The sequence below is a fragment of the Marinomonas balearica genome, from assembly GCF_004362145.1.
GTDB classification, from domain to species: Bacteria; Pseudomonadota; Gammaproteobacteria; order Pseudomonadales; family Marinomonadaceae; genus Marinomonas; species Marinomonas balearica.
This window is the reverse complement of the sequence record NZ_SNXC01000013.1, coordinates 198,670-256,340: the sequence shown is the minus strand read 5'-3', so window position 1 is coordinate 256,340 and position 57,671 is coordinate 198,670. Positions and strand designations below refer to the sequence as shown.

General features: G+C 42.3%; 53 protein-coding genes (2 of these 53 only partly in view). 32 read left to right on the top strand and 21 right to left on the bottom strand.

Annotation, left to right across the window (positions count from 1 at the left end; translation table 11 throughout):
- A protein-coding gene (gene rne / locus DFP79_RS13065) for a ribonuclease E (protein ID WP_133504380.1) crosses the window boundary here: on the bottom strand, window positions 1-86 show its start. The gene continues 3,106 nt to the left of window position 1, outside the view; only the first 86 of its 3,192 coding nucleotides appear in the window; it begins with the start codon at window positions 84-86; the stop codon falls past the left edge of the window.
- A gap of 466 nt (window positions 87-552) precedes the next feature.
- Between rne and rluC the strand changes: the two genes are divergently transcribed.
- The gene (rluC, locus tag DFP79_RS13060; RefSeq protein WP_133504379.1) at window positions 553-1,527 is read left to right on the top strand and encodes a 23S rRNA pseudouridine(955/2504/2580) synthase RluC; all 975 of its coding nucleotides are present in this window, start codon (window positions 553-555) and stop codon (window positions 1,525-1,527) included.
- 58 nt (window positions 1,528-1,585) lie between these two features.
- On the opposite strand, the gene DFP79_RS13055 is transcribed toward rluC, so the two are convergent.
- A complete protein-coding gene (locus DFP79_RS13055) occupies window positions 1,586-1,993 on the bottom strand; it encodes a MaoC family dehydratase (RefSeq protein WP_133504378.1) in 408 nt (135 codons plus the stop codon).
- A gap of 126 nt (window positions 1,994-2,119) precedes the next feature.
- Here DFP79_RS13055 and DFP79_RS13050 point away from each other — a divergent pair, with 126 nt between their 5' ends.
- Complete coding sequence (locus DFP79_RS13050; protein ID WP_133504377.1) at window positions 2,120-3,169, top strand: S49 family peptidase; 1,050 nt, start codon at window positions 2,120-2,122, stop codon at window positions 3,167-3,169.
- Between the two features lie 5 nt (window positions 3,170-3,174).
- On the opposite strand, the gene DFP79_RS13045 is transcribed toward DFP79_RS13050, so the two are convergent.
- Window positions 3,175-3,816 carry a Maf family protein gene (locus DFP79_RS13045; protein WP_133504376.1) on the bottom strand — a complete coding sequence of 214 codons (642 nt, stop codon included), beginning with the start codon at window positions 3,814-3,816 and terminating at the stop codon, window positions 3,175-3,177.
- Between the two features lie 187 nt (window positions 3,817-4,003).
- Here DFP79_RS13045 and DFP79_RS13040 point away from each other — a divergent pair, with 187 nt between their 5' ends.
- The 7 genes from DFP79_RS13040 (at window position 4,004) to fabF (ending at window position 9,143) form a co-directional block, all read left to right on the top strand.
- Window positions 4,004-4,555: a YceD family protein gene (locus tag DFP79_RS13040; protein ID WP_243730273.1), complete on the top strand. Its 552-nt coding sequence runs from the start codon at window positions 4,004-4,006 to the stop codon at window positions 4,553-4,555.
- Between the two features lie 11 nt (window positions 4,556-4,566).
- Complete coding sequence (gene rpmF / locus DFP79_RS13035) at window positions 4,567-4,746, top strand: 50S ribosomal protein L32 (RefSeq protein ID WP_013661159.1); 180 nt, start codon at window positions 4,567-4,569, stop codon at window positions 4,744-4,746.
- 12 nt (window positions 4,747-4,758) lie between these two features.
- Window positions 4,759-5,727: a fatty acid synthesis protein gene (locus tag DFP79_RS13030; RefSeq protein WP_133504375.1), complete on the top strand. Its 969-nt coding sequence runs from the start codon at window positions 4,759-4,761 to the stop codon at window positions 5,725-5,727.
- Window positions 5,724-6,644: an ACP S-malonyltransferase gene (fabD, locus tag DFP79_RS13025; RefSeq protein ID WP_133504374.1), complete on the top strand. Its 921-nt coding sequence runs from the start codon at window positions 5,724-5,726 to the stop codon at window positions 6,642-6,644. Before DFP79_RS13030 ends, fabD begins: the two co-directional genes overlap by 4 nt.
- A gap of 35 nt (window positions 6,645-6,679) precedes the next feature.
- Entirely contained in the window at window positions 6,680-7,414 is a 735-nt protein-coding gene (gene fabG / locus DFP79_RS13020; RefSeq protein WP_133504373.1) for a 3-oxoacyl-ACP reductase FabG, read from the top strand.
- Window positions 7,415-7,543: 129 nt separating this feature from the next.
- On the top strand, window positions 7,544-7,777 hold the full coding sequence (gene acpP / locus DFP79_RS13015; protein ID WP_013661163.1) for an acyl carrier protein: 234 nt from the start codon (window positions 7,544-7,546) through the stop codon (window positions 7,775-7,777).
- Between the two features lie 124 nt (window positions 7,778-7,901).
- Window positions 7,902-9,143: a beta-ketoacyl-ACP synthase II gene (gene fabF, locus DFP79_RS13010; RefSeq protein ID WP_133504372.1), complete on the top strand. Its 1,242-nt coding sequence runs from the start codon at window positions 7,902-7,904 to the stop codon at window positions 9,141-9,143.
- Between the two features lie 125 nt (window positions 9,144-9,268).
- Here the strand turns inward: fabF and DFP79_RS13005 are convergent, their stop codons facing one another.
- Window positions 9,269-9,676: a PA2817 family protein gene (locus tag DFP79_RS13005; protein ID WP_133504371.1), complete on the bottom strand. Its 408-nt coding sequence runs from the start codon at window positions 9,674-9,676 to the stop codon at window positions 9,269-9,271.
- A 93-nt stretch (window positions 9,677-9,769) separates the two neighbouring features.
- Between DFP79_RS13005 and DFP79_RS13000 the strand changes: the two genes are divergently transcribed.
- The 3 genes from DFP79_RS13000 to queF are packed head-to-tail and all read left to right on the top strand — an operon-like array spanning window position 9,770 to window position 12,286.
- The gene (locus tag DFP79_RS13000) at window positions 9,770-10,684 is read left to right on the top strand and encodes an ABC transporter ATP-binding protein (RefSeq protein WP_133504370.1); all 915 of its coding nucleotides are present in this window, start codon (window positions 9,770-9,772) and stop codon (window positions 10,682-10,684) included.
- A gap of 5 nt (window positions 10,685-10,689) precedes the next feature.
- Window positions 10,690-11,463 carry an ABC transporter permease gene (locus tag DFP79_RS12995; RefSeq protein WP_133504369.1) on the top strand — a complete coding sequence of 258 codons (774 nt, stop codon included), beginning with the start codon at window positions 10,690-10,692 and terminating at the stop codon, window positions 11,461-11,463.
- A gap of 10 nt (window positions 11,464-11,473) precedes the next feature.
- A complete protein-coding gene (gene queF, locus DFP79_RS12990; protein WP_133504368.1) occupies window positions 11,474-12,286 on the top strand; it encodes an NADPH-dependent 7-cyano-7-deazaguanine reductase QueF in 813 nt (270 codons plus the stop codon).
- 47 nt (window positions 12,287-12,333) lie between these two features.
- On the opposite strand, the gene DFP79_RS12985 is transcribed toward queF, so the two are convergent.
- A complete protein-coding gene (locus DFP79_RS12985) occupies window positions 12,334-14,328 on the bottom strand; it encodes a putative bifunctional diguanylate cyclase/phosphodiesterase (RefSeq protein WP_133504367.1) in 1,995 nt (664 codons plus the stop codon).
- Between the two features lie 267 nt (window positions 14,329-14,595).
- On the opposite strand from DFP79_RS12985, the gene amt reads away from it, so the two are divergent.
- Window positions 14,596-17,673 carry an ammonium transporter gene (amt, locus tag DFP79_RS12980; RefSeq protein WP_133504366.1) on the top strand — a complete coding sequence of 1,026 codons (3,078 nt, stop codon included), beginning with the start codon at window positions 14,596-14,598 and terminating at the stop codon, window positions 17,671-17,673.
- 55 nt (window positions 17,674-17,728) lie between these two features.
- Window positions 17,729-18,316 (top strand): DUF6151 family protein, encoded by a 588-nt coding sequence (locus tag DFP79_RS12975; RefSeq protein WP_133504365.1) that lies wholly within the window; start codon window positions 17,729-17,731, stop codon window positions 18,314-18,316.
- Window positions 18,317-18,386: 70 nt separating this feature from the next.
- Here the strand turns inward: DFP79_RS12975 and DFP79_RS12970 are convergent, their stop codons facing one another.
- On the bottom strand, window positions 18,387-19,451 hold the full coding sequence (locus DFP79_RS12970; protein WP_133504364.1) for a substrate-binding domain-containing protein: 1,065 nt from the start codon (window positions 19,449-19,451) through the stop codon (window positions 18,387-18,389).
- A 79-nt stretch (window positions 19,452-19,530) separates the two neighbouring features.
- On the opposite strand from DFP79_RS12970, the gene DFP79_RS12965 reads away from it, so the two are divergent.
- Together DFP79_RS12965 and DFP79_RS12960 are read left to right on the top strand one after the other, a co-directional pair.
- Window positions 19,531-20,643, top strand: coding sequence for a substrate-binding domain-containing protein (locus tag DFP79_RS12965; protein WP_133504363.1), 1,113 nt, complete (start codon window positions 19,531-19,533; stop codon window positions 20,641-20,643).
- Window positions 20,640-23,108 (top strand): EAL domain-containing protein, encoded by a 2,469-nt coding sequence (locus DFP79_RS12960; protein ID WP_133504362.1) that lies wholly within the window; start codon window positions 20,640-20,642, stop codon window positions 23,106-23,108. The genes DFP79_RS12965 and DFP79_RS12960 overlap by 4 nt, the downstream gene beginning before the upstream one ends.
- A gap of 13 nt (window positions 23,109-23,121) precedes the next feature.
- Here the strand turns inward: DFP79_RS12960 and DFP79_RS12955 are convergent, their stop codons facing one another.
- Entirely contained in the window at window positions 23,122-24,078 is a 957-nt protein-coding gene (locus DFP79_RS12955) for a hypothetical protein (RefSeq protein WP_133504361.1), read from the bottom strand.
- A 311-nt stretch (window positions 24,079-24,389) separates the two neighbouring features.
- Between DFP79_RS12955 and DFP79_RS12950 the strand changes: the two genes are divergently transcribed.
- From DFP79_RS12950 to DFP79_RS12925, 6 genes are all read left to right on the top strand, one after another.
- Entirely contained in the window at window positions 24,390-25,049 is a 660-nt protein-coding gene (locus DFP79_RS12950) for a response regulator (protein ID WP_133504360.1), read from the top strand.
- The gene (locus DFP79_RS12945; RefSeq protein WP_133504359.1) at window positions 25,033-26,463 is read left to right on the top strand and encodes an ATP-binding protein; all 1,431 of its coding nucleotides are present in this window, start codon (window positions 25,033-25,035) and stop codon (window positions 26,461-26,463) included. The genes DFP79_RS12950 and DFP79_RS12945 overlap by 17 nt, the downstream gene beginning before the upstream one ends.
- Window positions 26,464-26,571: 108 nt before the next feature.
- The gene (locus DFP79_RS12940) at window positions 26,572-27,741 is read left to right on the top strand and encodes a benzoate/H(+) symporter BenE family transporter (protein WP_133504358.1); all 1,170 of its coding nucleotides are present in this window, start codon (window positions 26,572-26,574) and stop codon (window positions 27,739-27,741) included.
- 10 nt (window positions 27,742-27,751) lie between these two features.
- Window positions 27,752-28,375, top strand: a complete 624-nt coding sequence (locus DFP79_RS12935; protein WP_133504357.1) for a GntR family transcriptional regulator — start codon at window positions 27,752-27,754, stop codon at window positions 28,373-28,375.
- Between the two features lie 53 nt (window positions 28,376-28,428).
- Window positions 28,429-30,075: a tetratricopeptide repeat-containing response regulator gene (locus DFP79_RS12930; RefSeq protein ID WP_133504356.1), complete on the top strand. Its 1,647-nt coding sequence runs from the start codon at window positions 28,429-28,431 to the stop codon at window positions 30,073-30,075.
- On the top strand, window positions 30,075-30,779 hold the full coding sequence (locus DFP79_RS12925) for a sensor histidine kinase (RefSeq protein WP_133504355.1): 705 nt from the start codon (window positions 30,075-30,077) through the stop codon (window positions 30,777-30,779). Before DFP79_RS12930 ends, DFP79_RS12925 begins: the two co-directional genes overlap by 1 nt.
- A 71-nt stretch (window positions 30,780-30,850) precedes the next feature.
- Here DFP79_RS12925 and DFP79_RS12920 read toward each other — a convergent pair whose 3' ends face one another.
- The 12 genes from DFP79_RS12920 to nadC all read right to left on the bottom strand — a co-directional run bounded on the left by DFP79_RS12920 (window position 30,851) and on the right by nadC (window position 42,132).
- Window positions 30,851-31,510, bottom strand: a complete 660-nt coding sequence (locus DFP79_RS12920) for a sensor histidine kinase (RefSeq protein ID WP_133504354.1) — start codon at window positions 31,508-31,510, stop codon at window positions 30,851-30,853.
- Between the two features lie 11 nt (window positions 31,511-31,521).
- A complete protein-coding gene (locus DFP79_RS12915; RefSeq protein ID WP_133504353.1) occupies window positions 31,522-32,727 on the bottom strand; it encodes a response regulator in 1,206 nt (401 codons plus the stop codon).
- Window positions 32,728-32,749: 22 nt separating this feature from the next.
- Window positions 32,750-32,974, bottom strand: coding sequence for a DNA gyrase inhibitor YacG (gene yacG / locus DFP79_RS12910; RefSeq protein ID WP_133504352.1), 225 nt, complete (start codon window positions 32,972-32,974; stop codon window positions 32,750-32,752).
- Window positions 32,961-33,572, bottom strand: a complete 612-nt coding sequence (gene coaE / locus DFP79_RS12905) for a dephospho-CoA kinase (RefSeq protein WP_133504351.1) — start codon at window positions 33,570-33,572, stop codon at window positions 32,961-32,963. The genes yacG and coaE overlap by 14 nt, the downstream gene beginning before the upstream one ends.
- Window positions 33,569-34,399: a prepilin peptidase gene (locus tag DFP79_RS12900; protein ID WP_166637704.1), complete on the bottom strand. Its 831-nt coding sequence runs from the start codon at window positions 34,397-34,399 to the stop codon at window positions 33,569-33,571. Before DFP79_RS12900 ends, coaE begins: the two co-directional genes overlap by 4 nt.
- Window positions 34,389-35,375, bottom strand: a complete 987-nt coding sequence (locus DFP79_RS12895) for a type II secretion system F family protein (RefSeq protein ID WP_243730276.1) — start codon at window positions 35,373-35,375, stop codon at window positions 34,389-34,391. Before DFP79_RS12895 ends, DFP79_RS12900 begins: the two co-directional genes overlap by 11 nt.
- 88 nt (window positions 35,376-35,463) lie before the next feature.
- Window positions 35,464-36,423 (bottom strand): GspE/PulE family protein, encoded by a 960-nt coding sequence (locus DFP79_RS12890; protein WP_133504348.1) that lies wholly within the window; start codon window positions 36,421-36,423, stop codon window positions 35,464-35,466.
- Between the two features lie 3 nt (window positions 36,424-36,426).
- Complete coding sequence (locus DFP79_RS12885; protein ID WP_166637703.1) at window positions 36,427-36,879, bottom strand: pilin; 453 nt, start codon at window positions 36,877-36,879, stop codon at window positions 36,427-36,429.
- Between the two features lie 106 nt (window positions 36,880-36,985).
- Window positions 36,986-37,828 (bottom strand): putative metalloprotease CJM1_0395 family protein, encoded by an 843-nt coding sequence (locus DFP79_RS12880; RefSeq protein ID WP_133504347.1) that lies wholly within the window; start codon window positions 37,826-37,828, stop codon window positions 36,986-36,988.
- A 126-nt stretch (window positions 37,829-37,954) separates the two neighbouring features.
- Window positions 37,955-40,063, bottom strand: coding sequence for a phosphate acetyltransferase (pta, locus tag DFP79_RS12875; protein ID WP_133504346.1), 2,109 nt, complete (start codon window positions 40,061-40,063; stop codon window positions 37,955-37,957).
- A 21-nt stretch (window positions 40,064-40,084) separates the two neighbouring features.
- Complete coding sequence (locus DFP79_RS12870) at window positions 40,085-41,281, bottom strand: acetate/propionate family kinase (protein ID WP_133504345.1); 1,197 nt, start codon at window positions 41,279-41,281, stop codon at window positions 40,085-40,087.
- Between the two features lie 2 nt (window positions 41,282-41,283).
- Entirely contained in the window at window positions 41,284-42,132 is an 849-nt protein-coding gene (nadC, locus tag DFP79_RS12865; protein ID WP_133504344.1) for a carboxylating nicotinate-nucleotide diphosphorylase, read from the bottom strand.
- Window positions 42,133-42,281: 149 nt separating this feature from the next.
- Here nadC and DFP79_RS12860 point away from each other — a divergent pair, with 149 nt between their 5' ends.
- From DFP79_RS12860 to aceF, 3 genes are all read left to right on the top strand, one after another.
- Window positions 42,282-43,073, top strand: coding sequence for a hypothetical protein (locus tag DFP79_RS12860; RefSeq protein WP_133504343.1), 792 nt, complete (start codon window positions 42,282-42,284; stop codon window positions 43,071-43,073).
- Between the two features lie 641 nt (window positions 43,074-43,714).
- Window positions 43,715-46,381 carry a pyruvate dehydrogenase (acetyl-transferring), homodimeric type gene (aceE, locus tag DFP79_RS12855; protein WP_133504342.1) on the top strand — a complete coding sequence of 889 codons (2,667 nt, stop codon included), beginning with the start codon at window positions 43,715-43,717 and terminating at the stop codon, window positions 46,379-46,381.
- A 98-nt stretch (window positions 46,382-46,479) separates the two neighbouring features.
- On the top strand, window positions 46,480-48,435 hold the full coding sequence (aceF, locus tag DFP79_RS12850; protein ID WP_133504341.1) for a pyruvate dehydrogenase complex dihydrolipoyllysine-residue acetyltransferase: 1,956 nt from the start codon (window positions 46,480-46,482) through the stop codon (window positions 48,433-48,435).
- 76 nt (window positions 48,436-48,511) lie between these two features.
- Here the strand turns inward: aceF and DFP79_RS12845 are convergent, their stop codons facing one another.
- Window positions 48,512-49,648 carry a patatin-like phospholipase family protein gene (locus tag DFP79_RS12845; protein WP_133504340.1) on the bottom strand — a complete coding sequence of 379 codons (1,137 nt, stop codon included), beginning with the start codon at window positions 49,646-49,648 and terminating at the stop codon, window positions 48,512-48,514.
- A gap of 287 nt (window positions 49,649-49,935) precedes the next feature.
- Between DFP79_RS12845 and pgm the strand changes: the two genes are divergently transcribed.
- Window positions 49,936-51,573, top strand: coding sequence for a phosphoglucomutase (alpha-D-glucose-1,6-bisphosphate-dependent) (pgm, locus tag DFP79_RS12840; RefSeq protein WP_133504339.1), 1,638 nt, complete (start codon window positions 49,936-49,938; stop codon window positions 51,571-51,573).
- A 63-nt stretch (window positions 51,574-51,636) separates the two neighbouring features.
- On the opposite strand, the gene DFP79_RS12835 is transcribed toward pgm, so the two are convergent.
- The gene (locus tag DFP79_RS12835) at window positions 51,637-52,374 is read right to left on the bottom strand and encodes a fused MFS/spermidine synthase (RefSeq protein WP_133504338.1); all 738 of its coding nucleotides are present in this window, start codon (window positions 52,372-52,374) and stop codon (window positions 51,637-51,639) included.
- A gap of 318 nt (window positions 52,375-52,692) precedes the next feature.
- Here DFP79_RS12835 and DFP79_RS12830 point away from each other — a divergent pair, with 318 nt between their 5' ends.
- The 6 genes from DFP79_RS12830 to pepN form a co-directional block, all read left to right on the top strand.
- Window positions 52,693-53,649, top strand: a complete 957-nt coding sequence (locus tag DFP79_RS12830; RefSeq protein ID WP_133504337.1) for a cysteine desulfhydrase — start codon at window positions 52,693-52,695, stop codon at window positions 53,647-53,649.
- A 140-nt stretch (window positions 53,650-53,789) separates the two neighbouring features.
- A complete protein-coding gene (locus DFP79_RS12825; protein WP_133504336.1) occupies window positions 53,790-54,671 on the top strand; it encodes an NAD(+) kinase in 882 nt (293 codons plus the stop codon).
- A 32-nt stretch (window positions 54,672-54,703) separates the two neighbouring features.
- Window positions 54,704-55,570, top strand: coding sequence for a rhomboid family intramembrane serine protease (locus DFP79_RS12820; RefSeq protein WP_133504335.1), 867 nt, complete (start codon window positions 54,704-54,706; stop codon window positions 55,568-55,570).
- Window positions 55,571-55,648: 78 nt separating this feature from the next.
- The gene (locus DFP79_RS12815; RefSeq protein WP_133504334.1) at window positions 55,649-55,948 is read left to right on the top strand and encodes a YeaC family protein; all 300 of its coding nucleotides are present in this window, start codon (window positions 55,649-55,651) and stop codon (window positions 55,946-55,948) included.
- Window positions 55,941-56,774, top strand: coding sequence for a DUF2797 domain-containing protein (locus DFP79_RS12810; RefSeq protein ID WP_133504333.1), 834 nt, complete (start codon window positions 55,941-55,943; stop codon window positions 56,772-56,774). The genes DFP79_RS12815 and DFP79_RS12810 overlap by 8 nt, the downstream gene beginning before the upstream one ends.
- 4 nt (window positions 56,775-56,778) lie before the next feature.
- Window positions 56,779-57,671: the 5' end (the start) of an aminopeptidase N gene (gene pepN, locus DFP79_RS12805; RefSeq protein WP_133504332.1), read on the top strand. Its footprint extends 1,744 nt past the window's final position; only the first 893 of its 2,637 coding nucleotides appear in the window; its start codon is at window positions 56,779-56,781; the stop codon falls past the right edge of the window.

Sequence of the window (57,671 nt, the reverse complement as noted above, 5' to 3'; positions counted from 1 at the left end):
ATATCTAGATCATAAAGACGTTGGCCATCCACAAGTGCAACACGCAATTCTTCTTGCTGTGTCGCGTTTATTAGCATTCTAATCATTAATTTTGAACTCTGTTTAGTTATGAACAGAGAGTCCATCTAGAGCAACGCTGATAACCAGTTGTTATTAGAGTACGGCGGACACAACATGCTTGTTGAGGGTAACGCGCGAAGAGGATCTACTGCGAAATAATATCAGTTGATTGGTTATATCTAAGCAAGTTACATCATTTTACGGTTGTTTTTGTCATTATTGGCTTTCAGTGATTTCGATTTTGAAAGCGTCTCGTACCCAGTCAAACGAACTAGAAAAACATGCTACCCATGATCGGCTTCTCTCGATTCATGCGGTTTATTATTTAAGCTTAACTGTTACAGAGGTAAGATATAAGCCAGAGTATCGCTCTAGCGGTAATAAATTCGGTATCATACGTTTTTCTTCGAGGCGTTTTGTTGCCTCTTACCCTCTGCGGAACTGAATATAGCAGTAAAAACTAAGTGCTTCAATTATAAAGGAAACCATTCTTTGGATAACAAAGGCAAAGTTATCTCTGAACCCACTAAAAGTAAGGTGAGGTTCGTTGATATAGATGAAAATAATCACGGTCAACGTGTTGATAATTTTCTAATTACAGAACTACGCGGACTACCAAAAGGCAAAATTTATAATTTGCTGAGAAAAGGTGAGATACGAGTTAATAAAAAACGTACAAAACCGGATTACCGTCTCCAGTCGGGCGATATTGTTCGTATTGCCCCTTTGATGTTACCTGAAAAGGCAGAAAAGCCACCGGTGGCAGAAGGTCTCAAGGCAGAAATTGAGTCTCGTATTGTTTACGAAGATAAAGGTTTGCTGGTTGTTAATAAGCCGTCAGGGTTAGCTGTGCACGGCGGCAGCGGTTTGAGTTTTGGTTTGGTTGAAGTTATTCGTCAGATGCGACCGTTGGAAAAGTTTGTTGAGCTAGTTCACCGATTGGATCGCGATACTTCTGGTTTGATTATGATTGCTAAACGCAGAACTGTACTAAAAGTGCTTCATGAGGCTTTGAGAGAAAAAAGTGGTGTGCAGAAGACGTATCTCGCATTGGTTCATGGCTCTTGGTCTAAAAGGAAGCAAAAAGTCGATGCACCGCTTATGAAGAATGAGCTTAAATCAGGGGAGCGAGTTGTTCGAGTTCATCCAGACGGTAAAGAGTCGTTGACTCGGTTTAATCTCGTTAGGCAATTCGAAGGGTACAGTCTTGTTCAGTGTGAGCCTGTAACGGGAAGGACGCATCAAATTCGCGTACATACTCAATTTGCCGGGCACTCGATTGTTGGGGATGAGAAATACACGTCAAGTGAGTTAAATAAAAAAACAAAGGAGCTTGGTTTTAAGCGGCTCTGTTTGCATGCAACTCGCTTAGAAATAGATTACGAGGGAAAAAAGCTTGTTTTAGAAGCGCCGCTTGATCGAGAGTGGAAAACGCTTATGTCTGAGGTGTTGGACTCAACGTATTAAAATGAGTGTGACGATATATGTGGGGCCGAAAGAATTGCTTTCGACTCCACATATAAAATTAAGGGAGCATTACCGTTGCTTCTCCTGTCACTACTTTTTTACCGTCACAGTTGCAAACTGTTTCTAGTGTTACTCTTCTTCGGCGTTCATTTAACTCTTTTACGGTGACCGTAGTCTGAACTTCCTTCCCTATTAAAACGGGAGATCGAAATTTAAGAGTTTGTTCTAAGTAAATGCAGCCAGGTCCAGGGAGCTTCATGCCGATCGCTGCGGAGATAAAACCTGCTGTTAACATGCCGTGTGCAATGGGTTCGCCAAAGCTTGTTTGAGCGGCATATTCTTCATCTAAATGCACAGGGTTGTTGTCACCCGTTATTGCTGCGAAAGTATGTACGTCCTCTTTCGTAACGGTCTTTGAATAGGTTTCGCTTAGACCAACAGAAAGGTCTTCGAAAGAATAACTCATATTGTAGACTATCCTTATTTTTCGTTAATGCGCGTATGGTACACTTACTGAACTTAGTCTTAAAGGTATGAGGTGAGTTAGGGTGCCTTCAAGTCTATGAAAAAGAATTTGTTTTGAGGATTTTGAATGAGTTGGACCGAAGAGGATGATCGTAAAACATCCGAAAAAGCAGAGCTTTCTTCTGAGAGAAAAGCCGATGAGAACCAAAAAGGAATTGCGCAAGGAACCGATTCGAAAAAAACTGAAGAGGTTGCGTCTCATGTTGAAATGTATGGGCTGCTAAAAGATGTGTTGCTTGAGAGTGTGGTAGAGAAGCGCAGGGGTCGTCGCTGGAAGATATTTTTCCGTTTTGTTGGGTTGTTTTTAATTGTTGGGATTTTTGTGGGTTGGAATGCGGCTGACGTAGTGGAAGATACCTCGCTTTCAAATGAGTCTGTTGCGATTATTCCAATGCAAGGGACAATTGGAGCAGGGCTTGATATTGATGCGGATGAGTATTCGCAGTTAATTGATGAAGCTTATTCCGATCACAGTACCAAGGCTGTTGTGATCAAAATGAACAGTCCTGGGGGAAGCCCTGTGCATTCTGGTATCTTACATAACCTTTTGATGCAAAAACGTCAGGAGAACAGTGAAATACCGTTGATTGTTGTTGTAAGTGATATGGCGGCTAGTGGTGGTTATTATATTGCATCTGCCGCAAATGAAATTTACGCAGACAAGGCGAGCTTGGTAGGTTCGATTGGTGTTGTGTCGCTTGGCTTTGATGCAAGCGGTTTGTTGAAAAATATTGGAGTGGAGCGACGTTTATTCACAGCGGGTGAAGATAAGGCGTTTCTTGATCCGTTTTCGTCTATGTCGTCAAGTTCTGCACAAAAATGGCAAGCAGTGTTGAACAGTACTCACAAGCAGTTTATTGATGCAGTTAAGGAAGGGCGTGCGGGGAAATTAGACCAAAATACAGATCTGTTTACGGGTATGGTGTTTACTGGCGAGCAAGCGGTTAATTTTGGGTTGATCGATGGGTTGGATTATTTGGGGCACATGCTATCAACGCGATTTTCTAACCTGACACCTGTTTATTATGAGCCGCATGAAGAACCGTGGAAAGAAGTGGCAAAGGAACTTGGGGTTTCCTTTGCGTCACAAGTCTTTACTATGTTTTCATTGCGGTAAATATTTTAAAGGCTGTTTACTGTTTTATAAGTTAGTGGGTCGGCTCCAAAGTGACACAGTAGATCGCAAATCGCAATAAGAGGAAGGCCTTCTAATGAAGTTGGGTCTTCCCCTTCCATTTTGTCGAATAATCTAACCCCTAGCCCTTCACATTTAAAGCTGCCTGCACAGTCTAGCGGCTTTTCTATTGAGATGTATCTTGAAATCTCTTCACTGCTTAGCTTTTTAAAATGAACGGAATACTGAGTGACTTTTGATTTTGTCTCGTGTGTTCGGGTGCAAGTGATAGAAACGCTAGTGTAGAAAACAACTTTGTTGCTGGAAAAAGATTCTAGTTGTTTTTGTGCATTCTCAATTGTGTGGGGCTTACCAATTATTTGGTCATGCGTTGCTTCTTTATTAGACTTTGTGCTTGAGAGAGTCGCCGATTGGTCGGATGTGATGATCAAGGCGTTGGGTATCTTGCAGTTGTTAAAGATGGTCTTTGCTTTTTCTTGGCTCATTCGCAACACATAGTCGCTTATAGATTCGTGACTTTGTGGTGTTTCGTCAATGTCGGGTGATTGGGTTGTAAACGGGATGCCTAATCGTTCAAGCAATGCTTTGCGATATGGCGATGATGATCCTAATATAATGGCTGGTTTCATTGGAATTTGTTAGAACTAAGTAGTGTATGTGGGTACTCTGGCGTGACGATTAAAATTGAACAAATCTCAGCCTACTCGACAGTTACGGAATTAATATACGCTGTGAATGACCAGAAATTCCATTCATATCTAATATTTTGTTAAAAAAAGTGATTTAAGTGCCTGAACTCTTTGACAATGCCTCTGCTTGGCAATATTATTCCTCGCCATGTTGAATGACTCATTACCCAAATATTTTGACCCCCGAAAGTATGCTACTCATGAAGTGACATTAGAGGGGCAATTGCCGCTCACGGATCTAAGTGAATTGCGTGAACTTTTAGTGTCTGATGAAGGTCATGTTTCTATTCATCTGAACTTTAAAGTCGATGAAGATAGGCGCTACATCGCGACTGGTTCAATGAACGCGTCTGTACAGGTTGTTTGTCAACGTTGTATGGAAGGTGTTGATTGTAACTTAGAGGTGGATTTAGCGTTAGGCTTTGTTTATGACGAAGAGCATGCGAATAATCTGCCTAAGGATTACGACCCCGTAGTCATGACCGAGGGTGAAGTAATTCTTGCGGATATGGTTGAGCAAGAGCTTATTCTTGCTGTTCCAATAGTTGCTTATCACGAAGAAACTGGTTGCAACCCTGTGGCTTTAAAGTATGCATCGTCTGCCGATGACGCACCGGATGACGAAATTAAACCGAATCCATTTAGTATATTAGCTGATTTAAAAGCTAAGAAAAGTTAGGAGCTCCAAAAATGGCTGTACAAAAAAGTAAAGTTACTCGTTCACGTCGTGGCCAACGCCGTTCGCACGATGCTTTAACAAGCGCAACTCTTTCTGTTGAACAAACTACTGGTGAACTACATCGTCGTCACCATGTTTCTGCAGATGGTTTTTACCGTGGTCGTCAAGTAATCACCCCTAAAGGTGAATAAATAGTTACCCTTATGATTCGGGTAGCTATAGACGCTATGGGCGGGGACTTAGGTCCCCGCGTTGCATTTCAGGCAGCAAAACAAGTGCTTGAAACTTACCCTAGTGTTCAAATCACTCTATACCTTTCAGCGGATGATACTCTTTCGTCCCAAGATTTATCTCAAATTGACAGCGCTTTAAGTGGCAGGTTTTCGACTGTTGTTTGCTCTGACTTTATTTCCGGAGATGAGCAAGTAAACAGAACCCTTTATCGACGTTCAGAATCCACCCTTTATAGAAGTCTTTACGATATGTCCGAAGGGGCTCATGATGTTGTTGTGACATTGGGGAATACTGCTGCTATGGTGGCGTTGGCGCGTCGTTTGCTTGGTTTGATTCGTCCTAGACTGCATCCAGCTTTGGTACGAGAATTACGCCTTAATCCACTTTGTTGTTTGTTGGATCTTGGTGCTAATGTGCATTGCCCAGCTCAGATGTTAGAAGGTTTTTCTATATTAGGGGCTGCCTATACAGAAGTGTTGCGTAGTGAGCCAGCTAAAGTTGCACTACTAAATGTTGGTGTTGAAAGTACAAAAGGCAATTCTGTTATTCGTCAAGCCGATTCGGCATTATCATCACGTATGTGGCCTGAGTATAATGGATATGCAGAAGGTTTTGATTTATTTGGTGGAGAGAGCAATGTTCTTGTGTGTGATGGAATGGTTGGAAACACCGTTTTAAAGGCATCAGAAGGCTTGTTGACTTACTTCCAAAAGAAATTAGTAAAAACGAGTATAAATAAAAAAGAGCTTGAGTCTTTTTACGAAAGTGAGCGTCATCATGGAGCTAGCTTTATTGGTGTACGTGGCAATTTGGTAAAAGGACACGGTCGATCTGATTTTCGTGCAGCTATGGGTGCTATCGAGTATGGCATTGAAATGGCGCGGGCTGATCTTTGGTGTGCAATTGATAAAAAATTAGAGAAAGAGGGCTTTATATGAACAATGAGCTAGCTTTTGTTTTCCCTGGGCAAGGGTCTCAAGCTTTGGGAATGTTAGCTGATTTGGCTGAAAAGCATGATGTTATCACTGCGACGTTTAGCGAGGCGTCTGAAGTGTTAGGTTATGATCTGTGGGAGTTGGTGCAAAACGATTCCGAAAAACTCAATCAAACAGATAAAACTCAGCCAGCTTTGCTGACAGCGAGTGTTGCATTATGGCGACTTTGGTTGCAGGAGGGTGGGGAAAAGCCCGCTTATGTTGCAGGACATAGTTTAGGTGAATACTCTGCATTAGTGTGTGCTGGAGTCATTGCTTTTCAAGACGCGGTTGAGCTAGTGAAACTTCGTGGTGAGTATATGCAGGCCGCTGTTCCAGTAGGTGTGGGGGCTATGGCTGCAATTATTGGGTTGCCAGATGCAGAAGTGGTAGCAGCATGTGCTAACGTAGAATCTGGTGTGGTAAGTGCGGTTAACTTTAACTCTCCTGGTCAGGTTGTGATTGCTGGGCATAAAGAAGCGGTGGAGCTTGCTATGGCCAATGCAAAGGAGGCGGGCGCAAAGCGTGCGCTGCCATTACCTGTCAGTGTGCCGTCTCATTGTGAGTTGATGATCCCTGCTGGTGAGAAGCTCGCTGAGAAGTTAGATAGCATTGACTTCAAAGAACCTGAGATTACTTTGGTGCAAAATGTCTCTGCAAGTGCGGTATCTGATGCGCTACTGATTAAAGAGAATTTAGTGTCACAGTTAAGTCAGCCTGTATTATGGACTCAATCGGTTGAGCTGCTTTCAAGTTTAGGGGTGAGCAAAACACTAGAGTGTGGTCCTGGAAAGGTATTGTCTGGCCTAAATAAGCGCATTGTTAAGGGTATTGGGGCGGCCTCCATTGGTGATTCAGCAGGCTTTGAAGCTGCGCTTTAAAATAACTCTGTATTAAATTTAGATCTGAGGTAAAGATGAGTTTAAATGGAAAAATTGCTCTGGTAACCGGAGCGACTCGTGGTATTGGTAAAGCCATTGCTCAAGAATTGGTTAAGCAAGGTGCAACTGTGATTGGAACAGCAACCAGTGAATCTGGTGCGCAAAGTATCAGTGACTACTTGGCCGACAACGGCAAAGGTTATGTATTGGATGTATCAAATTCAGAATCCGTTGACAGTGTAGTCAAAGAAATTACGGCAGAGTTTGGTGCGCCAACAGTGCTCGTGAATAATGCGGGTATCACACGTGATAACCTAATGATGCGCATGAAGGGTGATGAATGGGATCAAGTGATTAATACTAACTTGAGTTCTGTGTTCCGCGTTTCTAAAGCGTGCTTAAGAGGTATGACTAAAGCCAAGTTTGGTCGCATTATTAGCATTAGCTCAGTTGTAGGTTCAATGGGGAATGGTGGCCAAACAAACTATTCTGCAGCAAAGGCTGGTTTAGAAGGCTTTAGTCGCTCTCTGGCGGCTGAAATCGGCTCTCGTGGCATTACAGTGAATTGTGTTGCGCCTGGGTTTATTGAAACAGATATGACAAAAGTTTTACCAGATGAGCATAAAGCGAATTTGGTGTCTAAAGTGCCTGCTGCTCGCTTGGGTCAGCCTGAAGAAATCGCTTCTGCGGTTGCTTTTTTGGCGTCTGAGGGTGCGGCATACATAACTGGAGAAACGTTGCATGTCAACGGTGGCATGTACATGTCATAATTTGGGTTGAATTTTATATCGAATTCAACGAGAATACGTCTCCGGTTCAGATTGAGAATCACGCCAGTAGGCGTTAGAACATTATAATATGCTCAAATGAGCTATTGACGAGTAGAGTAGGAACTTCCAATGAGTAGCATTGAAGAACGCGTTAAAAAAATTGTTTGTGAACAGCTAGGTGTTAAAGAGGAAGAAGTTGTTGCTTCAGCATCTTTCGTAGATGACTTGGGCGCTGATTCCCTAGATACTGTAGAGCTTGTTATGGCTCTAGAAGAGGAATTCGAAACTGAAATTCCTGATGAAGAAGCTGAAAAAATCACTACTGTACAAGCTGCGAACGATTACATCAACGCTAACTTGTAATACTCTAGTGATCTGAGTTTCCGAAAAGCCGCTTGTATTTTGTTGTACAGCGGCTTTTCTTATTATTGGCAACTGGTTTTTTTAAGGCTTACTGCCTAGGAAGAGCATAATTTGGAGGATTTCTATGTCTCGTCGTCGAGTTGTGGTCACAGGAATGGGAATGGTGACACCCCTTGGCAACAATGTGGAAGACACATGGGATAAGGTGCTAGAGGGAAAGAGTGGCGTATCCGATATAGAACATTTTGATACTAGCTCATTTTCGACAAGATTCGCGGCGCAGGTTCGTGGTTTCGATGCTACGCAGTATATGTCCGTAAAAGAAGCTAGAAAAATGGATGTGTTTATCCAGTATGGAATGGCTGCGTCAGTGCAAGCACTGGAAGATGCGGATATAGACAAAGATACTGCCGATCTCTCACGAGTCGGTTGTGCAATAGGCTCCGGCATTGGTGGTTTACCAATGATTGAAAAAAACCTCGCATTGTTGAGCGAGTCTGGACCTAAGCGAATTTCACCATTTTTTGTTCCTGGAGCCATTATTAATATGATTTCAGGACATGTCGCTATCCGATTTGGGTTTAAAGGACCTAATATCTCCATTGTGACTGCTTGTACGACCGGAACGCACAACATTGGTATGGCGGGTCGAATGATTGCCTATGGTGATGCGGATGTGATGGTCGCGGGCGGTGCGGAGATGGCAATAACGCCATTAGGTATTGGTGGTTTTGGCGCTGCTAGAGCCCTATCTACGCGCAACGACGACCCAAAAACAGCGAGTCGCCCTTGGGATAAAGACCGTGATGGCTTTGTTATGGGTGACGGTGCTGGTGTGCTTATTTTAGAAGAATATGAGCATGCGAAGGCTCGTGGTGCAAAAATTTACGCGGAGCTTTCTGGTTTCGGTATGAGTGATGACGCGCATCATATTACAGCTCCACCTGAGAACGGTGCAGGTGCTATTGCAGCAATGTCTGCGGCGCTAAAAGATGCTGGCGCGCAACCTAGCGATATAGACTATATCAATGCGCATGGCACTTCGACTCCGGTGGGCGATTTAGCAGAAAGCGAGGCGGTAAAATACCTAATGGGACTAGACGCATCTGATGTGGCAATGAGTTCTACTAAATCGATGACTGGGCATTTATTAGGTGCTTCAGGTGCAGTTGAATCAATTTTTTCTATTTTGGCGATAAGAGACCAAGTCGCGCCGCCTACGATTAATTTGGATGACCCTAGTGAAGGGTGCGACTTAAACTACGTAGCAATGACGGCGCAGAAGCGAAAAATTGAGCTTGTATTAAATAACTCTTTTGGGTTTGGTGGGACGAACGGTACGCTTGTTTTTAGCAAAGTAGATTAGCGTCAGTTGAGTTAAGGATAGCTACCTTGTTAGTCGTATAAAGGTAGCTATCTAGAGCTTAAGTATTGTTATTTACTAATTGTTTTTCAAGTGGAGTCTTCAATTGCATCAACAAGACAAAGCAACTAATGAATGGATTGCTTTGCTTGTTTAAGCGCTTCTAAAAGCTTGGAAATATCGTACTCGTTACCTAATGTGCTTTGCTGGTACATTTCGTCTTCTAATAACTCATACAGTGCCAGTTCTTCGTCACCTAAAAAGTGCAGGCACTCACCGCCTGCAAACCAAAGAAGCTCGCGCTTCATTAACGGAACAAGGTTTGGATAGCAACGTATAAACCTAGCAACAAATTCTTGCAGTTCGAACAAAAAGTCTGGATTGCCTTCTGCCGGAATATTGAAAAGGTTGTTTAGTTTTTCAATGAAATCAGATTCTTCTTCTATTAGATGCTCTTTGTTAAATGGATCGTGTTCAAGAAGGCGGCCATTAAGTTGTTTGAGCGTATTAAGAATGTACGCAGTACGTGTATTCACAATTTAACCTTTCATGTTGATTATAAAGCAATGCTTGCTAACTAGAGCGTGCATTATATGACAGATAATAGCTAGGCTATAGAGATCTTTATTATGACATATGCACTTGAAATAAGTGACCTCAAGAAACAATATGACAATGGTTTCGAAGCGCTAAAAGGCGTCAATTTAAAAGTTGAAAAGGGCGATTTTTTTGCATTGTTAGGGCCAAATGGTGCCGGTAAATCGACCACTATCGGAATACTATGTTCGTTAGTAAACAAAACCTCTGGAAAGGTGTCAATTTGCGGAGAGGATATTGATTTGAACTTTGCGAGAGCAAAGCAATATCTTGGAGTCGTGCCACAAGAATTTAACTTTAATGTATTCGAAACGGTTTTTAATGTCGTTGTAACTCAAGCAGGTTTTTACGGAATCCCAACGGTCATCGCTGAAGAACGAGCTGAAAAATACCTGAAGCAACTGGCTCTTTGGGACAAAAAAGACGTCCAGTCTCGTATGCTCTCTGGCGGGATGAAGCGAAGACTTATGATCGCCCGCGCTTTGATTCACGAGCCGGATATTCTAATACTTGACGAGCCGACAGCGGGTGTCGACATTGAATTAAGGCGTTCGATGTGGGAATTCATTACTAAGCTAAATGATGCAGGCACAACAATAATATTGACTACACACTACTTAGAAGAAGCAGAACAACTTTGCCGCAATATTGCCATTATTAATTCTGGTGAAATCGTCGAAAACACCAGTGTCAAAGCACTGTTAAAGACGCTTAGTCAAGAAACCTTTATTTTTGACTTGGATAGTGGACTGCCAGCGGAATTTAGTTTGCCAGATTATCATGTAATGGTATCGCCAGATCGGATGTCGCTAGAGGTAGAGGTGAGCAAAGGTCAATCTTTGAATCATGTCTTTTTGGAGTTGGATAAAGTGGATTGTCATGTCGTTAGTATGAGAAATAAATCCAATCGTCTTGAAGAACTGTTTGTGAAATTAACTAAGGGGTAGGGCGAATGAAAAACTCAGAGATATGGATCGCATTTTATACCATCATTCGACGTGAAATTCGTCGTTTTATGAGGATTTGGCCGCAAACTTTATTGCCTCCTGCAATAACAATGACGCTTTACTTTGCGATATTTGGTAACTTGATTGGTACCCGAATTGGTGAAATGGGCGGATTCAGTTACATGCAGTACATTGTGCCTGGGCTAATTATGATGTCGGTTATCACAAACTCATATTCAAATGTCGCTTCATCATTTTTCTCTGTGAAATTTCAGCACAGCATACAAGAGCTTTTAGTGTCGCCGACTCCCAATTCCGTTATTCTCTTGGGTTATGTTCTAGGTGGCGTTGCACGTGGCCTAGCTGTCGGGTTTATCGTAACGATATTGTCTCTATTTTTCTCTGACCTTCCGCTACAAAACCTGTTTTTAACGATAGTCGTTGTCACATTGACATCTATTATGTTTTCGTTGGGCGGATTTGTTAATGCGTTATATGCACGAAGCTTTGATGATGTGTCTATCATACCGACTTTTGTGTTGACGCCATTAACCTATCTTGGGGGGGTATTTTATTCTATTGATCTTTTGCCACAGTTTTGGCAAAACGTTTCGTTGTTAAATCCAATTCTGTATATGGTTAATGCTTTTAGGTTCGGTATTCTTGGTGTATCGGATATTAATGTATACTGGGCATTAATTATCGTTTGTTTGTTTATAGTTGTGTTGTATTGCTTTGGTTTGAATCGTTTAAACCAAGGTCGCGGTATTAGAGATTGAGGTAAGTGGTATGGGCATGTTGCCTTTAGGTCAAAAAACTGAGTACGTTTCGAAGTATGATCCGTCTCTTTTGTTTCCAATCCCCCGAGTTGATAAATGGGCGGAAATGGGCATTGAAAGAAATAGGTTGCCCTTTTTTGGTGAGGATATTTGGAACGCTTACGAATTGTCGTGGCTGAATGAAAAAGGTAAGCCGGTTGTTGCCTTGGGTGAATTTAGGATTCCTCATGATTCACCGAACATCATTGAGTCTAAATCCTTTAAGTTATATTTGAACTCATTCAATCAGAGTACATATGAAAATATAGCGATTCTTCAGGAAGTTATCGAACAAGATCTATCTAAGGCGGCAGGTGCTCCAGTCACTGTGATGTTAAGAGATGTTGACTCAATGGAGTCATTAGTCGTTTTAACACCTGATTATTGTATCGATGATATTGATGTTGAAATAGATACATATCATCCAGATAGCTCGTTGTTGACAATTGAGCATGATGGCATCGTAGAAGAAAGGCTGGTTAGTCACCTTTTAAGATCCAACTGCCCTGTTACGAATCAGCCGGATTGGGGATCGATATTTATAGATTATAAAGGGAAAAAAATAGACCACGCATCACTGCTAAAATACATAGTATCATTTCGTGAACATACCGACTTTCACGAGCAATGTGTTGAGCGTGTATTTATCGATATTATGCAGCAATGTCAGCCAGAAAGCTTAATTGTTTATGCTCGTTATGTGCGCCGAGGAGGTTTAGATATAAACCCTTATCGCTCATCATCTGAAATTGTATTGGGTAATGATCGATTGACAAGGCAATAGTTTTCAATATTGAAAAGGGACCTCTAACAGAGGTCCCTTTTTTAGTTTTAAATGATCTGCGGGGGATCTAAAAGAAGTTTTTCGACATCCTCTGATGGAAGCGCTTCGGCAATAAAGAAGCCTTGTAACTCTTCACAGCCTAACTGCTGGCAAAGATAAGCAACCTCTTGTGTTTCAACGCCTTCAGCAACGACAGATGCATTCATTGTATGACAGATTTCAACAACCTTACCTACAATTTTCTCATTCTTTGGTAAGCTTTTGATTAGGCTTTTATCCAGTTTGATGCAATTGACCGGCATTTGAGTGAGTCTAGCTAGGTTGGAATATCCTGTTCCAAAATCATCGATAGCAAATTTGATTCCAGCAGCGTTTAAGTTCTCGATGTTCTTTTGTGCGGCTGCGCTGTTTTTGAACATTGAGGTTTCCGTTAATTCTAATTCAATAGACTCGGGTGGGAGTTGCTCCTGTTCCAGGTAATCTAGGATGAACTTAGAAAAGTCTTCACAGTGAAGCTGAGTTATGGAAACGTTTACAGAAAGTGAAACGAAAATTGAACGCTGACGCCAGTCAGACAATTGTTGAATCGTTTTTTCAATGACCCAGCATCCGAGTGCATCGATTAAATTAGACTTTTCTAGAAGAGGAATGAAATCTTCAGGGTAAAGCATCCCGTATATAGGGTGCTCCCAGCGAATAAGTGCTTCTAAGCTGTTAATTTGTTTGGTTTTGATATCAAACCTAGGTTGAAAGTAAAGTCTAAATTGCTCGTTTAATGATTCTTGCTTAATGCTTTTAAGTAGATTCTGTTCACGATCTAGTTGGCTTTTCATTTCGTTTCTGAAGACACAGTAACGATTTTTCCCTGCGGACTTGGCACGATACATAGCGATGTCAGAGTACTGCATTAATGAATCGATCGTATCTCCATCTTTTTGAAAGAACGAGATGCCAATACTGGGAGTGATTCTGATGTTTGCTTCTTTAAGGGTAATAGGGTGTGAAAGCGCATCGATTACTTTTTCTGCTACGTTCGTCGCCTCAGAGATTTCATTGCTTTGAATGAATAAAAGAAACTCATCGCCGCCCAGTCTAACGATTTCGTCGTCGACAGAAACAATTGACTGTAATCTTTGGGCTGTCTCGATTAGTACTCTATCGCCCAGTTTGTGGCCGAGCGTGTCATTAATGGCTTTAAATTCATCGAGATCTAAGAACTGAATGCTTAGTAAGCGCTCGTCGTGTTTACATTTTTTTGAAATTCGGTCGAATATGCAGGTGAGAGATCTTCTGTTGGGTAGTTTTGTTAGCGCGTCTGTATAGGCAATTTGATGCGCGCGCGCTTCGGCTGCTTTAAGTTCGCTTACATCTGATGCACTTATTAAAACGGAAGGCTTTCCACTAATTGGGTCAAAACAGGGTCTGGCGATGATTTCATGCCATTTTTCGCCTGTAGAAGTAAAAACTTTTGAAATTAATGAGCTGTTTCCTGTGCTTTTTATATCAGACATGAGTTTCAGATAATCGTTAGGGTCACAAAACCGATCTGACAAGTCTGAATTTGGTGTGTTGAATGTTCGACGTGCAACAGGATTCATGTATAAGGTTTCACCATACTCTACATGCAGCGAAATCATCAGTTGAGTATGAAGAAGTGCGTCTATACCTCTAATTGCATCTGGTTTGGGTTGTTCTGAATCGTGCCCCTCGCACAGTATTGCATGCTTGCTTTGCGAGACTTGGATGCCAGAGAAGCGAATGTTTAGCGTGACAGGTTGCCCACGAGGATAAAGTGTCCATTGCTCTCTAAAATCAACATCAGACTCTTTAAAATCGACTAAATATTGATAAAGGCGTTGCTTTACTGTCGGAGACATGTCTTCTGACATATCTCTATTTTTTAGTTCACCTAAGGAATTGGCGTCCCATATTTTAAGTGCCGCTTGATTTGCCCACAGTACATGTGAAGAATCAACATCGAATATCCATACGGGAAGAGCGATATTGTCGTAAACGCCGTGTAACAGCAAAAGTTCGTCCATACTGCCAAAACCTGATCATGTGTTATGTTGATTTGACTCAAGTGGAGTGAGTTAAATCATAGTGTTTACCAACTCAGATGACTGTAACGTTTTACAGTGGAATGTCATACATGTAGCTTTACAAGTCGCATATTTTTAAACGTGTTGTTACGAAGTTGGCGTGAGATTTGAATGCGATATCCAATATTACCGAACTATTCATCAAAAAACTGCATTTTTGGAGAAATTGATGTCAATTATTTGTTTGGATGAAAGAGGAATTCATTTATGGGAGACAGCGCTTGGTTAGTGATCTCAACCGCTCTTGTTTTTATCATGCAAGCAGGCTTTTTATGCCTTGAAAGCGGGCGTATAAGAAATAAAAACAGTATCAACGTAGCCGCTAAAAACATTTCAGATTTTCTGATGTCTTCTCTTACTTTTTGGTTAGTTGGCTTTGGATTAATGTTTGGGCAATCTCAATTTGGAATCGTTGGTCTTTCATTTTTTGCTCCCGACGGCCAGGCTTTAGATGGATATGGTTCTAGCTTTTTTCTATTTCAGATGATGTTCTGTGGAACTGCAGCGACTTTGGTATCGGGAGCGGTAGCAGAACGCATGACGTTCATGGGGTATCTTTCCATTACGCTAGTGCTAGGAGCACTCATTTATCCGGTACAAGGGCATTGGGCTTGGAACAGTGTTTACTCTGGAAATGAAACGAAAGGCTGGTTGGAAGCGTTAGGGTTTGTTGATTTTGCCGGATCGACAGTTGTTCACTCGGTTGGTGGGTGGGTTGCGCTCGTTGCAATATACGTAATTGGATCAAGAAATAAGCGTTTCCAAAAAGGAATTCACATACCTCAAGGAAGTAATTTGCCATTGGCAGGTTTGGGAACCTTGTTAATTTGGTTTGGTTGGATTGGCTTTAACGGCGGTAGCGCATTGGAATTTAATGATCATGTGCCTGTCATTATATTAAATACCTTCTTATCTGCGTCCTGGGGAGGCGTTGCAGCGGCGGTTTGTTTCTATTCATCAAAACGTTATGTAGACGTCACATACCTTTTAAATGGTGTTATTGCTGGTTTAGTTGGTATTACGGCTGGATGTCACGTGATGTCTGCAATATCGGCGAGTATTGTCGGTGTTGTAAGTGGTGTCATTGTTGTGTACGGCCAGAAAGCAATGGAACGATTTGAGCTTGACGATGCGCTAGACGTTGTTCCTGCGCACCTTTTTGCTGGTATTTGGGGGACTCTCGCGGTTGCACTGTTAGGCAATCCTTCTTTGTTTGGCACTGGCTATTCTCGTTTAACACAGTTGGAAGTTCAGCTGATAGGTGTGGTCAGTATTGGTGTTTATACTGTGGTTATATCGTATTTAGCGATTCGTATTATCGGTTATTGGGTGCCAATGCGAGTCTCAGCGGAAGATGAAGATCAAGGGCTTAATAGAGCAGAGCATCTGGCAACCACAGAATTGATTGATTTGCTCGATTCCATGGAGAAGCAACAAAATAAGGCGGACTTTTCTTCTCAGGTTCCGGTTGAGCCGTTTACGGAAGTGGGGCAAATCGCAACAAAATACAATTCTGTACTCGATCGGGTTAATCAGGAAATTGCCGAACGAGATCAAGCACTGTTCTGGTTTAAAGAAAGTGAAATGAGGAAGACAGCGATTCTCAATTCGTCGATGGACGCGATCGTGACCATCAACGGAGAAGGAACGATAGTCGAGTTTAATCCTGCCGCAGAGCGAACGTTTGGCGTGCTTAAAAAACAAGTAAAATCGAAGAACTTCATTACACTCTTTGTAGGTCGAGACAAACGAAAAGAGATGTTTCAAAGCCTTGATGTTGGTTTCTCTAATTCACAAGGGCTAGTATTAAATCGTAGAAATAACTTCACACTTCTGAGAGGAGAAACTCAGCCGTTTCCGGTTGAAATTACCATCACAAAAGCAGTGAACGACCATGGACAGTTTCAAGAGTTCACATTGCACATTAGGGACATAACTCGCCACATCAAACTGCAGCAACGACTGAAGTTTTTAGCGTACAGTGACCCGTTAACAAGCCTCCATAATCGTACTTATATGGCCGAACAGTTGGAGCGATCGATTAAGGTTGCAAATGAAGCTGATGATATGGTTGGATTGCTCTTTTTAGATTTGGATAAGTTCAAATTAATTAATGATACATTGGGTCACAAGGCGGGCGACGAATTGTTGTGTGAAGTCGCTTCGCGATTAAACTCAATTACCCACAATGATGATGTCATCGCCAGATGGGGCGGTGATGAGTTTTTGATAATGGTGACGGATAAGGTCTCAAAACCTCGGATCGAGGAGTTAGCAAATAGAATATTATCTGCAATGAAGGTGCCTTTTTTGCTCGATAACAAACCGGTCGAGGTGGCAACGAGCGTAGGTATTGCTTTATCTGAACGACAAGAGACGGCGGAAAAACTGATTCAAAAAGCGGATTCTGCAATGTACTCTGCAAAGCAAAGTGGGCGCGGCGTACTTAAGTTTTATGATGCTAATATGTCTTTGGAGTTGAATGGGACGTATCAGCTCGAAAAAGCACTGGCAGAAGCATTGGATAAAAATCAATTTTGTCTGCACTACCAGCCTATTTACGATGCAAAAAAAAGTCAATTGGTACAATTTGAAGCACTTATTAGATGGGATCACCCCGAGCGCGGTAGAGTTTCTCCTATTGATTTTATACCTGTCGCAGAAGAGTCGCATTTAATTTGCGAGATTGGTGAATATGTCATTAGAGAAAGCCTTGAATTTATACAATCTCTAAGTTCCAAAGCAACGACTTCCGTTCCTATTTCCATCAATGTCTCAGGCCGTCATTTGATGGCAAGCGGTTTTATTGAATATATTGAAGAGCAGCTTAGTGTCTACAATATAGACGGAACTTTGCTGAAAATTGAAGTGACTGAAGGGGTCTTTTTGCATGATACGGAACTTTGTGCAGAGGTCATGCGCAGACTTAAAGGGCTAGGAATTGAAATTTCAGTCGATGATTTCGGAACCGGTTATTCGTCATTGTATTATTTAAAATCCCTTCCTATCGATACGCTAAAAATAGACAAGTCGTTTGTTAAAGAGTGCCATGACCATGCCGAGGGTTATACGATTTGTGAATCCATCATCAAGTTAGCGCAAGGGTTAGCATTGGAGGTCATAGCGGAAGGGGTAGAAACGGTTGAACAGGCTCAAACCCTTATAGACTGGGGGTGCTACCAACATCAGGGTTACTACTATTGTTACCCCGTCGATGAGGTATCAGCAGTGGCGATGCTAAACGATTCCGTAAAAGAAACAAGTAGTGATACTGCTGAAATATGATTAATGATGGTATGCTTTCGAAAAAACTATAAACAGAAATATGAAGAAGGTTTTAATGGAAGCAGATAAACTCATGCTTAGTTGTTCTTGTGGCAGTATAAAAGGACACGTTTCAGGCATAAACCCTCGTTTAGGTAACCGAATAAAGTGCTACTGCAATGATTGTCGTAGATTTGTTTCGATGTTTGAGGAAGGTAAAAAGTACATAGATCAACAAGGCGGATCTGAAATTTTGCAGGTCCCACCTAGTCATGTGAAGATTGACGAAGGGAAAGAGCACCTTGGTTGCTTGAAGCTTTCAGATAAAGGACTTCATCGCTGGTATTCTAATTGTTGTAAAACGCCTTTATTCAACACAGCGGGATTAAAAATTCCATTTGTAGGTATTTTTGGACATTTTATCGAAGATGAACATTACGAAGCTCATGTTGGTCCAGTTTTAGGGGGAGTATTCAAAGACTCTTCTTTGACGCCGATAGTGAATAAAATTGGCCTAAACTATTCTAAACCTAGAATTTTAAGCCGAATGGCTTTTCAGCTAGTCACCTGGAAAGTATCTGGTAAAAGTCAACCAAATTGCCTATATGAAAGTTCGGGTAAGGCAATAGTAAAGCCAGAGATTGTCAAAAATATTGCGAGTTAATCTTTTCCCGTTTAGTAAACTTTTTTATCTTGTAAATGACGCTTACCGTTTTGATAGGCGCCATTTCCAATTATTGCTTACTAGAGTAGCGAAAAGCTTCGACTGACAATGCGTTAATTTGTGAAACGTCCATGTCGCTTGTTACGACTGTGATCCGCCCTAGATAGATGTTTGGCACTTCGTCTTTTCGATCTTGTAAATAGTACTTGATCGCTTCAGCTGTTGCGACACCAGCGTCATCACTCATACGCATTGGTGTGGCGTTCAATTCTCCTGATTTTATTTTCTCAATTTCCTTTGCAGTGCCTCCCCAGCCTGTCACGAAGATATCGTCTAATTTACCTTCGTCTTTAATGGCCTCTATTGCACCGATTGTCATGGCGGTGTTAGCGTTGTGAAGTAATGCTACTTCTGGGAAATTTTTAATGATTAGGTGTGCTCCGTCGGAACCGCCGCCTTTTTGGTATTGGCCAAAGTGCTCATACACGTTAAGCCAATCCGCCTTTTGTTCAACGCAGTCAGAAAACAATTGAGACCTCTGTGTATCCGTAATTCCCGGAATACCTCGATTTAGAGCGAAATAGACATCATTTCCGAGTTTTTGGATCAATGCATCGCACAATGCTTTTGCCCCTTGAGCGCTTGAGAAATCAAACCAAGCATCAGGGGAATGATCCCACGTTGGATCGGGAGTATGAAAAGCCCATATAAAGGTGTGAAATTCATCGCTTTTTGACAGTTTTTGAATGTTATCCGATTGGATCTTGAGTTCTGTCGGGCCAAAAATCACAAAATCAAAATCTTTTGCATTTTCTGTGACTTCATCAACGTATTTCGATTGTAAAAAGTGCTCAATTTGAAGAGACGAATATTCTTTTATCGTATATGGAATGTTTAATTCTTCGAGCCTACCTACCATCGCTTTATAGTTTCGCACCCAATAATCAGAAATATCGGCACTTGGGTAAATGAGAGCGATATTAACCGGAGACGTGATATTTTCTGTAATCGGAACACTGTCCGAACTTACAGTATCGTTAAAAGATATGTTGGTGGCAGCAATCGCATGATTAATACCCGAAACGGTAGAAAGTGCAAAGAACGCCGCTAGAAACGTGTTTTTTTGTAAGATCATGGGGGTACGACTCTAACAATAGGGTTATTATATTAATCTAGCATATTATTATCGTGTCACCTTTGAGTAATCAATAATTATGTTCAATTTGATGACCGCTGTATTTTTGTTGCTTGCCTTCGTAGCGAAACCTATTTTCGCAAGCGACTCTGAATTTATTAGTTACGCAAAAGCGCGTGTTGCTTCTGCTACTTCTGTCGCTCATAAATGGGATGGCCCGACAATTGGCCCCTTTTCCCAAATAGGAAAAAAAATTGTTTTTGTAGCGTCTAACCTTCGTAATGGTGGAGTAAATGGAGTAGCGCAAGGGGTTTCCGAAGCAGCCAGTCATACTCAGTGGGATTTGAGATTTATTGATGCCCTAGGTTCAGAGGTGAGACAAGGCGCAGCCATACGTCGCGCCGTTGCAATGAATCCAGACGGCATCATACTGGGTGGGATCGATATTGAACACCACAAAGAAGTGCTTAAAGTTGCCAAAAAGTTAGGTATTTCATTGGTCGGATGGCATGCCAGTGATTCTGTTGAGGGGAATGAAGAGTTTGGGTTGTTCGCAAACATAACAACGGATCCAATGGAAGTCGCTGAAATCAGCGCACTCATGGCCATTGCTGAATCATCAGGTGATATGAAGGTGGCATTGTTCACTGATAATCGTTATAGCATTGCAACATTAAAAGCCAATGTGATGAGAAAGACCGTAGAACGATGCACAACGTGTGTGTTAGTAGACTCATTCGATATCCCTTTAGACAAAGCGGCAAACAATACCCATAAAGTAGTTACTTCTTTAATATCAGAAGAAAACGTGACTCATATTTTGGCAATTAATGACTTGTATATTGATTTCGCCATTCCAGTATATGAGCAATTTCAAAGCTTAGGGTTACGTGTCCCCGTCAATATATCAGCCGGAGACGGCAGTATGGCTGCATATCAGCGTATTAAAAAGGATCATTTTCAGCTTGCAACCGTGCCTGAGCCACTCTATATGCAAGGCTGGCAAGTCATTGATGAGCTGAATAGAAGCTTTAACCAATCCCCACCGAGCGGCTATATTGCTCCTGTTCATATCATTACTCAAGAAAACGTCTCTGAACTGATTGGTAAAACGGGTGTTTATGACCCAAAAAACAATTATCGTGAAGCATATTTGTCTATTTGGCTTGATAAAGAAGGAGAAACTCAGTGAAAGTATCTTCTTTAGCAGCGCGGTTGTATGCGTCGACTTTTTTACTTTTTGCCATCAGCGGTATCGGTTTTTATGTTGTTATTCGATCTTTAGCGTCGGTCGAGGCTACGTTAGAAGAGCGTTCCTCAGATCATATCCAGTCTTTGACCAGTAACTCTCAAGCAAGTCGTCAGGTTTTTGATTTGGTAACGCGAGTGCAATTGCTTGAGCAAACTATTCTTTATAGTGAGTCAGTTCTCATCGAAGAGAGTTTTAATATCGGTGAGCAATTACAGGCATTGAAGGACCTTTCTGAAAACGGTGATTTTGGGCTGCGTATCGACGAGTTCGTGCAAAATTTCCACCGGTTTCTCGGCAGCTCTATTACTCTAAATCAAGTGATCAAAGAGCTAAACAAACTTGATGATCGCATGGGTGTAGAAATAGAAAAACTGGATTTTGAGTATACCGATTATCAGCTTGAACGACAGGGTGCCGGATTAGCGTTTGACCATGTGTTTGAAGACCCTATGAATATGATCCGGGAGGCGTATTTAACCATTGGGAAAAAGATTGCCTCCATTCGCACTCGTATAGCGCCTGAAACGGAAAAAGTCTTAATCATCGAGGTGGAAAAAGAACTGGATATCCTCATGTTGCACTTAGAAAACTTTTCAGTGTCTTCTAATGTTTACCAAGCAACAGAATTTAATCGTATTAAGAAGCAAATGAAACGTACGATTATAAAATACAAAATGTCACTACGAAAAATGAAAGCGAACCTAGATCAGCGTTGGATTGTCATGGATGACCTTGTGGAGTCGCAAGGCTTGTTGCTTAATCTAGTGAAATCAAATGAAGAATCAGTCAAATCCAGCGCTGTCAATTTAAAACTGCAGTTAGAAGAGAATGTCGCCCAGTCTCGAACACAAGTTACGATTGTGACATTCTGCGCTCTAATATTTGGCTTGACGTTTATTTATATTGTTGTAAGCAAACATATAAATAAGCCTTTAAACCGATTAGTTCGTGGACTCAGAAAGCTTGAGGACAGTGATTTTAATTTGAGAATCGATCTAGGTCGCGCTGATGAATGGAAATCCATAGAAAGTGCATTTAACAGCATGGCGCAGAGGCTAAAAGAGAGTTATAACCAGCTTGATACAGAGCGAGAAAAGTTTAACTATCTTGCTCATCATGATCCGCTTACTGGGCTTTCCAACCGTTTATTAGGAACCTTGCATCTAAAAGACGTTATTCAGGCCAATAAACGAAACCGCAAGATGTTTGCGCTCCTTTACTTGGATCTCGACCAATTTAAAAACGTAAACGACTCGTTAGGGCATGATGTCGGCGATGACCTTTTGGTTAATGTCGCAACGACCCTCAATGAGATTGTAAGTGATTTCGGTGTCGTGGCAAGAATGGGTGGTGACGAATTTATGGTGATTTTGGATAAAGTAAACTCGATAGCCGCTACAGAGGCGATTGCAAAGTCGATCAATAAAGCGTTGCGTCAACCTTACTTCTTGAACGATAAAACAATATTCGTTTCTTCCAGTATCGGTATTTGCATTTTTCCAAATCATGGGGAAGATGTGGATGTGTTAATTCGAAACGCCGATACGGCGATGTATGAGACAAAAAAACACGGACGCGATGGCTATCGAATCTACACAGACAAGCTAACTGAAGCGGCAAAGCAGAGAATATCGATCTCAACGGGATTGCATAATGCCATTGATCAAAATGAGCTGGATGTATTTTATCAGCCTCAATATAACTTAGTTACAGGGAGGCTGGTTGGGGCCGAGGCTTTGGTGCGATGGAGACACCCGACTAAGGGGTTGTTGTTACCCGTGGATTTTATTGGCGTTGCTGAAGAAACAGGTGTTATTTCTGAGATTGACGATTGGGTTTTTGGTCGGGTAAGTCGTGATGTTGAGAGCTGGCTCGACGCCGGCCTCTCATTAAGAGATGTTAGAATTTCGGTCAATATATCGGGTCAAAAGTTTTTCTCAACCGAGTTGACGGATCGTCTGGAGCGATTTAAGCAGGAAAAACCTCATATTGTTGCTCTGCTGACACTTGAGGTACATGAGCAAGATGTCATGAAGAACGCGGTCTATGCGCGAGAATTAATTCAACGCTTAAGAGATAAGGGCTATAAACTCGCTATTGATGATATTGGTACGGGGCGCTCATCACTGGCGTTCTTACAAGGATTGCCTTTGGATTATATGAAACTTGATCGAAGTGTTGTTCATAATGTTAGCTCAGGTGAAAACGATTTTGCTTTTGTGAAAGCATTTTTGTCGTTAGCGCAGGAGCTAAATATCGAGGTGATTGCCGAAGGAATTGAAGAAGAGCTTCAAGCCAAGAAACTGCGTGAAGCTGGCTGTCATGTGATGCAAGGTTTCATGTATTCGTATCCTCTTCCAAGAGCAGAGTGGGAAGGCGTTCTTTATGATAAACGAGGACTCTAGGGCCAATTCAAAACTACATTCTTACGCATGTTTTGCTTTCTTTTGAACCAATGTGCAAAAGTGCCTTTTTCATTGCCATGGGAGCAGCAAAAGAGCTTCCTTTGATTGGCGGCCAGACAGTTTTCGGCAAGTCGGTGCTTTTTCTCTGAGAAACCTGTTCAATATTAATGTCCTCACAACCGTCTTCGTTAACGTCGTACCCAATGGGCTGGCCTTTATTGTTGTCAATTCGGTGTAGTTCATATGCCGCCTGCTCATAAACGTCAACAAATACGTTATTCGCAATAAAGTGGCTAAGCTCCGGTTCTTTAGCGCCAACAGTGATAACACCTTTCGCGAAAGACAACGTATTAACAGTTCGAGAGCCGCTGTTGCCTGCGATTGTAAACACTTTAACGCCTTGAATCGTCAAGCTTTCTATTGCTCTTATTACTTTGTAGGTATCTGCCCATATTTCATCACGCTCCCCCCACGATTCTATCGTCTGGATATATAGCTCCCTTTTGTCTTTAGTGAATGGGAAGTTAAACGAACTTATTAATGTAGAGGATTCCCAAGACAGTACGAGAGCGTCGATTGGGAGGCTTGCCATCCTTGATAATATGACATGCAGGCTTGTTAATATTTCCTTCATTGGGCTACGTTTTCCGTCTATCGGGTAACGTGTAAAGGCAATTTGGGAATCTGCCGCGATCATTTGAACAATATCTCCGTGATAATACGGCTCTTTAATTCTATCTCGATCTATATCGATGACACCATACATCCAGGTATGCATTTCGCGCTCATCGTTGGTTAAGAAAGGTTCACTCGGCGGGTAAAAGCGATCAATAATAGCCGCTCGGTACAGGTGGGCAAGTTGGTCAGACTTGTTGATTTCATGTGTTGCTAATAGTGACGTACTAAAAAGTGCTACCGACATCGTGAATATAAGTATTCTAGTGCGCATTAAATAATAAAAAATGTTCACACTTCGTCTCCATTTATGGCAGCGAAGTAGTAAAGCAACTTTCGAATGTCTTTAGGATCGGCTAGAGAAGGTCGCCTTATTAATATCTGTCATACTTTATGTAGGGGCTAAGTAGATCGTGCTTCCTTAAAGTTGGTACAAAAAGACAAAAATTTCAACGTTGAAGCTGTAAATAAAAATTGGCTCCATTTGTAGGTGATTACGGCTAAATTAAGGTTTTGTTAATGTTATGGCGACAATATAATGGCTTACTTCAGGCGGTATGCCTTTATCTTAAAAGACGATTTGTCCGCAATAGAATGGAATAGATTATGCGAATATTAGTGGTTGAAGATGATCAATCTCTCGGAAAAGGCTTGTGTACGGCGCTAGGCCAAGATGGCTATACCGTAGATTGGTTAAAAGATGGGGTTCATGCAAATCAAGCGGTTCAATCTGAGCATTTTGATTTGATTATTCTCGACATAGGACTTCCTCGAATGGACGGTTTTGCAATATTAAAAAATATGCGCAAACATAAATCTAATATTCCAGTTCTGATATTAACAGCGCGTGATGCAATTGAGGATCGTATCTCAGGCTTGGACGCGGGCGCAGATGACTATCTTGTAAAACCGTTTGAAGTTGATGAATTGAAAGCGCGTGCGAGAGCGTTGATTCGAAGATCATCTGGGCGTGCAAGTTCTCACATTGAGTATAAAAACATTCGGATTGAGCCCAGCGCCCAACAAGTGTTTATGGATGAGCAAGAAGTGATTTTAACGCGCAGAGAATATTCTTTGCTTGTAGAGCTAGTCAGTCATCCTGGTCACGTTTTCACTCGTGATGTGCTGCAACAGTTATTATATGGATGGGGGGATGATGTGGAGAGCAATACCTTAGAAGTCCACATTCACCACATTCGAAAAAAACTGTTTACGGAGCTTGTTAGAACAGTAAGAGGAGTGGGTTATATTGTTGACGCTGAGTGAGTTTTATCGAGTTAAAGTCACGCCTCATCTCCCGAGGTCGATTAAAAAGCGAACAGTCTTATTTGTAATGCTAATTATTGGGCTGAGTAGCATTTCCGTTGGCATAATTGGAACGTATCTTTCTGCGCACGAGGTCGAAGAACTGTTTGACGCCCGTCTGGCTCAGCAAGCACGGCAACTGGCTCAAATGACTGATGTTGAGCACTTTGATGGTCAAGCTAAGGTTATTTATCCAGCAATTCTTCCAGAAGACTCTGATGATGACGATGAGTCGGGTTTAGAGTACGAAGGCAAACTACATTATCAATTGTTTGCTGATGGTAAATTGGTTGTCGTATCGGGAGACCATTTATTGCATCCATACGATCAAGATGCTTATGGATTTGGAATGGCGGAAACGGATAACCATCATTGGTATACCTTTTCATTGACTATTAATAAAGACGGAAAAGAAGTTGCAGTTGTGGTGGGCGAGCGTTCGGATATTCGAAGGGAAACCATTTCTCAAGTTGCTGCTCAAGCGTTTTTCTCGAGTTTGTTCACCATTCCTATTTTAGCGATACTCGTTTGGGGAGCGGTAAGGTTGGGCTTGGAACCATTGAATATATTGGTTCAAAAAATCCGCAATTTACGCCCTCAAAAGTTGGAGCTGATTCAACTGACAGATGTTCAGGAAGAATTAGCTCCCATCCAGGTGGCATTAAATACACTTTTACAAGAAATTAACGATGCAATGGAGCGTGAAAAGCGCTGGATCGCTGACGCAGCACACGAGTTACGAACACCGTTGGCTGTACTGAAGTTACATGCACAAAATGCAACCAATGCGAATGATGAAGAAACTCGAAACGAAGCGCTTATTCAGCTTTCAATCGGCGTAGATCGTAGCTCCCGAATCGTTGAGCAGCTTCTTGCTTCTGCACGCATTGAAAATGAACGTAGTCTCGCTAAACAAGATCAACAGATTGACGTGCTTTCTGCAACGAGATCAGTCATTGCTGGGCTGTATCCGATGGCTTGGGAAAAAAGAGTAGCGCTAGAGTTGGTTGAAAATTTAGATGAGCCGCTTGTCTATCCAATTCTGCAAAGTCACTTGGATATCCTATTACAGAACTTAATTTCAAATGCGATTAAATTCTCTCATCACGGTAGCGCTATCAAGGTTGGCCTGAGTAAGGTAAATCAGAAGTATTTTCAGCTTTCAGTGATAGATGAGGGTGAGGGAGTTACATCTGAAAATAAACAGCGAATGCTAGAGCGCTTTTTTCGTGCAGGCGAGCAGGCCGGCGCGGGATTGGGATTGTCAATTGTAAAATCGATTGTTGATATGTATGACGCAGAAATTCGTTTAGAGGATACAGAGCCTCAAGGGCTTTCTATCTTCATTGAATTCAAGTTGATCATTGCTGAGTAACGCTATTGCCATCGAAATAAAGGCAGCGATGGAGAAAAATATTCAAAAATAAAAATGTATACAAAAAAAGTTTGAGCTCATATCATTGTCTAAAACAAGGAGGGTGATATGAGTTCAGTTGTAAAAGACGTCAGTATAAGTGCGGTTCTAGCAGGATTCATTGCGGTCTTGGTTGGATTTTCCAGCTCGGTCGCAATTGTTTTTCAAGCTGCGGATGCGTTATCTCTTAATGAATCAACCAAAATTTCTTGGATTATCGCTCTGGGAATCGGCATGGCGACGACGTGTTTTTTCCTTTCTTGGTACTTCAAGGCACCTATTGTAACGGCTTGGTCCACTCCTGGAGCAGCGTTACTTGCAACGAGTCTAGACGGTGCAAATTACGCTGAAGCCATAGGCGCATTCATTTTTTCTGCATTGCTTATGATTCTAGTCGGCGTTACAGGTGTCTTTAATCGTCTAGTGAAACTCATTCCGTTGCCTATCGCGTGCGCTATGTTAGCAGGAATATTGTTTCAATTTGGCCTTTCAATATTTACCTCACTGCAATCGCAAACATTTATGGTTGGCGCCATGTTTTTAGGGTATTTGTTTTCTAAAAAAATGAACCCGCGATATGCGATTCTGATTGTTCTTTTCATTGGTTTGATATTTGTTTTGTTCCAAAAGGGGTCGGTATTTGAGGGGTTGTCCTTTGAAGTAGGAGCTTTGGAGTGGGTTATGCCGAAATGGAATCTAGGGGTAATTTTAGGGGTAGGCCTACCACTTTTTATTGTCACCATGTCTTCGCAGAATATACCTGGTGCCGCCGTTTTAAAAGTAAATGGCTATAATGTACCCGCTTCTGGCTTAGTTGGTTGGACAGGTGTTGCTTCTTTACTATTGGCTCCTTTTGGCGGTTATGCCATCAATTTGGCAGCGATTACCGCCGCAATCTGTGCAGGAGATGAAAGTCATCCGAATCCAGGTAAACGCTATATTGCGGGAATGTCGGCTGGCATTTTTTATCTACTTGCGGCGCTAGGCGGAGCATCCATCGTTGCATTGTTCGCAAACTTACCGCATGAAATGGTAGCGACCTTAGCGGGCTTAGCGTTACTTGGAACAATTGGCAGTAACATTAAAACTGCGCTTGAGACAGATGAAATGCGAGAAGCGGCCTTAGTCACTTTTTTGACGACGGCATCAGGTATGTCGCTATTTGGGGTTGCCTCTGCATTCTGGGGGATTGTGTTGGGCGTTTTATGCTTGATAATTCAGCGTAATTCGCGCGGATGAGGAACCAGTGGTGAAACTTGACCTTGTTGATAGAGTTAAATCCGATATTCTTAAAGGTGTATTTGCTAGAGGTCAGACAATTCGACAGCAAGAGTTGTCAGAACGATATGGTGTGAGTCGTATCCCAGTACGAGACACTCTAACCCAACTTAAATCAGAGGGGTGGTTAGTAAAGTGTGGAAAGGCTGGTGTTAAGGTGCCTAAGCTAGATGCTCAAGTTGCCGAGGACTTGTATTGGATGCGTTCTATATTGGAACCAAAGCTTCTTGGGATGTCATTCGAACATATTACGCATGAGCAAATCGGGAAAGCAAAAGACGTTAATCTTCTGTTGGACAATGAGCACTTAGCATTGATCGAAAAGGGTCAATTGAATTGGCAATTTCATGCGGCATTATATGCACCCGCGAATAGAGAAACTCTATTTGAGACCGTGCGACGTCTAAATACTCAAGCTATTCAATATTTGGGGTTCCAATATGGCCCTATGGCCCGTCGTAACGTCAGTCAACAAGAACACAAAGATATGTTAGTGTTGATAGAAAATCGTCAATACCGTGACGCGCAGGCTTTGCTGGAGTCTCATATTGTCGAAGCTGGCATGTCGCTGGTGGACTATTTAAAGTCAATATAGAGCAGTATATTGAGCAAAAAAGGATAACAAGAAAGTTGGTTGAGAGTTCATTTTTGGCGAGAAAAACGTCACAAAAATCCCCATATGCAAAGATGCATGCGTTGGTTGCTGATGAGTTTGAAAACTCCCGGCAGTCAATCCGAAAAATGCTTGTTACTTTGGGAGTTGCGCATGTTGATGTTATGTCGACAGGGAAAGCGGTTCTTGAAGCGTGCCGAGCCAAAAAATACGATTTAATTTTATGTGATTTTCGTTTGGGAGGCGACAAAAATGGGCAGCAGGTACTCGAGGAATTAAGAGAATCAAATTCGCTCAAGAGTGATGCCATTTTTGTAACCATATCCGCGGAAACAAGTCGAGATGTCGTTATGGGAATTATGGAATCTCAGCCCGATGAATATCTTGGGAAGCCTTTTACACAAGGCGTTCTTGAGAAGCGCCTACACCGATTATACAGCCAATCTAAAGCGCTTTCTAAAATGAAAGTCTTGGTCTCAAAAGGCGAATATCAAACCTTGGTGTCGTTGTGTAAAGCTCATATAGACGAAGAGGGAAGATACAGTCCTTGGTGTAAAAAAGCGCTCATTGATGCTTATCTTGCTTTAAATCGTTGGCAAGAGCTAGAACAGCTCTGTAATGAGGAGCTAAAAATACGTGATTACGACTGGGCTTGGCTGGGGTTAGCGAAACTGTCAATTGCACAAAAGAAATGGGATGAAGCCATAAAACATCTTGAACATGTGTTGCAATTATTTCCTCAAGTTATTGTTGCATATGACTTATTGGCGGACTGCTTAAAAGAAAAAGGAAAGCTCAATGAGGCCCAAGACGTATTAGAAAATGCCCTAAAAATCTCACCCAGAATACATAAACGTCAGCGCGACATGGCGGTTGTTAGTATGGAAAACGGCGATATTCAATCCGCATTAAAAGCCAGTCAGCATACGTTAAAACTTGGGATGAATTCCATTCATGAAAATCCCGATGATTATATCAGATTAGCCGACGTGCTTTCTGAAAGCGTACAGTCTTGTGAGAATGCCAGTGAAAAAAAACGGATGGGAAATGAGGCGTTGTCAACATTAGGGCAAGTCTCGAAGCGCTATGCGACGGATGAAAAAGTAAAGCTACGCAGAACGCTTGCCGAAAGTCGATTGTATGCGTCACAAGGGAGTGACTCGCTACGGGATAAGTGTCTTCAAAGTGCCAATAAGCAAATGCTTGAAAATCCAAGTTTAGAGGAACCAGAAATTGTTCTCGAACTAGGTAAATCATTGTATATGGCAGGTAAAGAAGATGAATCGCAGAAATTGCTTTCAAAATTGATTGACTCGCGGGATATTGATCCCGAATTGCGACAGTTAGCATCTGACTTTTTAGATGAGCCCGTTTCTACATTTGACCGAGCAAAAGCTAAGGATTTGAATAAAACAGCTTTGGAAAGTTATGCTAAAAGAAACTATCAAGAAGCTGTCGATATATTTAAAGAAGCGTTGAGCTTCTCATCACGTCACCCCGGGTTAAATCTAAATTTCGTTCAAAGTGTGTTACGGCTTATGGAAGGTTCGGAGAAAAACGCTAGGATGGTACGCGAATGTACTGAAGCATTGAGCCGATTGGAGCATATTTCAGTTAGTCACAAGCAGTATAAGCGCTATGAAAGTCTTAAAAATATTGTGAGCCAGTACGAGGTGAAATAATGTCTAAGGGAACTACCGAAAAACCGTTTGTATCGTATCCGATATTTAAGGAAGCATTGCCTGCTTCTGTCAACGATATGAAAAACTCATTAAGTTTAGTTTTGCAAACGTTAGATGTCATACATGACAATGCTGCCGACGTCGATTCGCATTCGTTGGCAATGGTTCAATACGAAGCGACTAGAATGCAAAATACGTTAACAGAGCTTCAAAACTTCTATCTTCTCGAAAAAGACTTACTCACTATACAAATGAGTGAAAGCTATGTCGTAGATCTGGTTGAAGAGCAGGTTGCTGCAAACTCCACGCTTTGGAAAACAAAAAATATTAACGTTGAAGTCACGGGGGATGAAGATCTTTGTGCTTACGTTGATGCGAGTTTGGTTTCAAGTGTAATAAACATAGGTTTGGTTAATGCAAGTCGATATACGCGTGATCAAGTGCAAGTTCGTATTGAAAAAGAAGGTCATGGTGTATTAGTGGTTATTGATGATAATGGTGATGGATATCCTGACTTCATACTTGAAAAGTTTAAAAAGTTGCTGGCGGGCAGTGAGGCAACTGAAACCAATGCGCAAACCTTAGCTTGGTGTTATTGTAACGCCATTTTAGACATCCATAAGAACCATGAAGAAAAGGGTCGGACTGGCTTAAGTAATGCCAGCTTGCTTGGTGGAGGGCGTTTCGAAATTTATTTGCCTTGATAAACCACTTTGCTAGGTGTTAAGTGGTTTATCACGAGAATTTCACGTGTGGAAACTCGTCTTTGTCGTCGCTATTGAGGCAAAAAGATAGACAAGCGTGCTCCGCCTAATGTTGAAGACGAGCCTTTTTCAATATAACCACTACGGTCTGACTTTATGTGAGCTTTAGCAGAAAGCTCAGTGAAATATAGGCCCAAGCCAGTATTTGCATCGAACATCATGCTTTCTTCTTCTGGTTCGTGATTGTCGAAACCATTACCGTCGTCTTCTATAGCTATTTCTAAATAGTCATTGTGTGTTTGGGCGGAAATCTCGATCTTATTTTTTGCGAATCTGAGTGCGTTGTATACACCCGTGCTGACAACGGCCGTTAAAAGCCTTTCATCGAATATCGCAACGAGATCGGGCGATGTGTTGTAGGACAGCTTGAGGCTTTTGGCATTGGCAGATTGAGTGAGTGCAAACACCTGATCATCAAGAAATTCATCTAATGAACAATAGTCATAATGCAATTCATACCCGTCAGAAGCAAGTTTGTAGAGATATAGGTATTCTACCCATTCATCATTTAGTTGCTTTAGCCCCTCTTCAAGTTTCTGGACTTTTTGTTTGTCTGTGGAGGATTGCGCGATCTCTTTCACACTTTGAAGTTGATAAAGCAATGTACCAACTTGGTTTTTACTTTCGTGAATTGCACTTGCCAAGATTGTGCTAATGTCCATCTTTTTCATAAAAGTGTACCTTAGAAAAGATTGCTAAATTTCTTTTTAAACTCTGCGTCAGGTTCTCTAGCTACGCCATTTTCAGCTTCATTTGTCCACATTTCTAAAAGCTGCTTGGCTGTTTTTTCATCACCATTTGCATTGTACAGAGCGATTTCAGAATGGTAAGTGTGAGCCTTTACGTCAGGATCTTCAAAGAATTGTTGGTGTATTTTTTTTAACGTAGCGTTAAAGTTGTCTCTTTGACGAGGAGTAAATTCTCCTGATTCTGCGATAGCGACGATTGAACGAAGATGTTCAAGATAGATGTCGGCTTCATTGAAGCAAGAGTGTTTAGCCAGATAAACTGCACGGCGAAAGGACATTTCGGCCGTCATGCTGTCTTCAACGCTCATACTCAGTTTACCCAGTTCGATCTGCCGTAATATATTTTTTGGGGATCGCATGACTGCATCCACTAAAACGGTTTGCGCTTCGTCCAAGCTGCCTTTTTTGACAAGTGTTTTCGCTAGCCAATCATAAGAGTTAACGAAAAACTTATTATCAAGCATCAGTTGCCTAAAGCTAGATTCTGCTTTATCAAGTCTCCCCAAATTGTAATTAGCTTTCGCCTTCCCAAATAAAGCCCAAGGCATCTTTCGTTCTTTCAGATGACGATCAAATACGCTTAGGGCTTCTTCGTTTTTCTCCAGTGTTAGAAGACAGTCTCCGATAATTCGACCGCATTTGCTTTCTAGGTAGGGGGCTTCACTCGACACTTTATTCGCTTCAAGAATCGCGGTAGAGTAATCTTGAGCATCTAACGCGATATTAACTTTTTTGAGTTTATTTTTTACGTCAATAAGCTTAGTTAAACGGCGCTGAAGAGTTGCTTGAGAAAAGGGCTTTGTAATGTATCCGTCGGGTTGGTATTCAATGGCACCCATGACCATTTCTATAGAAGTCTCCGCGGTCACCATAAGATAAGTAGCTGTGTTGGGAATCAGGTGGGAGTACCGGACTTCTTCTAGAAGCTGCTGACCATCTTTGCCCTTACCTAAGTTATAGTCAGAAAGAATGATGTCATAATTGTTGCTTTTTAACAGCTCAATAGCAGTCTCAGCTTTCATCGCAATATCAATTGAGCGAAAACCAAAGTCAGTGAGCATCTTCTTCTGCATGATTCTGGCTTCAGCCATATCTTCGATCAACAGGGCTTTCTTTTTAGAAAAGTCTTCAGGGTTCATAAAACATTCTCACTACAACTCACTAAAGGAATGATCTGTTTTGCTGTACTACAAGGTCTTCTGAAAAAATTTCATCTTCCTCTGAAGTCTGCTGGGGAATTGCATAGCTTTCATTCGCCCAATCGCCCAAATCAATCAGTTTGCAGCGGTCACTGCAAAACGGTCTATATTTATTTTTTGTAGACCAAAGAGATTTTGTTCCGCAGGTGGGACACGCTATTAGCGTAGTAGATTCACTGCTGGTCATTTAACGTCTCTAAAATTTTCAAATGTACATATTTCACTTTATCACCCAAAGCTTCTGTTTTTCCAGTGTTTTTAATAATGTAGTCTGCTTTCTCGTCTCTGTCAGATTGAGAGTACTGAGCATCGAGTATTTTTTGTACTTGTTCAGGAGTTTGATCATCTCGTTTAGTTACCCGGCTAATTTGAATGTTGGCGGGTACACTAATTGAAATAACAAGGTTGCAAATGGATTCCTGACCTTTTTCGTATAATAAAGGATGAACAAGTACGGCATAGGCAGATCGCGTGTTGTGGAGTTTGTCTGTAAGCCTTGCTCGAACGGCGGGGTGGGTGACAGACTCCAGCCAGAGCCGCTCAGCCTCATTTGAGAAGATAATGTCTCTAAGCTTTTTCCTATTTAAGCTGCCAGAATGGTCAATAATGCCACAGCCATATTTCATTTCAATTTTTTTCAGCACTTCTGAGCCTGGCGCAACAACTTCCCGAGCAACGTCATCAGCGTCCACGGTCTCTATTCCCAGCTTATTAAATTCAAGAGCAACGGTGCTTTTTCCAGATCCAATACCGCCAGTAAGACCAACTATAAAGGGAGTGCTCATAATAAGAAACCAATGACGTAATATAGGCTAATTGAAGACGCTGCGAGAAAAGGGCCAAAAGGGATTTGTGTAGTGCGGTTCATTTTCATAACCAAAGCGTAGAGAATTCCAATAGTGGCTGCAAGCATTAGTAAGTAAGGTAGGTAGGAAAAACCAAGCCATGCACCGATTGCTGCTAGCAATTTTGCATCACCTAGCCCTATGGCTTCAACCTTTCGGATACAAAGATAGATAAATCTTAAAAGATAAATAAGAGAGTAGCCGAGAATAAGCCCGAGTACGTTATCTACTAACGGCTGATGGTTTACTATGGCTGGGATAAAAGCACATGCAATTACGATCAAGGAGCACTCGTCGGGAATCCACTTGTTTTCAATATCAATAACTGTTGCCACAAAAAGGCTTAAAAGAATTAGAAAAGTGCATACGAACTCCAGTGGCGCTAGCTCAAGCAAAATTAGGGGAGAGCCAATAAATACAAAGCCTAATTCGACAAATGGATATCGTTTTGATACTGCATTATTGCAATGCCGGCAACGACCTTTGTTCAGAATAAATGATATGACTGGGATTAAATCAAGAAACCCCAAGGTGTGATTACATGATGGGCAGACGGACCTTCCTGATGTAAATGAGGGGGGTAAAGTGCTGTCTTTTTGAATATCGTCACTCACCGAGGGGGTTGATGATTTGAGTATATTTTGAGCTTCAAGTTGCCACTCTTTTTCGCATCGAATTGGAAAGCGCCATGTGAAGCTGCTTATAGCGCTACCAATAACTGCCAAAAATGCAATATACAAAATGAGTTGAGCGACATTAATATCCAATGGATTTTGCTTCCAAAAGTGGGCTGTATATTTCGAGGATCGTTGTACCCACGAGGCAGCCTGCAAAAAATAAACACAGAACCGGAATTACTTTGGTTACATACGAAATTAAGGAGGCGCAACGCGATGTTTGAAATGTATAACCACGATCGAGCGCTTTCTCAACTTTGTCTCCCGTCTGCGAGCTAGCCATCATACTATAACCTGTCGTGTCGAACCAAGCTTTGGGAAAAGCTCTTTGAATTTCAATACCTTGTCTAATTTTAAGCTCGAAGCGGAGAGCCTGACTCAATAATAAAGACGATCTAAGGTTTTGCCGTGCTGACTTGATGGCTAAATGAGTAGGGATGCCTGACTTGATTAAACAGGAGCTCAAACCAAATAGACCTTTAAGTTGTAAGGCAGTCGAATGCTTTTCTATTGTTCGAAGAATTGCACCAGTGTTTGCCATGAATAATGCAGTGGCTTGTAGAAGAGTGATGGCACTCCACATGCTAAGGGGAAGAATAGGCAAAGGGGCTGTATTTTTGCTAAACATTACTGAGTTTAGTATCAGAACACTAAAAGACGCTTGTATTACAAAAAACGGGTAAAGAAGGGCCTGAAATAGTTGTTGGCTGTATTTGATTGATGTTGATAGCTCATCTGCGGCGGCTTCTATCATTGTTTGTGTCGTCTGGTGAGTCGAGTTGTCAATCAAATAATTAGTGTAAAATTGAAGGTCTTTAACGCAAATTGCCTTAATTGAGTCTTTCAATGATGCGCCCGCTTGCAACCTGCTTAGTACAATTTCAATGCAGGGCGTGAGAGATCCAGTGTTTTGTTGACTTCGCAATGAACAAAGAGTCTCTTTGATAGTAAGGCCCTGTTGAAAACCGAGTGAAAATTCCTTGAGTAGTCGATGTAGCGCCTTCGCTGACAGCTTTCTAAACTTCAGTAGAGTATATTGCCTATGGCTATACCTGCTTGAAACCATGTGAGTTTTTACGTCAAGCGGGTTGTCGAACCATAGAATAGAATAATTCGAACTACCTAAGTCCTCGTTCTTTCTAATATGGTTGACCTTATACCAAGGCATCGGCTGCGGCTCCGTGTTTTTCTGTAATGGTTACCCCATCGCGTTGCCATATATTATTGTGAGTATGCATGGCTTCATATCCAGAAGGCATAGTTGACCAGGAAGGCGAGAGTAGGTTGAAGCGAGGAACGGGAAGTTCGTTAATATAGGTCATACGCTGATGTACGATAATGTTTAATGCGCTCGCAAAGGAAAAATAGTCGACTCCCCAGTGTTTAAATCTATGAATGACATCAATTGCAGAGTTTGCATGGACGGTAGCGAGCACTAAATGCCCTGTTAATGCGGCAGATACGGCTAAACTGGCGCTTTCTGTGTCTCGAAGCTCTCCTATCATGATGACATCCGGGTCTTGCCGTAGAAAAGAGCGCAAGATACTTTGAGCTCCTTGTCCTATTTTTACGTTTGGTTCACATTGAAATGCGCCTTCCACGGGATATTCCGCCGGATCTTCTATTGTAAAAATAGACCTTTCGCCGTTATTCAGCTGCGCTAAGCATGAGTACAATGTGGTGGTCTTTCCTGCTCCTGTTGCGCCGCAAACTAAGCATAACCCAGAGAGCTTTTTAATGGCGTTTAGTAATGAATGCTGTTGAGAGGAATCCATGCCTAGCTTGGGGATAGGTCTGAGAGACTTATTGGGCAATAGCCGCAGCGCGGCTTTTTCGCCTTTTGTAGTCGCTATAATGCTGACTCGCACGGGTACTTGTTCGCCATCTGAATAAAATAAAAACTGTCCTTCTTGAGTCTTTTTCGTTTCCGATGTCTCTAAGTTTGCCAGAACTTTAATTCTATTAATCAGGTTTGAAGAATTTTGTTTGTAATGTGTTGAACTTAGTTTCCCAGCGATGCGTCGCTGGATGGTCATTCCATTTAGGCAAGAATGTAGGTGAATGTCTGTCGCCCTCAGATTCAGAGACTCGGATAATAAATGCTCAAGGGTCATTATCTACTCCTCATCCAAATCATTCAGCGTGCAATAGCTTGGAGCGATGGTTGCTACAAGATTGCTTAGGCAGTCCCAATAGCCACTAGTATTCTTTGTGTATTTTATATAGCTGCCGCTTTCAATGCTGAGGTTGCTATTAAGTGTCAAAACAATACTGCCAGATAAGCCTTCTACGTCACTTACGGAATAGCTTTTTAATAGCTCGATTGAATGGGAATTGGTGTATTGATCGAGTGTGGCTTTTGTTGGGAAATCGTTTTGGCTTATTTGATATTCATCTACGGCAGATTGTAGTTCTGATGCGTAAGATTCCACTTCAACTAATTTGGCTTTGGTTATATGGCGCTGTAGAGATGGGGCAGTTGCGGAAGCAAGTATCGCTATGATGGCTATAACGACCATAAGCTCAATTAGGGTGAAGCCACTATTAATGTGGCGAGTGCAGCGTGTCATTTCTTCCTCCATGAAGATCTGATGTTTTGTTTAACTTGAATCAAGTTCCATATGACTCAGTTAGGTAAACAAAATAAGGCAATTTTAAGTAGAGAGTGAGAGTTCATTAAGCTGAAGCGTAAAATGAACTCTGCTTAGTAGTGTAACTATTTTCGTATGAGGATAATAGAGTTTGATTTAAATTGGTGTTGTTGGTTGGTGCTGAGCGGCTAGCTGCTTCGGCTTGGAAGGCGCTGTCGTTAGTACTGCTATTATTGCTTTTTTCTTCTGTGTTGTTTGACGGCTCGGTTGTCTTGCTATCAACTGGGGCGGTGGCTTCTTTTGCGATTTCGGCTTTCGCTTCGGCTATGTTTGATTGCGCTTCACGTGCTACATTTTGATCCGCTGCGGAAGGCTCTACGGGAGCAAGGGCAGCACGGTAGACTTGTTCCATTTTAGCAATGGTTGCGTCTGGGTCACCTGAAACTTCTCCCACATCTATTTGTACTTCGCCATCAGTTGCGTAGCGTTGGCCATCGGGGCCTTGTTCATAGGAATACTGTGGTGCGCCTGCATATTGTCCGCCGACGCTTGCATGAGCTTGCTCGTGGGTAACGACCTCATCATGACGATCTTGAAGTTGTTCAACTTCTTGCTGTTCTTCTTCAGTTAGTTCTGTTGGATTGCTCTCTTTGTTTTCTTCGCTTTCTTCAGTATTTTCAGAAGTGACTGTATCGGTGCTTGACGCGTCTTCTGCATTTGGCTTCTGCTCAGCAGAGTCTTCGTTATAGGCTTGTTGTGATTCTTCAGACAGTGTTATCGAATAGTCGCTTGAGGCTCTGAGGCCGATGTTGTCTTCAGCGCCAGCGGGGGCATTAATCGCGTTAGTATCTTCCTGGCGAGCGGAATGAAGGGATTGAGCTTCGTATGAATAAGAAACGCCACAAGACGATGAAACGCTACAAGACATATGTGTTACCGATTTCTAGCTGACTCTTACTTTAAACTAGACGGTGGGATATATCCAGAAGGGCATCTATATGAAAGAAAGCGAATAAATATAAAAAAACTATATTTATTCGCTTGTAGCAGGTGATTAAGCGTTGGCTTTAGCTTCTGCTTGTCCGGCTTGAATAGCCGTAATTGCTATGGTGTAAACGATATCGTCGACTAGTGCGCCGCGAGAAAGGTCGTTTACAGGCTTCCTGATACCTTGAAGCATAGGACCAATGCTGACCACGTCTGCACTTCGCTGTACTGCTTTATAGGTTGTATTACCTGTATTTAAGTCAGGGAATATAAAGACTGTTGCCTTGCCTGCAACTTTACTGTTAGGTGCTTTTTGCTTCGCAACTTTCTCCATGATGGCTGCGTCGTATTGAAGTGGGCCATCAATGAGTAGATCTGGACGTTTTTCTTGTGCCAATCGTGTTGCTTCACGCACTTTGTCGACATCGTTACCGCTGCCCGAACCTCCAGTGCTGTAACTGATCATCGCAACTTTTGGTGTGATACCAAATGCAGTCGCAGAATCCGCACTTTGAATAGCGATTTCGGCTAGCTGCTCTGCTGTTGGATCAGGGTTGATTGCACAGTCGCCATATACAAGTACTTGGTCTGGTAAACACATGAAAAACACCGAGGATACCAGAGAGGCGTCCGGGGAGGTTTTTACAAGTTGAAGTGCAGGTCGAATGGTGTTTGCGGTTGTATGTATCGCACCTGATACCAATCCATCAACATCCTCCTGTTGTAGCATCATCGTGCCTAGGGCAACGTTATCTTGCAATTGCTCCATCGCAACGATGTCTGTTAAACCACGGTGCTTACGAATTTCGACCATGGGTGAAACGTAGGTTTGACGAATGGTTTCGGGTTCGATGATCTCTACGCCGTTTCCAATTTCGATGCCATTATTCTGAGCGTTGCGTAGAATTTGCTCTTTGTTGCCAAGTAGGACTGGGCGAGCAATGCCGCGCTCAGCACAAATAGAAGCGGCTTCAATTGTACGAATCTCTTCACCCTCTGGCAAAACGATGCGCTTATTGAGTTCACGCGCTGTTTCTATCAAGCGGTATCGGAATGCAGGAGGAGAAAGTTTACGCTCTTCCTGATTGCGAGCAAAAGAGTTGATCCATTCATGGTCGATGCAGCGAGCAATGTGCTCTTTGACCATTAAGATTCTATCTTTGTCATCTAGTGGGATCTCTTGGTTGAAAGACTGCATGTTGATGGCAGTATCCCAGCTATTAGAGTCAACAGATAAAACAGGAAGGCCTTTGGCCATTGCTTTGCCGCATAGTTGCATGAGAGCTTCACTAGGTTGGTATCCACCAGTCAATACCAGAGCAGAAATTTTCGTATCATTTAGTGCGGCAATTGCTGTCGCCATGATAATGTCTGTTCGGTCTCCTGGTGTGAATACCAATACGCCGGGGCGAAGTGCTTCCAACATGTTTTCGACGCCACGTGCACAAAGAGTGTAGGATTGAACTCTTCGAGTTTCGATTTCCCCAGCATTTATTATGCGCGCATCAAGGAAATCTGCAACATCTTGCACTCGTGGGTAAGTCAACTCTTCTGCGACCGGAATTTGGCCTAGAAGCTTAAAGTTGCGCTTAAATATGCTGCGTTGGGCAAAAGAGTCGCCGTAAGATTTTGCGCCAAGAGACCCTGGAGTCGTCTTGTTTAAAATACACCCGATTACGTCCGCAGCTTTAATACCGCCATACGAGCCAGCAGCAATCTCAACGTGATGCTCTAGCTCTTTGACTCTCATGTTGTTTGGTGCTGTCACGAGAACCAAATCCGCATCTAAGGTCTTTGCGATGGCCTTATTCAAGCGCGTTGCATAAGGGTGTCCAGCTATTTGAGCCAGACCTTCAACGATGACAGTTGAGTCCTGTTCAATGCTATCCTGAAAGCGCCCTACAACTTCCTCCATTAGTTCGTCAATGTTGTCGTTGTATAGGTAGCGCTCAGCATCTTGTAGCGGGATCGATTCAGCTGTTGTTAGTGTGGACCCTTGTGCCACCATAGCTGCGGATCTGTCAGGACCCTCATCACCAGGTCTTGGCTGTGCAATAGGTTTGAAAAAACTTGCTTTTAGACCTTGTTGTTCTAGTGCCCTTACAAGTCCTACAGATACGGAAGTAAGTCCAACGCCGGGTCCAGTGGGTACTGTCATTAACACGTTAATAGACATTGTGTTTGTTGTCCTCGATATTTAGTGCGCTTGTTCAATAAGGCTGATTGTATCCATTGCAATCATTAGTTCTTCATTCGTTGGAAGAATCCAAACTTTAACGTTCGCAGTTTCGTCAGAAATAATGCAGTTTTCACCCCGAGGTGCGTTACTGTTTTTCTCTGAATTAATAGTGATATTTAGCGCTCTTAGCGACTCACAAATCTTGCCGCGTAGATAATCTGAGTTTTCGCCGATTCCTCCCGTGAAAACAACATGATCCAAAGTGTCTAATGTTGTTGCCACGCTTGCTAAGCTTTTCGCCGCTCTAGACGCGAACATGTCTAATGCAAGTTTTGCGCGCTCATCGCCGGCAAAAACAGCATCCTCAAGAGTGCGGCAATCACTTGAAATCTCCGACACACCAAGTAAGCCACTCTTTTTATTGAGTAGATCAATTGTTTCATCACAGCTAATGTTTTCAGCGTTACTGATAAACGAAACTAGGCTTGGATCAACACTGCCAGAGCGTGTGCCCATCATTAATCCATCAAGAGGTGTGATTCCCATGCTTGTATCGGTTGCTTTTCCATTTTGAATTGCACACGTAGATGCGCCGTTACCTAAATGGGCAACAATTACACCTTGAGAAGCACTCTCAGGAGCAACGCGAGCCAACTCTTGAGAAATATAGCGATAGCTCGTACCGTGGAATCCATATTTACGGAAGTTGTGACGGTTGTATAAATCCATCGGAATCGCATACAAAAACTGTTCGGTTTTCAGTGTTTGATGAAATGCAGTATCGAATACAGCGACTTGAGGAAGGCCCTCAAAAAGATTCTGAGATTCTTTAATGCCTTTAATATGCGCAAGGTTGTGCAATGGAGCAAAGCGGGCGCACTCTTCAATTCCTTTTACGACATCTTCGTCGATGATAACGGAAGAGGTAAAGGTTTCACCTCCGTGAACAATGCGGTGCCCAATGCCAACAATACTTTCTTGGATGGATTCATGCTGGTCTAGCCAGTTTTTAATTTCTGTCACAGCTTGGCGGTGACTTGAATCTGTTAAAGGAAGCGTGTTTTTAGTGCCATTGTGTTTGAATGTAATTGAGCTGTCATCGATTCCAAGTCTGTCTGCAATCCCCTCAACTAATACGTCATTCCCTGGAGTTGTAAGCACTGCAAATTTTAACGAAGAGCTTCCACAGTTAATAATAAGTACGCTTTTGTTCATGTCTATTCCTCGTCAACTCTTAGCGATAAATCAATTGCTTTAATGTGTTTGGTTAGTGCGCCAACGGAGATGTAATCGACCCCCGTTTTTGCAACCGCGATAATGTGCTCGTCGGTCATGTTGCCTGATGCTTCAAATCGAACTTGACCTTTAAAGGTCTCAACTGCGAAGGCCATGTCTTCTAAACTGAAGTTATCTAGCATGATGATGTCTGCACCTGCTTGAACCGCTTGTTTAACTTCGTCTAGGTTTTCGGTTTCAACTTCAATGGTTTTACCCGGTGCAATTTGTGCAGCTTTTGCAATGGCGTTGCCAATTGACCCTGCTGCCATAATATGATTTTCTTTGATTAAAAACGCGTCATATAGGCCGATTCGATGGTTAGATGCACCGCCAATTGTCACGGCATACTTTTGCGCAAGGCGCAAGCCTGGGATCGTTTTGCGTGTATCTAGGATTGACAGTTTTTTGTCGTCAACCAGTTTTGCATATTGACGAGATACGGTTGCGGTATATGACAATGTTTGGAGGAAGTTTAGTGCTGTGCGTTCGCCAGTAAGAATACTTCTCGCATTACCTTTTAGTGTAAGAAAAGGTGTATTTGGGGGAAGTTCATCGCCTTCGCTGAAGTGCCATTCCAGAGATACGCTGCTGTCGAGCTGCTGGAATACTTCAGTTACCCAAGGTGTTCCACATAGTACAGCGCTTTCTCTCGATATAACGGTGGCAGAGAAGACGTTCTCTTCGGGTATCAGCTGTGCGGTGATGTCGCCGGATTGAATGTCCTCGGCGAGCGCTTCTTTAACTTGTGCTTGGAGATTTGCTTTGAACTGTGCATCCAAAGATGTCATTTGGGCTCCGTATTTAACTGCGTAACAAAAAGTCGTATTGTAACTACATATTTTTGTTTCGTCAGTTAAGATTAAGTTTCTAAACTACAAAAAGTACGCCTAATTTCCTTGATGTCATTGTTTTTGGCTAAGTATTAAATGGAGTAACGATGGAATTATTGTTTTTTATTGCGGCAATACTTATTCGGGTAATGTTTAGTGCGCCTCCGCTAACCTTTGCTTTGTATGGGAAAATAACGACGATCATCTCCAAAAAGTTCGATGTTGATGGTGTGTGGGCCGAGTTTTTTGTTTTGCTTGGTGTGCTGGCCGTGATCTCAGCAGCTGGCGAGTGGTTTGGGCTGTGGTTTGTCGACTTTCTCGCAGGTGTCGGTTTTGTCTGGTGTTTTCTTTCGTGGGGGCAGTTAGATTTATGGACAAAAATTCAGGGGGGCTCGACACGCAATAGGGACGAACTTATTCATGTATTGAATCTTTTTGGTGATGAATTGGTGGAAGATAAAGGGCAGCCTTTGCCCGCGTTGCAATCAAAGTTTCAGATAAAAACGTTAACGTATTACTTCTTGTCGATATTTGTACTTTTGTTTTGTTACTTGTTTTTGGGTATGGAAGGTATTCTTATATACGTATTTCTATACTCGACTCCTGTTCAAGAAAATATTCTTGTTAAAGACTTTTTTAAGAAGGTGGTGGAGTGTCCTGCTGCTATATTAAGTGCACTTACAACAGGGGTTTCAGGAAGTCTCGGAGCTGTTTTTCAAGAGTTTAAGCAGTTTCAGTTTAAAGAGTTGCTTGATGGGCGAGGCGTTTTTATCAGTGTGGTTATCGCAGCGACCAGTGAATCAGAAAAAAGTAGTAATGAGCTTGAAGCGTTCAGGACGCTATTAATACGGTCGGTATACGTTATTTTATTCTGTTTTTCAGTGTATGTCGTCTTGTGATACGAGTTGTTGTGCGCGGTTTGTGCCGAAGATTTACAGGAGGGATTCATGCCTCTAACACCTGATATTGTTTGATTTGAGTCGGAAAATAACTTCCAAAAGCCATTGCTAACGGGATTATTGCGACAGATTACTAGGCGTTTTGAATTTTAGGTGTTAACCTAGCGCTCGAAATTTCTAAGTTAAAACAAAGGAAAATACCACCAAAACGTTGTTGCTCTTCACAATTAAAAAAGAGTAAATGACGGGGGCAAGGAGCTCTAATTTGACAAAAATAATTGATCAAATACTTGGTTGGGACGCAACTGTGAAGACAGGTATTTCGTACAACGGTATACAATATTGTCTGAGCTCAATGGGCTTTAACCGAAAGCCAAAATACGGAAACAAGCTATAAACCTTTAGGGTTGGTCTCGTTTACCTTTGAACAATACTAATAACAAAAATCTCTCCGGTAAAAGAATGAGTCTAATAATTGCGATGGGTGAGGCATCTATCAGATGTATATCGCACTAGTCTCTTGACCTGAATGCATGTATAGCGTGCTTCTAGACATAGCTTGTTTAAATCGCTCATATTTTTAGCTACAAGCTCGAAGTGTGAGTCTGAAGTTCTGTTCTAATAGCGGGGTTATTAAAACTATGACGGAGCAGCATATCCTCGAAGATATCGATCCGATCGAAACAAAAGAGTGGGTTGATGCACTCGAATCTGTCCTTCGTGAAGAAGGGCCTGACCGTGCACAATACATTCTGGATCGTTTGACCAAAGAGGCTGCGAAAGCAGGCACACCAATGCCAGCCTCAATTACAACGTCTTACAAGAACACTATAGCGGCGCATCAAGAAACGCCTCTGCCAGGTGACTTGTTTATGGAGCGTCGTATTCGTTCCATAATTCGTTGGAATGCGTTGGCTATGGTAATGAAAGCTAACCGTGAAGATTCTACGCTTGGTGGACACATCACAAGCTTCTCTTCTGCCGCAACTTTATATGATGTTGGTTTTAACCACTTTTTCCGAGGCTCTAGCGAAAAGCAAGAGGCGGATATGGTGTTTTTCCAAGGTCACATTGCACCAGGTATCTACGCACGTTCCTACATAGAAGGTCGTTTAACGGACGAGCAACTGGATAATTTCCGTCGTGAAGTTGATGGTAAGGGTCTTTCTTCCTACCCACATCCATGGTTGATGCCAGATTATTGGCAATTCCCAACAGTATCTATGGGATTAGGGCCACTACAAGCAATCTACCAAGCTCACGTACTTAAGTATCAACATAGCCGAGGTTTAATTGATCACGGCGATCGTAAGGTATGGGCTTTCCTTGGGGATGGCGAATGTGATGAGCCAGAATCATTAGGTGCTATCGCGTTAGCAGGCCGCGAAAATCTTGATAACCTTATCTTCGTTATTAACTGTAACCTTCAGCGTCTTGATGGCCCTGTTCGCGGTAATGGTAAGATTGTTCAAGAGCTTGAGGGCGTATTCCGTGGCGCAGGCTGGAACGTTGTTAAGTGTCTTTGGGGTCGTCATTGGGATCCACTGTTTGAGAAAGATGATAAAGGTCTTTTGGTTAAACGGATGGATGAAGTTTGCGATGGTGAGCTTCAGAACTACAAAGCAAATGGCGGCGCGTACACTCGCGAGCATTTCTTTGGAAAATACCCAGAGTTGTTAGAAATGGTTAAGGATATGTCAGATGACGACATTATGAACCTTAATCGTGGCGGACATGATCCATACAAGGTTTATGCTGCTTATAAAGAAGCGACTTCTCATAAAGGTCAACCGACTGTTGTCTTGGCGCAAACCGTCAAGGGTTACGGTATGTTTAAGGCTGCTGAAGCGCAAAATACCGCGCACCAAACGAAAAAATTGGATGAAGAGTCTTTGGCTCAGTTCCGTGACAAGTTTGGTATCCCAATCAGTGATGAAGAGCTGAAAGATCTACCATATTACCGTCCAGCTGAAGACAGCCCTGAAATGAAGTACTTGCGTTCACGCCGTACTGAGCTTCATGGTGATTTCCCAGCTCGCCGAAAAGACTGTGAAGCACTTGAAGTGCCTTCATTAGAAGCGTTTAAAGCGCAAATCGCCGGAACAAAAGGTCGTGAAATTTCGACTACTATGGCGTTTGTTCGTGCATTGAATGTGATGGTAAAAGACAAGCAAATTGGTCCGCGTGTTGTACCGATTCTTGCTGATGAAGCTCGTACATTTGGTATGGAAGGCATGTTCCGTCAGTTGGGTATTTACTCTTCTGAAGGTCAGCGTTACACACCACATGACCATACTCAGATCATGTACTATAAAGAATCTCAAGATGGTCAGATTCTTCAAGAAGGTATCAACGAAGCAGGTGCATTCTCTTCTTGGTTGGCATTGGCGACATCATACAGTAACAGCAATCTTCCAATGATTCCTGTTTACATCTATTACTCAATGTTTGGTTTCCAACGTGTTGGTGACTTGGCGTGGGCAGCAGGTGATTCTCAGGCGCGTGGTTTCTTGATTGGTGCGACTGCTGGTCGTACAACGCTAAATGGTGAAGGTCTACAGCATGAAGATGGCCACTCACATATCTTGGCGGGTACTATTCCAAATTGTGTGTCGTATGACCCAACTTACTCTTACGAAGTAGCTGTTATCGTTCAAGATGGCCTACGTCGTATGTACAAAGAGAAAGAAAGTGTTTTCTATTACCTAACCGTAATGAACGAAAACTACGCGCATGAAGATATGCCTGAAGGTGTCGAGCAAGGCATCATCAAAGGGATGTATAAGCTTAAGTCACAGACTAAGAAATCCAATAAGCTTTCTGTTCAGCTTCTAGGTGCAGGTGTTATCTTGCGTGAAGTAGAAGCGGCAGCTGAGATCTTGGCTGAAGAGTTTGGTGTAAACTCCGATGTGTGGAGTGTTACATCATTCAATGAGCTACGTCGTGACGGCTTAGATTCAACTCGTTGGAATATGCTTCACCCAACAGAGGAAAAACGCGTTTCTTACGTTGAAGAGTGTTTGTCTGGTAATGGACCTGTTGTTGCATCAACTGACCATATTAAGTTGTACGCAGATCAGATTCGACCATTTATTGGCTCTACATATAACGTACTTGGTACTGACGGCTTTGGTCGTAGTGATACTCGTGAAAAACTTCGCCATTTCTTTGAAATTAACCGCTACTGGGTGGTTGTTTCTGCGCTAGAAGCGCTTGCAAAAGACGGTGAAGTTGAAGCGACAGTTGTTGCTGAAGCCATTGCTAAGTTTGGTCTAGATCCTAATAAGCCAAACCCTGTAACTGTTTAGGTTACTACATAGTTAGGGATCAAGTCTGTCCGTATTTATTGCGGGCAGACTTGGTTTTGTACCAAGAAAGATTCGTCTTTTAGACAAAGGAGAATTCCGTGAGTACTGAAATTATTCGAGTACCGGATATTGGCGGTTCTACTGATGTTGATGTTATCGAAGTAAGTGTTCAAGTCGGTGACATGATTGAAGTAGATCAATCGATTATTGTTTTAGAAACTGACAAAGCTTCTATGGATGTGCCATCACCAGTTGCAGGTAAAGTGGTAAGTATTACTGTGAAAGAAGGTGATACTGTATCTGAGGGTGATGAGGTATTGGTTCTTGAAGTTGCTGGTTCTGAGACCAGTGCAGAATCATTAGCGCCTGTTGCCCCTGTCGAAGTGGCTCCAGAGGTTTCTAAAGCTGTAGAGCAAGCTCCTGCAGCGACTGCTGTAAGCTCTGAACAAGCCGTATCAGTTCCTGATATCGGTGGCGCTACAGATGTAGAAGTAATTGAAATATGTGTTGCTGTTGGCGATGAAGTGGAAGAGGGTGCATCCCTTATTGTCCTTGAGACAGATAAAGCTTCAATGGATATTCCTGCGCCAATGTCAGGTAAAGTTGTTGGCCTATCAATCAATGTTGGCGATACTGTATCAGAAGGCAGCGCTATCTTGACGCTTGCAGTTGAATCCGTAGTAGAAGTTGCTGCGCCAGCTGTGGTTGAAGCACCGGTGGTGGCGGAAGTAGTAGAAGAAGTTTCTGCTCCTGTCGTAATTGCTGGCGGTGTGGAGAGTGTATTTGTTCCTGATATCGGCGGCACAGAAGGTGTTGATGTCATAGAGGTGAGTGTCGCTGCAGGTGATGCAATCTCTGAGGGCGATTCGCTAATCGTTCTTGAAACAGACAAAGCTTCTATGGATATTCCAGCGCCTAAATCAGGTACTGTTAAGTCTATTTCTATCAAGGAAGGGGATAAGGTTTCTGAAGGAGACTTGATTCTTGAGCTTGAGGTAGAAGGTCAAGTTGTTGTAGCTGAAGCTCCGAAGGTTGCTAAACCTGTTTCAGCTCCTGCACCAGCTAAAGCGGCTTCTCCGGCTCCAAAAGCAGTGGCAACAGAGTCTGCGGTTCTTTCTGCTCCTTCCAAAAAGGTTCATGCAGGTCCTGCTGTTCGATTGCTGGCGCGTGAATTGGGTGTAGAACTGTCTTTGGTTCGTGCAAATGGGCCTCGCGGTCGAGTTACGAAAGAAGATTTGCACGCATACGTCAAGGAAGCGGTTAAGAAAGCTGAATCTGGTGTATCCAAAGCGGCTTCCTCTGCGGCAGTTGAGGGTGCGGGTATTCCTCGTGTGCCAGAAATTGACTTTAGCCAATGGGGTGAAGTTGATGTTGTTAAGATGAGCAAGATCCAAAAGATCACGTCTTACAATATGACTCGTTCATGGTTAAATGTTCCTCATGTTACCCAGTTTGATAAAGCTGACATCACGGATTTAGAAGCGTTCCGCAAGGGCTTGAAAGCAGAGATGGAAAAAGAGGGTGTAAAACTTACTCCACTTCCATTCCTTATTAAAGCGGTTGCTCAGGCGCTTGTGGCTAATCCTTCGTTTAATGTTTCTCTTCATGCGGATGGAGAAAACATTATTCAGAAGAAATATGTCCATATTGGTATTGCAGTTGACTCCCCAGTTGGGTTGGTTGTACCAGTATTGCGTGATGCTGATAAGAAATCCATCAAGCAAATTGCGACTGAAGCAAATGCGCTTATTAAGAAAGCGCTTGGTAAGCAACTTAAACCTGCTGATATGCAAGGTGGTTGTTTCACTATTTCCAGCCTTGGTGCAATGGGTGGTACAGGATTTACGCCGATCGTAAATACGCCAGAAGTGGGTATTTTGGGTGTGTCTAAAGCCGATGTTGAGCCTCGCTGGAACGGTAAAGACTTCGAGCCTCGTACTATGCTTCCATTATGTTTGTCGTACGATCATCGTGCGGTGAATGGGGCGGATGCTGGTCGCTTTATGACCTTCTTGAATGCATTGTTGAGTGATTTACGTCGCATGACGCTTTAAATAATCACTTTTAGATTGCGTGTATTGAAGTAAAAAAGCCGCTGATTCAGCGGCTTTTTTGTTTGTTGGAATTGTGTTAGCTTTTTGGAAGGAAGAATGCTTCGATTCGATCTTTTTCCCACATGGCGTCTTTGTAGCCTAGTTGAATTAGTGCTCTAAGATAGGGTTGTGAAAAGAGTAGGTAGCTTGCAGCTGTCGCCATTCCGGCATCAGAGTTCGCGCCTAAATGTCTTAATGCGTTGTACACGGGTTTCGGTAGGGTGTCTATGTGCTCAAAAGCAATGTCGTTGAGCTCTTCTGAAGGTGATATTACAAGGCTCTCGGTCTTTTTTAACTTTTCGTATTGTCCTGTTTGATCTGATTTTGAAAGTAGTCTATTGATAGTGCTTAGGCTCTTTATATCGTCTTCGAGGTTGTCAATAAAGGCGCTATTCATAAGTTGGCCTGTTATCTGGGCGATTGAAGGAGGTGCTACCATTACATCGTTTTTTTGGGGGATATGGTCTGATTTCCTATTTCTACTAACGCCGATTATAAAAAGTTTGGTGGCACCAAGTTTTAGAGCAGGACTCAGTGCTGAGCGCTGTCTAATAGCACCGTCGCCGTAATATTGGTTGTGTATTTTTTGAGCGGGAAATAAAATCGGGATTGCGCTAGAAGCAAGTAGGTGGTTATGGGTTAATGTTTCCTTTATGCCAGAGTGCTTTTCGCTTCGCCATTCTTTGCATGATGCGTCACCTTGGAAAAAACACTCAGACTTTCCATTACTATAATTCATCGCGCTAATAACTAAGGCCTTCAGTCTTCCTTGATTTATTGAATTTTCTACTTCGTTTAATTGTAAATACCTTTCTAGTAAGTGTTTTAATGGCGTGTTTTCCATTAGTGAAAGGCTTTTTCCTTCCGTTTGTTTTTTGAAGACTGAGATGATGCTTTTTGTAAGAGAGGATGTGAGTGGCCAGCGGCTTACTTGATAGACTTGATCGTGGGTCAGGTGCTTCCATACATAGGACAGTTGGCCAGTAGCAAGTCGAAAGTCTTCACTGTATGTTGCGAGCATTGTGGCATTTAGAGCACCGGCTGATGTTCCGCATAATATGTCGAACGGTAGAGTCTGCCCTTTAGAAAACATTTTCCCTACGGCTGACAATACACCAACTTGATAAGCTGCTCTGGCTCCGCCGCCTGATAGGATAAGTGCGCTATTACTCATTACGACACCTTTTTTAATCTGTAATAATCATAAAAACACTTAGAATTATTATGATTCAATAAATCGTTTTTTTATAGAAATAATGTTTTTTATTTTGTTTTAGGTGTTCCGTCGATGTTTCGGTGAATTGTCAGTAGTTGGCTGGAGCGCTTAGTATTTCGAAAGCATAAGAGAGATCTAAAGTGGTCTCCTGACATATAATATTGTTCGAAGTTTTGTTAGTGAATTGAAATAGAAACCTTTTTAAGGGACTATTGTATAATCAATAAATTAGCGAGGCTTCTAATATGGCAATTCACCCTCAAGCTGGAAAGCTTGTGTCTCACGAATCTCTTGTAAACATTCCTAAACTTGTTTCTTCGTATTATCAGCTTAAGCCTGATGTGTCTGTACCAGAACAAAAGGTTAGTTTTGGCACTTCAGGGCATCGTGGCACAGCAATGAAAACAAGCTTTAATGAAAACCATATTTTGGCTGTTTGTCAGGCAATTGCCGAATATAGAAAGCAGCAAGGTTATCAAGGTCCGCTTTTTTTAGGTAAAGACACTCACGCTCTGTCTGAGTGTGCTTTTGGTACTGCTCTGGAAGTGTTTGCGGCAAATGGTATCTCCGTGATGGTGCAGGAAGGGGATGGCTTTACTCCAACGCCGGTTATTTCACATGCGATTTTGACTCACAATGCGTCCAGCGACATTCTGGCGGATGGTGTGGTTATTACTCCATCGCATAACCCGCCGGAAGACGGAGGGATAAAATACAACTCTCCAAAAGGAGGGCCAGCTGATACTGAGATTACTAATTGGATTGCGTTGCGAGCGAATGAGTTGTTGCTGACAGGCCTAGATGAGGTTCGTCGGATGCCTTTAGAGCAAGCAAAAGTGTCGGGGTTAGTTACGGATTTTAATTATATTGATCACTATGTTTCAGATTTGGAAAATGTGATTGATATGCAGGCGATTGCAAATGCGAATATTAAGATCGGCGTCGACCCTATGGGTGGCTCAGGTATCGCGTATTGGAAACCGATAGCGGAAAAATACGGCCTTAACCTGACGGTTGTAAATGATAGGGTTGATCCTGCGTTTGGGTTTATGCCATTAGATAAAGACGGAAAAATCCGAATGGATTGTTCTTCTCCTTATGCTATGGCGAACTTGTTGGAGCTGCAGGACGATTTTGATATCGCGGTGGGGAATGATCCAGATTACGACCGGCACGGAATTGTCTGTAAAGGGCGGGGCCTGATGAATCCGAATGCTTATTTGGGTGTTGCGATAGAGTATTTGGCTCAATATCGTGAAAGTTGGTCTCAGGATGCTGTTTTTGGCAAGACGTTAGTGTCGAGTGGCATGATAGATAGAGTTGTTAAGGGTTTAGGTCGCGGTCTCTGTGAGGTTCCTGTTGGCTTCAAATGGTATGTTGATGGCTTGTTTAATGGATCTTTGCTGTTTGGGGGGGAGGAGAGTGCAGGCGCGTCATTCTTGAGAAAAGATGGTGGTGTTTGGTCTACCGATAAAGATGGCTTTATTTTAGCGTTGCTTGCTGCGGAGATTATGGCTAAAACGGGTAAAGATCCCGCGACTCTGTTTGACGAGCAAGTTGAAAAATATGGGCAGCCATATTATCGACGCATTGATGTGCCTTCAACACCCGAACAAAAGTCTATTCTCGCGAAGTTGAATAAAGATGATGTGACTCAAACCGAACTGGCTGGGGAGCCAATTTGCGATATCTTGACTCACGCTCCTGGGAACGGAGCTTCGATCGGAGGTTTGAAGGTGGTAACTGAAAATGGTTGGTTTGCTGCTCGCCCTTCCGGCACAGAAAATATTTATAAAATTTATCTAGAGAGCTTTGTGTCTGAAGCGCATTTAGCGGATCTGGAAGAAGAGGCTAAATCATTGGTCGCTACTGTCTTGGCGTAATTAACTTTGCTAGCCCCACTTGGATGGCTTGATTTATTGGTTCATCTAGGTGGGGTCTTTATATTATTTGATGTGTTTTATTCGGGAGGCCCATTTAGAAAGTGGGATTTCCAGTTTGTTAGACAGTTTGTTGGCTTCGAATTTCGTTTGCTTGTTGTTGAGCTCAACGCTGCTGTTTGTTGCGACGATAATCCAATTTCCCGATCCTGTATCAATTCCGACAATTTGTTGGAATTCATTTTTTAAATCTTGAACCAATTCTTGATTGTCTATTTGGTCATCCCAACAGTTAATGACAAGAGTGCCTTTTTCTTTAATGGCTTTTGCGCTCGATAAAACGAATGCATGAGTCAGTGCTTTAGCATCAATGCCTTCTTTATGATAAATATCGGTGAATAATATATCAAATTTACGAAATTTATGTTCAGTGAGGAATTCCTCTGCATCGGCATTAATAATTTCAACGCGCTTGCCCATGGGGAGTTTGAAAAAGCGGTTGGCCGCGTCTATGACTTTCTCTCTTAACTCTATTGCTGTTATGTTTATCTTGGGGACTGCATGATAAAGCGCATTAAGCAGTGAGCCTCCTCCCAACCCAAGGAGACATATTCGTTTAGGTTGAGGAGTGAACAGTAGGGAGATCATCATTGCTTGAGTGTATTCATGTTGTAATATATGTGGGGCTGCAATCTGCATGCGGCTTTGCTCGTCGCCTTTAGCAAAAGAAAGGACGCGATATTTACCGTCGTCAAATACGCTGATTTCGCCAAAATGATCTGAATCTTTAAAGAGAACGGACATGTATTGTTCCAATTTTGGTGTGTAGGGCGATGAAAATAGCAAGCCTATGATGATGTTTTTTATCATTCAGGAGCTTTGCTTCTATATAATTTGAGCCAGAATTTCTCTAAGTGAATCGACTTAATCCGTTTAAGGTTGTTTGGATAAGTTGGTTTAACATATCGTTAAATACGTTATGTTTTGTCTAGAAATTTTGAGGCACGTAGTATAATAAAATTTGCTACCCCGTGTGTAGCGATTACTCTCTTTTATTGCTTTCTAATGAGGGTGTAGGTGTTATTACCATGAAGGCTGTTTCAACAGACCATAGGAACATTTTTGATTCAAAAAATTATTCTTCCCGGCATGAGTGAGAAGCAGCGCTTGCTGTATCAACTTGATATTTACCGTGGTGATCTCGAGAGTGAGATTGCTCCCGGGAATAAGTTTCACAAACTACGTTATCATATCAAAGCGGCGAAAGAGAAAAATGCTCGTTATGTTGCTACATTTGGTGGGCCATATTCTAATCATGTGCACGCGTTTACTAAATCGGCAATTAAGGCAGGTTTTTTACCGTTGGTGATCATAAGAGGAGAGTTGCATTCGACTCTAACCTCAACGCTTCGAGACTGTGTGTCCGACGGAGCAATATTGTTTCCTTCGCAGCGAGATGATTATAGGTTAGGGCTTCGTTCTGAAATCAAGAGTGAGGTGGATAAGCTTTACTCCGATGTATACTGGATTGGGGAAGGTGGTGGTGGCACACTGGGGGTGCTTGGATGTTGTGATTGGGCTGACCAAATATCTCATATTATAAATAAGAAATATGATACATGGTGCGTTTCAAGTGGAACGGGTACAACATCGCTTGGGTTGGCGTGTTCTAATGCGGTCGAATCTCTACAAGTATTTAATGCCTTGAAAGGTGCTGAAGATATCGAGCATGAAGTTGAGGTCTTGTGGCATAAAATGGCTGGAGAGTTCACTCATATGAAACATGCGGATCCATTGTCGAAAATGTCATTTTGGCATTCTAAGGAATTTGGTCGGTTTGGTAAGCTGCCTTTAGAAGTGGCTGACTTTTTAAAAGAATTGTATTTTCTAAACCCTACGTTGCGGTTGGATCCAGTCTACACAGGAAAGATGGCCTACAGAATATGGCTGAAAATAAAGCACAATTGTTGGGATTATCAGCGCTCTCTTATTGTTCACACGGGAGGGCTGCAAGGCTGGAGAGGTATTAAAGGTACACTCAATCCATACCCTAATGTAGATGAGCCCATTACAATGTAAAGTTTCATAAGATAGTACCTTTTTCAGGTTCATGGTAAAGTGCGTTGCAACACAACTGAGCAAAGTTATATAGAAAACATAATAAGAACAGTGTAATAAACTATTGCTCGTTTATTGAATAACTGTAGAAGAGATAACACATGAGTCTTTTTAGGCGTGTTGGTATTATTGCCCGGTTAGACAAGCCGCAAATCCTAGACACTGTTAAGCGTCTAATGGATTACTTAGAAGAGAAGCAGATTGCGCCCGTCCTTGAGAGCGATCTTGCGACAATGATGCCCGGCGTTAAAGTTGATATATCACTGTTAAAAGAGCTTGGTAATAAATGCGATTTGGTGATGGTTATCGGTGGTGACGGCTCCTTTTTAGGAGCAGCCAGGGCAATATGCGGCTTTGATGTTCCTGTTATCGGAGTAAACAGAGGAACTCTTGGTTTTCTTACCGATATTTCACCAACTAACTTTAGTGAAGAGTTGGATCCTATCTTTGCGGGTGAATATCTAGAAGAAAAACGTTTTATGATAGAAGCAAAAATTAAGCGTCAAAATCGCCCGAGTGGGGAAGGAGTTGCGTTAAATGATTTGGTTCTTCATCCGGGTAAGTCTGCAAGAATGATTCGTTTTGATCTGTTTATTGATGATCAGTTCGTTATGAACCAAAAGTCAGATGGATTAATCGTAGCGACGCCGACTGGATCAACTGCCTATGCACTTTCCGCTGGTGGTCCAATAATTTTACCGAAGTTAGATGCGCTTGTTCTTGTTCCAATGCACCCGCATACGTTAAGTAACAGGCCGATAGTCATTGATGCAAATGCAAAGATCCGAATTGTGGTGTGTGAATCGAACCTGACTTACCCAAGTGTAAGCTGTGATGGTCAGCTTAATATTACTGCGGCTCCTGGCGATGAAATTCACATTACCCGAAAAGAAGGGGCCATTCGCCTAATACACCCCAAAAACCATGATTTCTATGATGTTTGTAGAAATAAACTCGGTTGGCAAACGGGTTATACTAATTAGAATATTTCTCCCTTCTCTGGAGCTCAGTTTAAATGTATCTCGTTTACACCTTTGAGACTAATGAAGATCCATCCGAGCTTACGAAAGCGTTGTGGAGGGTGAAGATTGGTCATCAGGTCGTTACTAAAACCAGCGGAGACGAACTTTGGGTTACCGACCCCAAATACGTACAGGCAACGCTTGAACTGGTAACGATCTGGAAGCAAGATGCATTAGCATTAACGCAAGTTACGGTAAATCGTCCCACAAACAGTCGGCAAAGTATCAAAACGCTTGTCATTGAAACGCCCGTTTCTTGCTTATTTTTGTTATGTACATTGGCAGTCTGCTTCTTAACGCAGTTAGGAGATAACTCAGAGGCCGTAAAATGGTTTTTAATATCGCCTATTTTCTCTCAATCAGGTCAACTGTTTAGCTTACCTCTCTTGCGTGTTCTTGAATCTGGCGAAGTGTGGCGTTTGATCACACCAACCTTTCTTCATTTTAGTATCCTACATCTGGTGTTTAATGGGTTGTGGGTTTGGGACATCGGCAGGAAGCTTGAGCGACTCATTGGCAGCGTAACATGGCTGATAGGTGCTTTAGTAATTTCGATCGGCGCTAATGTATTACAATACTTATTGTCTAACACCGTCTATTTTGGTGGGCTTTCTGGCTTAGTATATGGCCTGATCGGCGTGGCATGGCTTCTGCCTTATATCTTAAAAAATACGCCACAAATAGTGAGTAAAAGGCTGTTTGTGTTTTTCATGGTTTGGCTTGGAATCGGGTTTACTCCGCTCACTGAAAGTGTAGGGCTTGGTGCAATTGCGAATACGGCTCATATCGTTGGGTTGTTGCTTGGTTTGGTTCTAGGTTTTCTTTATGGGGTGATTAGCAAACGTTTAAGTAACGTCTAAGCGGTGTTTTGCGCGAGCGATGACAGCACTTTTAGCTAATTACTCGATTTTCTATGCATTTAATAACGGTAATATGTGATGAATTTTAAAGACATGATCGACAATATGTCTCCAGAGGTTTATGGAAGTTTGAAGCAGGCTGTTGAACTGGGTAAATGGCCTAATGGAATTAAGCTCACGGATGAACAAAAGGAGCTTTGTCTTCAAGCAATTATTACTTATGACTATTCAAATAAGCCAGAAGAGCAAAGAGTTGGCTTTATAGATAGAGAAGTACACAAAGGATGTGAAAGTAAAAAAGACACGATAACGCACGAAACGGTCAAGTGGGTATCGAATACAGATCAGCATAAAGGAAACGCAGAAAGCAATGATTAGTGGTGATCTGCGAAAAATGCAAGCAACGGTTGAAGGTGTAAAAAACGTTGCTTATAAAATGCGTATTGGCGAAAACCTTGTGCCGTTAAACGACCACATTGGAAAAAAAGTATCTCTTTCGTTCTCAGGTGCTATTCATTGTATTCACTGTGGTAAAACCAGTAAAAAATCCTTCAGTCAGGGTTTTTGTTTTCCGTGTTTTAAAAAACTTGCGGCATGTGATTCTTGCATCATGAGTCCCGAGAAATGCCATTTCCACAAAGGAACTTGCCGAGAACCCGAGTGGGCTGAAGTTCATTGTATGCAAGGGCATTACGTGTACCTTGCAAACTCGTCTGCACTAAAAGTAGGAATCACGAGAGGAGACCAGCTGCCTACACGCTGGTTGGATCAAGGAGCGACTCAAGCACGTCCGATATTTCATGTTGCTAATCGTAGACTGTCAGGTTTGGTAGAAACCTTATTTAAAGAGGTGGTCGCTGATAAAACGAATTGGCGAAATATGCTAAAAGGGCTAGACATTGAGTTTGACATGTACCGAGAGCAAGAGCGCTTGATTGAGCTGGTCTATGAAGGGCTAGATTCTCTCCAGACGGAGTTCGGTATTGAGGCAATAGAAGACCTTTCAGATAAAAATGAGACACATGAGTTTCACTACCCTGTACTTGAGTATCCTACAAAAATTACTAGCATTAACGCTGAGAAGACTCCTTTAGTAGAGGGTACTTTGATGGGCATAAAAGGTCAGTATTGGATATTGGATACGGGCGTAATAAATATTAGAAAGTACACAGGCTACGAAGCTAAGTTAGCGATTCAGGAGTGATTTAATGAAAGACAGTTCGCCATCCGCCATTTATCTCAAGGACTACACAGTTCCTGATTTTTTAATTGATAAGACTGAATTGACGTTTGAACTAGAAGAAGCCAATGTCCTTGTTACTTCTCGACTGCATATGAGAAGAAATGCGCTTTCTAGCGACAAGGTTGCGTCGCTAGTGTTAGATGGTGGCGATGAGATGAAGCTTATTGGTGTGGCGATTGATAATGTTTCATTAAGCGCCGACGAATATCAGATAACAAATCAAAGCTTGGAAATTTTTTCTGCACCGAATGAATTTGTTCTTACGTGCGAAACGTTAGTAGAGCCTCAGAATAATACTCGCTTGGAAGGCTTATATCGTTCTTCTTCGATGTTCTGCACGCAATGTGAGGCGGAAGGCTTTCGTCACATTACATACTATTTAGATCGTCCAGATGTGATGTCTGTATTCACCACAACGATTATAGGTGATGAAGAGAAATACCCAGTTATGCTCTCAAACGGCAATGAAGTAGAGCGTGGTAAAACCGAAGACGGTAAAACGGTGGTGACGTGGCATGACCCCTTTAAAAAACCGGCGTATTTGTTTGCGTTAGTGGCGGGGAATCTAGCGGTTCAGGACGACGTTTTCAAAACAAAAAGCGGGCGTGTTGTGACGCTTCGCATTTTTACAGAACACCATAACTTAGAAAAAGTCGATTATGCTATGGGCGCACTAAAGCGCTCTATGAAGTGGGACGAGGATGTGTATGGTCGCGAATACGACCTTGATATTTTTATGGTTGTTGCAGTTGATGATTTCAATATGGGAGCAATGGAGAATAAAGGTTTAAATATCTTTAATTCATCGTGTTTGCTAGCCAGCCCTGAAACGACAACTGACGATGCTTATTTGCGAAT

Coding starts and splice junctions, on each gene's coding strand:
- DFP79_RS13055 (WP_133504378.1), bottom strand. CDS start 1,993: ATGAGTTATTCTTTCGAAGACCTTTCTGTTGGTCTAAGCGAAACCTAT.
- DFP79_RS13050 (WP_133504377.1), top strand. CDS start 2,120: ATGAGTTGGACCGAAGAGGATGATCGTAAAACATCCGAAAAAGCAGAG.
- DFP79_RS13045 (WP_133504376.1), bottom strand. CDS start 3,816: ATGAAACCAGCCATTATATTAGGATCATCATCGCCATATCGCAAAGCA.
- rpmF (WP_013661159.1), top strand. CDS start 4,567: ATGGCTGTACAAAAAAGTAAAGTTACTCGTTCACGTCGTGGCCAACGC.
- DFP79_RS13030 (WP_133504375.1), top strand. CDS start 4,759: ATGATTCGGGTAGCTATAGACGCTATGGGCGGGGACTTAGGTCCCCGC.
- fabD (WP_133504374.1), top strand. CDS start 5,724: ATGAACAATGAGCTAGCTTTTGTTTTCCCTGGGCAAGGGTCTCAAGCT.
- fabG (WP_133504373.1), top strand. CDS start 6,680: ATGAGTTTAAATGGAAAAATTGCTCTGGTAACCGGAGCGACTCGTGGT.
- acpP (WP_013661163.1), top strand. CDS start 7,544: ATGAGTAGCATTGAAGAACGCGTTAAAAAAATTGTTTGTGAACAGCTA.
- fabF (WP_133504372.1), top strand. CDS start 7,902: ATGTCTCGTCGTCGAGTTGTGGTCACAGGAATGGGAATGGTGACACCC.
- DFP79_RS13000 (WP_133504370.1), top strand. CDS start 9,770: ATGACATATGCACTTGAAATAAGTGACCTCAAGAAACAATATGACAAT.
- DFP79_RS12995 (WP_133504369.1), top strand. CDS start 10,690: ATGAAAAACTCAGAGATATGGATCGCATTTTATACCATCATTCGACGT.
- queF (WP_133504368.1), top strand. CDS start 11,474: ATGGGCATGTTGCCTTTAGGTCAAAAAACTGAGTACGTTTCGAAGTAT.
- DFP79_RS12985 (WP_133504367.1), bottom strand. CDS start 14,328: ATGGACGAACTTTTGCTGTTACACGGCGTTTACGACAATATCGCTCTT.
- amt (WP_133504366.1), top strand. CDS start 14,596: ATGGGAGACAGCGCTTGGTTAGTGATCTCAACCGCTCTTGTTTTTATC.
- DFP79_RS12975 (WP_133504365.1), top strand. CDS start 17,729: ATGGAAGCAGATAAACTCATGCTTAGTTGTTCTTGTGGCAGTATAAAA.
- DFP79_RS12970 (WP_133504364.1), bottom strand. CDS start 19,451: ATGATCTTACAAAAAAACACGTTTCTAGCGGCGTTCTTTGCACTTTCT.
- DFP79_RS12965 (WP_133504363.1), top strand. CDS start 19,531: ATGTTCAATTTGATGACCGCTGTATTTTTGTTGCTTGCCTTCGTAGCG.
- DFP79_RS12950 (WP_133504360.1), top strand. CDS start 24,390: ATGCGAATATTAGTGGTTGAAGATGATCAATCTCTCGGAAAAGGCTTG.
- DFP79_RS12940 (WP_133504358.1), top strand. CDS start 26,572: ATGAGTTCAGTTGTAAAAGACGTCAGTATAAGTGCGGTTCTAGCAGGA.
- DFP79_RS12925 (WP_133504355.1), top strand. CDS start 30,075: ATGTCTAAGGGAACTACCGAAAAACCGTTTGTATCGTATCCGATATTT.
- DFP79_RS12920 (WP_133504354.1), bottom strand. CDS start 31,510: ATGAAAAAGATGGACATTAGCACAATCTTGGCAAGTGCAATTCACGAA.
- DFP79_RS12915 (WP_133504353.1), bottom strand. CDS start 32,727: ATGAACCCTGAAGACTTTTCTAAAAAGAAAGCCCTGTTGATCGAAGAT.
- yacG (WP_133504352.1), bottom strand. CDS start 32,974: ATGACCAGCAGTGAATCTACTACGCTAATAGCGTGTCCCACCTGCGGA.
- coaE (WP_133504351.1), bottom strand. CDS start 33,572: ATGAGCACTCCCTTTATAGTTGGTCTTACTGGCGGTATTGGATCTGGA.
- DFP79_RS12895 (WP_243730276.1), bottom strand. CDS start 35,375: ATGGTTTCAAGCAGGTATAGCCATAGGCAATATACTCTACTGAAGTTT.
- DFP79_RS12890 (WP_133504348.1), bottom strand. CDS start 36,423: ATGACCCTTGAGCATTTATTATCCGAGTCTCTGAATCTGAGGGCGACA.
- DFP79_RS12885 (WP_166637703.1), bottom strand. CDS start 36,879: ATGACACGCTGCACTCGCCACATTAATAGTGGCTTCACCCTAATTGAG.
- DFP79_RS12880 (WP_133504347.1), bottom strand. CDS start 37,828: ATGTCTTGTAGCGTTTCATCGTCTTGTGGCGTTTCTTATTCATACGAA.
- pta (WP_133504346.1), bottom strand. CDS start 40,063: ATGTCTATTAACGTGTTAATGACAGTACCCACTGGACCCGGCGTTGGA.
- DFP79_RS12870 (WP_133504345.1), bottom strand. CDS start 41,281: ATGAACAAAAGCGTACTTATTATTAACTGTGGAAGCTCTTCGTTAAAA.
- nadC (WP_133504344.1), bottom strand. CDS start 42,132: ATGACATCTTTGGATGCACAGTTCAAAGCAAATCTCCAAGCACAAGTT.
- DFP79_RS12860 (WP_133504343.1), top strand. CDS start 42,282: ATGGAATTATTGTTTTTTATTGCGGCAATACTTATTCGGGTAATGTTT.
- aceE (WP_133504342.1), top strand. CDS start 43,715: ATGACGGAGCAGCATATCCTCGAAGATATCGATCCGATCGAAACAAAA.
- DFP79_RS12845 (WP_133504340.1), bottom strand. CDS start 49,648: ATGAGTAATAGCGCACTTATCCTATCAGGCGGCGGAGCCAGAGCAGCT.
- pgm (WP_133504339.1), top strand. CDS start 49,936: ATGGCAATTCACCCTCAAGCTGGAAAGCTTGTGTCTCACGAATCTCTT.
- DFP79_RS12835 (WP_133504338.1), bottom strand. CDS start 52,374: ATGTCCGTTCTCTTTAAAGATTCAGATCATTTTGGCGAAATCAGCGTA.
- DFP79_RS12825 (WP_133504336.1), top strand. CDS start 53,790: ATGAGTCTTTTTAGGCGTGTTGGTATTATTGCCCGGTTAGACAAGCCG.
- DFP79_RS12820 (WP_133504335.1), top strand. CDS start 54,704: ATGTATCTCGTTTACACCTTTGAGACTAATGAAGATCCATCCGAGCTT.
- DFP79_RS12815 (WP_133504334.1), top strand. CDS start 55,649: ATGAATTTTAAAGACATGATCGACAATATGTCTCCAGAGGTTTATGGA.
- DFP79_RS12810 (WP_133504333.1), top strand. CDS start 55,941: ATGATTAGTGGTGATCTGCGAAAAATGCAAGCAACGGTTGAAGGTGTA.